Source organism: Prosthecodimorpha staleyi (assembly GCF_018729455.1).
Lineage (GTDB): Bacteria > Pseudomonadota > Alphaproteobacteria > Rhizobiales > Ancalomicrobiaceae > Prosthecodimorpha > Prosthecodimorpha staleyi.
In genome coordinates, this window is record NZ_JAHHZF010000008.1 from 1 (window position 1) to 55,947 (window position 55,947).

Consider the following 55,947-nt stretch of genomic DNA (forward strand, 5'->3'; position numbering starts at 1 on the left):
AACCGATTCAAGCTCTTGCGGCAAGTTGACGGCAGAGTGGGTCCCGGCTCTCCGCTTCGCTGCGGCCGGGAATGCGCCGGGAGATCGGCAACCGCTCGCGGCTTCGGGTATTCCTCCGACACCGCCTACCCACCGTGCCGGTCAAACGCGAAGCCTAGCCGACCCGGGTCGGATTGCGGGCTATAGTGTCGGGGCGGGCGGAGGCCCGTTGCGTCGCCGGTGGCGACGTCATCGCTGTTCAGACGGGAGCCGACGCCGCCGATGATCCGGATTTCGACCGCCATTCTGGCCCGAGTCCTGCGGCACGATCCGGCCTACGGCCTGTCGACGCTGCATTTCGCCGACGGGGAACTGCGCGTGCCGCAGGTCGCGCTCGACCCCGGGGCCGGCGTGCGGATCGCCATCGATGCGCGCGATGTGGCGCTGGCGCTGACGCGGCCGATGGATGTCTCGATCACCAACCGGCTACCGGGAACCATCGCGGCGGTCGAGCCCCTGGCGCTGCCCTATGTGCGGGTCGCGCTCGATCTGGGCGCCACCCGGCTCGACGCGCTGGTGACGGCCGAATCGGTCGAGCGGCTGGCGCTGGAGCCGGGCTTGCACGCCTGGGCGATGATCAAGACCGTGGCGATCGAGCCGGCCATGATCAGTCCGGCCGATCTGCCGCCGCCGCGTCCCTGGCCGTCTCCGTGATGGCGGCCGTGGGGGGAACGGCCGCCTCGAAGCGCCAGTCCAGGCTGGCGACGATCTCGTCCAGCGCCCGGGCGGTGGTGGCGTTGGCCCGGCGCTCGGCCGAGCGGTAGAGGGCGACGAGGCGGCGGCCGAAATCGGTCACCTCGGCGCCGGCCTGGCGCCGGCCCGGGAAGGTGTCGACCACCCGGCTCTCGAACATGCGGTTGAGCGCGTCGACCATCAGCCAGGTCTTGCGGTAGGACTGCCCGAGCGCGCGACCGGCCCCGACGATCGAGCGTTCGCGGGCGATCATCTCGATCAGGGCGATGTCCTCCGGGCCGATCCGGCCGCCATGCGGCAGGTCGACGGTCAGCGACACCCGCGCGGCGGCGGGTCCGGTCTCCGGCGTGGCATAGACGTCTCCCATGGCGCCGACTATGCCGCGCCGGCCGGCGCCAGGGAAGCCGGCATTCAATAGAGGACCGTGAAGCCCTGCTTCTCGTAGGCCTTGCGCGCGGCGGCCGAACGCATGAAGGCCAGGAAGGCGGTACCGTCCGCTCCCGCGTCCTTGACCAGGGTGGCCGGGTAGAGGATCGGCGTGTGCGATTCGGGCGGGAAGGTGCCGACCACGGCGACATTCGGGTCGGCGGCTGCATCGGTCTGATAGACGATGCCGTAGGGGGTCTCGCCGCGCGAGACCAGCAGGAGCGCAGCGCGCACCGATTCGGCCTCCGCCAGCTTGCCCTTGACGCCGTCCCAGGCGCCGAGCTTTTCGAGCGATTCCTTCGCGTAGGTACCGGCCGGCACCGACGCCACCGCACCGATGGCAAGACGGCCGTTGCCGAGGAATTTGCCGAGGTCGAAGCCGGCCTTGATCTCGATCGGCTTGGCGACGTCCTTCGGGGCGACCAGAACGATGCGGTTGCCCAGGATATCGGACCGGGACGCCGGTTCGATCAGCCCCTTGGCGGCGGCATAGTCCATCCATTTCTGATCGGCGGAGACGAACACCTGGGCCGGTGCGCCCTGCTCGATCTGGCGCGCGAGCGCCGAACTGGCCGCGTAGGAGATCGCGACCTTCTTGCCGGTCTTTTTGGTGTAGTCCGCCGCGATCTCGTCGAGGGCGTTCTTCAGGCTGGCGGCGGCGAAGACGACCACGTCGCCGGATTGGGCGACGACCGGGCGGGACGGGATGGCGACGGCGACCGCCAGGGCGGCGAGACCGGCGATCAGGGAGCGGCGCAGAATCGACATCGGGGATAGTCCTCCGGCAAAATCATCCGCGGCGGGCTGGATTCCGCCGGTCAGCTCTATACGATCGTGCACGGCTTGAGCCGGAATGCAATATCGTTTGCGATATAGGACGACCCGCCAGCATGATCGAATTCAGTGCAGAGGAATGGACCGCGATCCTGCTCAGCCTGCGGGTGGCCGGGGTTGCGACACTGGCGAGCCTGCCGGTGGCGATCCTCGTCGCGGTCGTGCTGGCGCGCGGCCGCTTTCCCGGCCGGGCGCTGGTCGACGGCCTCATTCATCTGCCGCTGGTGCTGCCGCCGGTCGTGACCGGCTATCTGCTGCTCATACTGTTCGGGCGGCGCGGCCTGTTCGGGGCCTTCCTGGCCGAGCATCTCGGCATCGTACTCTCCTTCCGTTGGACCGGCGCGGCATTGGCCGCCGCCGTGATGGGCTTCCCGCTGATGGTGCGCGCCATCCGGCTGTCGCTCGAAGGCATCGACCCGCGGCTCGAGCAGGCCGCCGGCACGCTCGGGGCGGGCCGGATCGCCACCTTCTTTCTGGTCACGCTGCCGCTGGCGCTGCCCGGCATCGTGGTCGGCGCCATCCTGGCCTTCGCCAAGGCGCTCGGCGAATTCGGCGCCACCATCACCTTCGTCTCCTCGATTCCGGGCGAGACGCGCACGCTCGCCGCGGCCATCTATGCCGCCACCCAGGTGCCCGGCGGCGACGCCCAGGCGTTCCGGCTGACGCTGGTCTCGGTGGTGATCGCGCTGATCGCCCTGGTCGTCTCCGAGGCGCTGCAGGCGCGGGCGCGCCGCCAGACGGGTTTGATCGCATGATCCGCTTCGAGGCCGACCATCGGCTGGCCACCGGTGAGGCGGGGTTCCGGCTCGAGGCCCGCTTCGAGAGCGCGGCGGCGGTGACGGCACTGTTCGGCGCCTCGGGGGCCGGCAAGACCACCGCCATGCGCATGATCGCCGGCCTGATCCGCCCGGATCGCGGCCGCATCGAGGTCGACGGCCAGGTGCTGGTCGATACCGAGCGGGGCGTCTTCCTGCCGCCGCGGCGACGGCGGATCGGGCTCGTGTTCCAGGACGCGCTGCTGTTTCCGCATATGAGCGTGCGGGCCAACCTGATGTTCGGCCGCTGGTTCGCCCCGCGCGGCAGCCGGGCCGTCCCCTTCGAGCCGGTTGTCGCGACGCTCGGCATCGGCTCTCTGCTCGGCCGCCGGCCGGCCAGCCTGTCGGGCGGCGAGCGCCAGCGGGTCGCGATCGGCCGCGCGCTGCTGTCGAGCCCGCGGCTTCTCCTGATGGACGAACCGCTGGCCGCGCTCGACCGGCCGCGCAAGCTCGAAATCCTGCCGCTGATCGAGCGCCTGCGCGACGAATTCGCGATTCCCATCGTCTATGTCAGCCATGCGGTCGAGGAGGTGGCGCGGCTGGCCGGCCATGTCGTCGTGCTCGATCGCGGCCGGATCGCCGGCGAGGGGGCGCCGGATCGCGTCTTCGGGCTCGCCGCCACGGCCGGGGTCGACCGGTTCGATCTGGTCTCGGTGCTGACCGGTCGCGTCGATGCCTACGAGCCCGCCTATGGGCTGACGCGCATCGTCCATCCGGCCGGCACGCTGTGGCTGCCCGGACCCGCCGGCGAGCCGGGGCGCGAGCTGGCCATCGTGGTCCGGGCGACCGACGTGACGCTCGCCGCCGAACCGCCGCCGGCGCGGATGAGCGTGCGTTCGGTCCTTTCCGGCACGATCGCGGCGCTGCACCCGACCGATCAGGCGCTGGCCCGGGTCGAGATCGCATTGCCGGGCGGCGGCACGCTGGTCGCCTCGGTCACCCGCATGGGCCTCGCCGCGCTCGGCCTCGGCCCCGGCGACACGGTCCATGCCCTGGTCAAGACCGTCTCGCTCGACGAGCGGCCGGTCTTGGGCGCGGACGGGCCGTCGGCGGGCTGAAACGGAGCGCCGAGAAGGTGCCGTTCAGGGCCGCCAGGCGTCCTCCTTGGCGGCCGGAACCTCGCTGGCTTCGGCGGCGGTGTCCGAATCGATCGCGCGGAGTAGGGCGCGCAGCGTCTTCTCGACGTTCTCGCCGCTCGCCGAGGACAGCTGGATCGGCACGCGCCGGGCCGCCTTCTTGAGCGCGGCGACCTTCTCGGCGCGCTCCTCCTCGGTCAGTGCGTCGCATTTGGACAGGGCGACGATCTCCGGCTTCTGCGCCAGACCTTCGCCATAGAGCTTCAGCTCGCGCCGGACGATCTTGTAGTCGCGCACCACGTCGTCCGAATTGGCATCGACGAGGTGCAGCAGCACGCGGCAGCGCTCGACATGGCCGAGGAAGCGGTCGCCGAGGCCCTGGCCCTCGTGGGCGCCCTCGATCAGGCCGGGAATGTCGGCGAGCACGAATTCGCGCGCATCGACCCGGACCACGCCGAGGCCGGGATGCAGCGTCGTGAAGGGATAGTCGGCGATCTTCGGCTTGGCGGCGGTGACGGTGGCCAGGAAGGTCGACTTGCCGGCATTGGGCAGGCCGACGAGGCCGGCCTCGGCGATCAGCTTCAGGCGCAGCCAGAGCGCCTTCTCCTCGCCGTCCTGGCCCGGATTGGCATGGCGCGGCGCCTGGTTGGTCGAGGACTTGAAATGGGCGTTGCCGAAGCCGCCATTGCCGCCGCGCGCGAGCAGCACGCGCTGGCCGACCTCGGTCAGGTCGGCGATCAGGGTCTCGCCGTCCTCCTCGAGCACTTCGGTGCCCTTCGGAACCTTCAGCGTGATAGACGGCGCATTGGCGCCGGCGCGGTTGCGGCCCATGCCGTGGCCGCCGGTGCGCGCCTTGAAATGCTGCTGGTAGCGGTAGTCGACCAGCGTATTGAGGCCTTCGACGCATTCGACCCAGACATCGCCGCCGCGCCCGCCGTCGCCGCCGTCCGGGCCGCCGAACTCGATGAACTTCTCGCGCCGGAACGAAACGCTGCCGCCTCCGCCGTCGCCGGAGCGGACATAGACCTTGGCGGTGTCGAGAAATTTCATCGTTTCGTCTCTTGCCAGCGCCTGCGGGTCAGGCGCGTGTCGATATGGGTCACGGTCGTGTTGCGGGCGAGCGAGAAGACCTCGCTCTGGCCGATCACCTCGAAGCCCGCCCGCCGCTGGATGGCGAGCGAGGCCTCGTTGCCGGCGAAGATGCCGGAGCCGACCCGCGTCAGACCCAGCGTCCCGAAGCCGTGGGCGAGAACGGCGGCGACCGCCTCCGTCATAAGCCCGCGCCCCCAATACGGCGGACCCAGCCAGTATCCGAGCATCGGCAGTGCCGACAAGCCGGCAAGCGAGATTCCGCCGGCCAGCGCACCGTCGACCTCGATGGCAAGACCGAGCTTGTCGGGGAAGCCGCCGCCGAGCGTCTTCTCCAGGAAGCTCCGAGCATGCTCGGGCCCGTAGGGATGCGGCACCAGCGCGAGCCAGCGCGCCACGTCGAAATCGGCCAGAAAGGCCGTCATCGCCGGCGCGTCGTCCCAATCGTAGGGCCTCAGCCGCAGCCGGGCGGTCTCCAGGACCGGTCCGGCGGCGCTGCCTCCGGACGCCGCCCCGCCGACGGCCCGGCCGGGGCCGTTCACGACAGCGCCCCGGCGAGGTGCGACGCCGTCGCCTCGCGGCGCGCCACCGAGGCATCGCGCCAAGCCCGCAACGACTTCCAGACCGGCCGCTCGATCCGGAACCGGTCGACCGGGACCATGCCGCGCAGGAACAGGGACGGACCCATGCCCTGGCCGGCATACTGGAAGCCGCTCTTCTCCAGAACCCGGCGCGAGGCGCCGTTGGTCACCCGGCAACTGGCCGAGACCGACGGTGCGTCGAGCCGGTCGAAGGCGAGATCGACCATCGCCTGGGTCGCTTCCGTGGCATAGCCGAGCCCCCAATGGGGCCGCCCGATCCAGTAGCCGACGACGAAGCGCTCGCCGTCGCGCGGCATCAGGCTGGCGGTGCCGATGAAGCGACCGGCGTCGTCCTTGGCATAGATGCCGAAATTGACCCGCAGCGGCGACACGTCGGTATTGTCGATGAAGGCGAGCGCGTCCGCGACCGAATAGGGGTGCGGCATGCTCGACAGGTTCTCGGCAATGGCGATGTCGTTGGCGAGTTCGGCCAGCCGCTCGGCGTCGTCCCGCGTCGGCTGGCGCAGCACCAGTCTCGCGGTTTCGACGATCAGGCTGGCCAAGTCCTCGACCGGACTTGTCGGATCGGTCCTGTCGCTCATTCCTGGATCCTCCGGACGGAGTGATGGGGGGCGAAAACGAGTTGGAGGGGGGATGGTGCCCCATCACCCCCTCCGTCGCCCCCATCCGGGGATTTCAGGAATTCAGCGGAGCTCTGATCCGCCGGGGTCTTGGGACACCGGCGGAAGAGAGGTCATCTCGCCGGGTTACTCCGCTGCTGCTGCCATATTCGGCGCAACGGATACGTAGGTTCGGCCGTTGGCTTTGGCTTGGAAGAGAACCTTGCCTTCGACGATGGCAAAAATCGTATGATCCTTGCCCATGTCGACGCCCTGGCCGGGATGCCACTTGGTGCCGCGCTGGCGCAGAATGATGTTGCCCGGAATGACGGCTTCGCCGCCGAACTTCTTGACGCCGAGGCGACGGCCGTCGGAGTCGCGGCCGTTGCGGGACGAACCGCCAGCCTTCTTATGAGCCATGATCGAGCTCCTTCACTTCGTCTGCGGGCGGTCCGGCCGGTCTCGGCGGTCACGCATCCGCGGGTGGATAACAGATCGGCGCCACACTAGCCCCGACATTCGGATTCGACAACCCGCGCAAGGCGCGGATCGGGTCTCCGTTCTGCGCGCGCCCTCCCGGGAGAGCCGCGCAGCCGGAAGGCGAGGCCGGTCGCCGGATCCCTGGCCATCGGGCCGGAACCCGTCCCGCCTCAGGCCGCGGCGATGCCGGTGATACGCACGACCGTCAGCTCCTGCCGATGTCCCTTCTTGCGCTTCCAGCTCTTGCGGCGGCGCTTGACGAAGGCGATCGTCTTGTCGCCGCGGGTCTGTTCGACCACGATGCCGGTGACGGACGCGCCCGCCACGAAGGGCGTACCGATTTCGGTGCCGACCATCAGCACTTCGCCGAAGGTGACGGTCTCGCCGGGAGCGGCTTCGAGCTTTTCGATGGTAACGACGTCTTCGGCGGCAACCCGATACTGCTTGCCGCCGGTCTTGATGACCGCGAACATTGTGTAGTCCCTGTCTGAACGGCTGCCCCGCAGGCTGCGAGGTTCCGTTTTGCTTCGCGCGTCCTTCGGCGCCGTCCCGGACCCTGGTGTTTCGCCCGCCCCCATGGGGCGATCGAAACGGGGTCGATCCGTCCGGTCGAGGCCGGCGGAGGAGAACGGACTTGACGGCCATGCCGGCGAACCGGCGGCCAAGCCTCGAACAGCGCAATGAGCCGGGCTTGCGGCCCGGCTCTCGCGAATGGGGGCGTTATATCGAGGGATCGGCCGAAGTCAAGGAATTCGGCCGGAATATCGACCGCGCTCGGCGTGATGCGGCCTGTGGCGAGGATGGAGACATTGCGGCGCCGGGACGGGTGTTGCCGCAGCGGGCCGGCGGGGGCCGGCGCCGCGCGACCGGCTTCAGCTCTTGCGCTCGGCGATGGCGTCGAGGCGGCGCTGCATGTCCTCCATCTGCTGCTTGAGGCGGTCGAGCTCGTTGGGCTCCGGCTTCTCTTCCGCGCGCGCCTTCGGAACCTCGGTGGCGGTGCCGGAAAAGGGCATGAACATGCGCATGGCGCGCTCGAACATCTCGGTATTGCGCCGGACCTGGTCCTGCATCGCCTCGAAGGCATTGTTGCCGAAGGCCTGGGTCATGTGATCGCGCAGCTTGCCCTGTTCGCGGGTCAGGCTGTCGATGGAGAATTCGAGGTAGCTCGGCACGAGGTTCTGCATGGAATCGCCGTAGAACCGGATCAGTTGCCGGAGGAAGGCGATCGGCAGCAGGTTGGTGCCCTTGTTCTCCTGCTCGAAGATGATCTGGGTCAGCACGGACCGGGTGATCTCGTCGCCCGACTTGGCGTCGAAAACCACGAAATCCTCTTCGCCCTTCACCATCTCGGCGAGATCCTCGAGCGTCACATAGGTCGAGGTGCCCGTATTGTAGAGCCGCCGGTTGGCGTATTTCTTGATTATGGTCGGTTCTTTGGTCTTGGTCATCGCGGTCAGTCCAGCCCCCCGGGTCTCGACGAATTCGGTCTCGACGGATTCCAGTGATCGGCGTTCCTCGCTGGCGACGGCCCGCCCGGGCCATGCGGGCGATGCGGCACCGGCCGGCCGTCCGCCTTTGTGGCGATCCGGCCTGCCGAACCCTCCTCCCGATCGCCTGGATCGGGATCCCTCGGAGGTCCGGATGTCTGACATTATGAAGTTTCTCTCGCAGGGGCCACAAATTTTCTCGCGCCTGCGAAACCGTGCCGCTGTAGTCGGCCGCCTCGGGAGAACTGCGCATCGGTCGCCGCCCCCCGACGGATTGCTGACCTCAAGTCGCGGGACCTCGGATTGACACCGGGATCGGCCATGTCTCTATTGCGCGGGACTGCCGGATCGCCCTCGGGGACCCCCTGCCGTCCGGCTTCTCGGATCAAGGACTTCAACCCATCTCGGAGGAACATGCGATGGCTAAAGACGTCGTCATCGTCGCTGCCGCCCGCACCGCAGTCGGCAGCTTCAACGGTTCGCTGGCCAGCCTGCCGGCCCATCAGCTCGGCGCCATTGCGATCAAGGCCGCGCTGGAGCGGGCCAAGGTGGAGGCCGCCGAGGTCAACGAAGTCATCCTCGGTCAGGTGCTCGCCGCCGGCCAGGGCCAGAACCCGGCCCGCCAGGCCGCCATCGCGGCCGGCATTCCGAAGGAGGCGACCGCCTGGGGCCTCAACCAGCTGTGCGGCTCGGGCCTGCGCACCGTCGCGATCGGCATGCAGCAAATCCTGACCGGGGATGCCGACATCATCGTCGCCGGCGGTCAGGAATCCATGTCGATGGCGCCGCATGTCGCGCATCTGCGCAACGGCACCAAGATGGGCTCGCTGGAGATGGCCGATTCCATGCTCCGCGACGGCCTGATGGACGCCTTCCACGGCTACCACATGGGCAACACCGCCGAGAACGTCGCCAAGCAGTGGCAGCTGACCCGCGCCGCGCAGGACGAGTTCGCGGTCGCCTCGCAGAACAAGGCCGAGGCCGCCCAGAAGGCCGGCCGCTTCAAGGACGAGATCGTCCCGGTCGTGATCAAGGACCGCAAGGGCGACAAGATCGTCGACCAGGATGAGTATATCCGCGCGGGTGCGACGCTCGACGCCCTCGGCAAGCTGCGCCCAGCCTTCGACAAGGAAGGCACCGTGACGGCCGGCAACGCCTCGGGCATCAATGACGGCGCCGCCGCGCTGGTGCTGATGTCGGCGGAGGAAGCCGCCCGGCGCGGCCTGACCCCGCTCGCCCGCATCGTCTCCTGGGCGACCGCCGGCGTCGATCCGGCGATCATGGGCACCGGCCCGATCCCGGCCTCGCGCAAGGCCCTGCAGAAGTCCGGCTGGACGGTCGACGACCTCGACCTGGTCGAGGCCAACGAGGCCTTCGCGGCGCAGGCCTGCGCGGTCAACAAGGACATGGGCTGGAACCCGGACATCGTGAACGTCAACGGCGGCGCGATCGCGATCGGCCATCCGATCGGCGCGTCCGGCGCCCGCGTCCTGGTCACGCTGCTGCACGAGATGCAGAAGCGCGATGCCAAGAAGGGCCTCGCCACGCTGTGCATCGGCGGCGGCATGGGCGTCGCCCTGACGGTCGAGCGCTGATCGGGCGGGTTCTCCCGCACCGGGCTTCGACGGGGGTGGCGCCATCGTGCCGCCCCGTTCCAATGTCCGGCAATCCGATCCGCGACTTTCGTCGGACGCCTTTTGTCCGACGCCGAATTGCCACCTCGACAGTCCAAAGAGTGACCGGCTATTGACCGGCTCCGATTTCTGAACGGGAGAAATGTCATGGGTAGGGTTGCACTGGTCACGGGCGGTTCGCGCGGCATCGGCGCTGCGATCTCCAAGGCCCTCAAGGCCGCCGGCTACAGCGTCGCGGCGAGCTATGCCGGCAACGACGAGGCGGCCGCCAAGTTCACGGCCGAGACCGGCATTCCGACCTACAAGTGGGACGTGGGCGATTTCGACGCCTGCACGGCCGGGATTGCCAAGGTCGAGGCCGAACTCGGCCCGGTCGACGTGCTGGTCAACAATGCCGGCATCACCAAGGACGGCTTCTTCCACAAGATGACCAAGGAGCAGTGGTCCGCGGTCATCCGCACCAATCTCGACGGCCTCTTCAACATGACCCGTCCGGTCATCGAAGGCATGCGGGCGCGCAATTTCGGCCGCATCATCGTGATCTCGTCGATCAACGGTCAGAAGGGCCAGGCCGGTCAGGCCAACTACTCGGCCGCCAAGGCCGGCGACATCGGCTTCATCAAGGCGATCGCCCAGGAGAACGCCTCCAAGGGCATCACCGCCAACGCCATCTGCCCCGGCTACATCGCCACCGAGATGGTCATGGCGGTGCCGGAAGAGGTCCTGAAGACCCGCATCCTGCCGCAGATCCCGGTCGGCCGCCTCGGTCAGCCCGAGGAGATCGCGCGCGCGGTCGTCTTCCTCGCTTCCGACGACGCCGGCTTCATCACCGGCTCGACCCTGTCGGCCAACGGCGGCCAGTATATGGCCTGACGGCGGCTGCGGGCCCGGTCCGCAACTGGGCTCCTGTCGCGGCAACCGCTCGCCCGGAAGGGCGGGTCGTTTCCGTGTCGGCCGGTTGGCCGGTACCATGCGATCGATCGGCCCGCTGCGGGGAGCCCCGCGGCGGGCCGACGCGTTTCGGCCGGCGAGCCGGCGCCGCCCGACGGCCGATCGTGACCGGGATCGGTCCCGTTCGGTAGCGGCATTGACCTCCCGTTGTGACTCCGTGATAATGCACCGCATCCTCATCTTCGGATCAGTGCGAGGGATACACATGAGAGTCGCGATCGGTCTCGCCACCGGACTCATGGTCCTCGGGATCGCCGGCGGAACCGCCGTGGCGGGCAACTCGACGATCAACTATGCCGACGGGACGAAGGCCCAGGTGATCACCAGCCCGACCGGAACGATCGTGCTGCAGTTCGACCGCAAGGGCGCGCGGGTCGGCAAGCAGACGCTGCCCGATGCCGGCGCCGCGGCGCATCTCGGCGTCGTCCAGCGTCTGAGCAAGCCGGGAAGCTCCGTCGTCCACAACCCCGAATAGGCGCGCGAGGCGAGGGGCGTATGCTCGCCCTTCTGACCTTCGGCGATGCCGGGGATTGCCGCCGCCTCGTGCTGCAGGCCGAGGGCGGCCGGTCCAGTGCGTGAGACCGGGCGATCCCGAGCTTTCGAGCCGGCCCGCTCCTGCGACCCGCAGGGCGGGCCGTTTCCCTTTCGCACCGCTGCGCCTATGCTGGAACCGGTTCGACGAGGGCAGTCATGGCGGAAGCTGTCGAGCAGGAGCGCCCGATCACGCTGGCGGAATTCGAGCGGCGGGCTGCCGACGCCGCCGACGGTCTTCGTCTCGAACTGGTCGACGGCCGGATCGTGATGATGTCCAATCCGACCGAGACCCACGAGCAGATCGTCTCGAATTTGGGCGCGCCGCTGAAGCTCGCCATGGATGACCGGAATTGCCGGACCTCTCTCGGCGGCATGCGGGTCCAGGCCAATGACGATCTCGGGCGCTTCGACGGATGCCGTCCGGATATCGTCGTCCGCTGCGGGCCTCGCGGCGACCGCACCTGGATCACCGATCCGGTCGTCGTGGTCGAGGTGCTGTCGCCGTCGACCATGGACGTCGACCGCGGTCGCAAGCTGTGGTTCTAAAAGTCGCTGGCCAGCGTCTCGCATATCCTTTTGATCTATACGGATCAGATGCGTGTCGAACACTACCGGCGCGCTGGCGGCGATTGGTCGATGGAGGTTCTGACCCGGCCCGGCGACGATCTCGTGCTCGATGCCGTCGCGTACCGGTTCGACCTCGGGCGCATCTATTTCGATCTTCCGATCGGTTGATCGCCCCCGCCGCCTGGGCGACGGGCGGACGACAGCCGGCCGGACATCGCAGAGGCGGACGTGCCGAAGGCGTTGCGGCGTCGGCCCGGCTGAGGGCGGCGCCGGTTCGGGCCGCCGGAGCGCTTTCCCGTCCATCGGACGATTTCCTCCGAACGCGAATTGCTCTAGAGCCTGTCCCGTCTGGATCGAAGCGATCCAGACGAAAAGGACTGGCTCAGGGTGTTGATGCTGGAGCATTTCCTGATGGATCGGATGATTCCATCCGATCCGGAAATGCTCTAGGGATCGGCCCAGTCCCGCCGGAGGCCGCCGTTTATGTCGTCGATCCTGCCCCATTCCGCCCGCGGTCCGGAAGGCCGGACGCCGATCGTGTTCCTGCACGGTTTCGCCGGTTCGCGCGAGACCTGGCTCGGCCAGCAGATCGCGCTGGAGACGCGCCGGCGTACCATCGCGTTCGATCTGCCCGGTCACGGCGCCGCGCTCGACTGGCCGGAGATCGGCCATGCCGGCATCTCGGCCAAGGCGGTGATCCAGTCCCTGTCGGCGATGGGCATCGAGCGCTTCCATCTCGCCGGTCATTCCATGGGCGGGGCGACGGCAGTGCTGGTCGCCATGAAGCTCGCCGAGGCGGAACGGGTCGCCAGCCTGACCCTGCTGGCGCCGGGCGGCTTCGGCGACGAAATCAACCAGCGCCTGCTGCGCCGCTTCGCGGTGGCAGTCGCCGAACACGAGATCCATGCGCTGCTGGAGCAGTTCTTCGGCTATGAGCGGCCGGTGCCGTTGGAGATCGCCCGCCACATGGCGGCCGAGCGGCGCGACCCGCGCGTGACGGCGGCGCTCGCCCGTATCGTCGAGGCGATCCTCGACGGCGAACGCCAGAAGAGCTTCGATCTGTCCCTTCTCGGCGGCCTGCCGCATCCGGTGCGGCTGATCTGGGGCAACCAGGATCGCGTGCTACCGACCCGGCAGTCGCGCCGCGCGCCCGGCACGGTCGGCGTCCATGTCTTCGCCGGCGTCGGGCACATGCCGCATCTGGAGGTGCCCCGGGAGGTGACGCGCATCCTGGTCGAGACCTGCGCCGCCGAATGAACCGGACCGGCATGGGCGACCCGGATCGGCGCTCCTGCCCCGTCGAAGCCGGGGGAGCGTACTGAAATTAAGGATTCCGACCGGTCGGATTCGTTTCAAGTTGAACTAAAAAGTCTCTTCAGACAGTGTCTGCCGCCGGGATCGACGTCGATGCCGGCGGCAAGGTCCCGATCCGCTCCCGATGCTTGAACGCAGCATGGCAGGCAACCGGCCTTTCGACGTGAGACGAACCACCGCTCTGGAAGGCCGCGCGACGTGATGGTCATCGCATGCATCGCCCTTGCCCTGGTCGGCATGGCGGCCGGACTTTACCTCAAGATCAGAGGTTTGGCGGCGTTGGCGCTGCTGGCGCTGATCGTCGCCCTGCCGGTCTCCGCCCTGCATGGCGAGACCCTCGGCGGCACCATCCTCAATCTGATCGCATTCCCGATCGCCGTTCAGGTCGGATATTTCGTCGCCCTGGTGATGCGCGCCCTGCGCGCCAGCCCGCAGGTCAGTCCGGACCGCACGCGGTCGCCGTCCGATCGCGTCGGCCTGCACATCAGGCCGTTCTGATCGTCCCGCAGCGCCGAACGCTGGGGAGCGCGGGCGCCCGCGTCCCCCAGCGTTCCGACGTCCGTCACGGGCAGGGATTGGTGTGGCGCAGGTGGATCGCGTCGATGGCGGCTTCCAGTTCGGGGCTGATCGTCACACCCGTGGCGCCCATGCAGGTGGTCAGCTGGGCCATCGTGGTGGCGCCGAGAATGACCGACGTCACGAACGGCCGGGAGACCGCGAAGGCCAGTGCCATCTGGGCAGGGTCGAGCCCGTGCTCGGCAGCCAGATCGCAGTAGGCGGCGACGGCGGCGTCGGCATGCGGGGTCTCGTAGCGCTGCAGCCGGTTGAACAGGGTCTTGCGCGCGCCGACCGGCAGGGCGCCGTTGCGGTACTTGCCGGTCAGGTAACCCTGCGCCAGCGCCGAATAGGCGAGCAGCCCGACCTTCTCGCGCAGCGCCACTTCGGCCAGATTGACTTCGAAGGTCCGATTGACCAGCGAATAGGCGTTCTGAATCGACTGCACGCGGGCCGCACCGCTTTGCGCGGCCGCACCGAGCCAGCGCATCGTGCCCCAGGCGGTCTCGTTGGACAGGCCGATATGGCGGATGCGGCCGGCCTTCACATGCGCGTCGAGCGCGTCGAGGCTCTCCTCGATGGCGGTCTCGTCGGCGGCCGGTTCCGGCGTGCGCCAGATCACCGGGTTGGAGCCGAACTGCGGCACCGGGCGCTCGGGATAGTGGACCTGATAGAGGTCGATATAGTCGGTCTGCAGCCGCTTCAGGCTCTTGTGCACGGCTTCGTCGATCTGCCGGCGGGTCAGCCGGGTCGGCGCACCGTCGTCGCGCAGCCAGCCGTTCGGGCTGCGGCCGCTGACCTTGGTGGCCAGGACGATCTTGTCGCGGTTGCCGCGCGCGGCCAGCCAGGTGCCGATGATCCGTTCCGTCGAGCCCTGCGTCTCGGGCTTCGGCGGGATGGCGTACATCTCCGCCGTATCGATGAAATTGATGCCGTGATCGAGCGCGAAGTCGAGCTGCGCGTGGCCCTCGGCCTCGGTGTTCTGCTCGCCGAACGTCATGGTGCCCAGACAGAAGGCGCTGACCATCAGCCCGGTCGTGCCGAGCGGGCGATACTCCATGGCGCCGGGCGCCAGCAGGCCGGTTTCAGTGCGGATATTCATGCGTCGACGACTCCGGGTGGTCGGTGGCGGACCGTCACGACCGTCGTGTCAGGGCACGGCCGATCAGGTCCTCCACCATGGGCAGGATGCGACCCACGATCAGATCCACGCCGGCGCGGTTCGGGTGGATTCCGTCGGGCTGGTTGAGGCGGGGATCGAGGACGACGCCCTCGAGAAAGAACGGATCGTATAGAGCGCCGTGCTTTTCCGCCACCTCCCGGAAGAGGGGGTCATATGCGTTCGCATAGGCTTCGCCCATGTTGCGCGGCGCGCGCATGCCGGTGACCAGGACCGGCATGCGGGCGGCGAGGCGGCCGACGATCTCGTCGAGCGCTGCGCGCGTGGTCGCCGGGGGCAGACCGCGCAACGCGTCGTTGGCGCCGAACTCGACGATCGCCGCATCCGCGTCCTCCGGTGTGGACCAGTCGAGCCGGGCGAGGCCCTGGTCGGAGGTGTCGCCGGAAACGCCGGCATTGATCACTTCGACGTGATAACCCTTCGCCTTGAGCGCCGCCTCCAGGCGGACCGGAAAGGCGTCGCCGGGCGGCAGGCCGTAGCCGGCGGTCAGGCTGTCGCCGAGTGCGACGATGCGGACCGTCCGGGCGGCGGGCGCGGCGGCCCATCCGGGGCCGGTGGCGGCTTGGCCGAGCGTCGCCAGGCTGGCCAGGGCGGCGAGAACGCTGCGGCGGGACGGGGTTGCGGTCATGGAAAAGACTCCGGCCTGTCATCTGGATCCCGGGCGGGCGCCTCCCATATGAGCCCGCTGAGGCCCCGCGACCAGGGGCGTCCCAACTGCGGAGCTTCGCTTTTGTCCGAACCCCTCGTCGACCTTGCGGATCTTCGCCTGACCCTCGGCAAGGGGGCCGTCGCCGTCGAGGTGCTGAAGGGGGCCACGCTCGCCGTCGAGGCGGGCGAATCGGTCGGCATCGTCGGGCCCTCGGGCTCGGGCAAGTCGACCCTGCTGATGGTCATGGCGGGTCTGGAGCGGGTCCAGTCCGGCCGGGTCCGCGTCGCGGGCGCCGACCTCTCGGCGATGGACGAGGACCAGCTGGCACTGTTCCGCGGCCGGCATGTCGGCATCGTGTTCCAGTCCTTCCATCTCGTGCCCAACATGACCGCGTTGGAGAATGTCGCCGTGCCGCTCGAACTGGCCGGCATCCCGCAGGCCTTCGAGCGGGCGCGCACCGAGCTGGCCGCGGTCGGTCTGGCGCAGCGGACCGGGCACTATCCGGCCGAGATGTCGGGTGGCGAGCAGCAGCGGGTCGCGATCGCGCGCGCCCTGGTCGGCCGGCCCGCCATCGTCATCGCCGACGAGCCGACCGGCAATCTCGATGCCGCGACCGGCCGGCAGGTTGCCGACCTCCTTTTCGCCAAGCAGGCCGAGCGCGGGGCGACGCTGGTGCTGGTCACCCACGACGCCGCGCTCGCCCGCCGCTGCGCGCGCATGGTCCATGTCTCGGGCGGCCGGATCGTGGCCGGACCCGACGCGACGACCGAAGCCGGGGCGGCGGCGTCGGGAGCGGCCGCGGCCCTGTCGGCGACCGGGGCGTGATGCGGCGATGACGGCTCTGCTTGAGAGGCTCCGGATGTTGATGTCGCCGTCCGCCGACCGGCATCCGCGTGCGGCTGGCGCGCCGGGCGGCGATCGGGGCGTCGCGGCCGCCCAATCCTTCGCGGCGGCCCAATCCCTGGCGACCGCGCTGCGCTTCGCCCTGCGCGAACTGCGCGGCGGGCTCGGCGGGTTCCGCATCTTCATTCTGTGCATCGCACTCGGCGTGGCGGCGATCGCCGGCGTCAACTCGGTGCGCCGCGCGATGACCGAGACCATCGCCGAGGAGGGGCAGAGCATCCTCGGCGGCGACCTCGCCTTCGCGCTGGTCAACCGCGAGGCGAGCCCGGCGGAGGCGGCCAGCATCGGCCGGCTCGGCACGGTCTCGGTCGCCGCGACGCTGCGCGCCATGGCACGCAAGGGCGACGGCGTCGACCAGACGCTGGTCGAGATCAAGGCGGTCGATGCCGCCTATCCGCTCTACGGCCGGCTGGAGGCCGAGACGGCCGGCGGCGTGATCGCGGACGACGCGCGCGGGTTGCTCGCCCGCGACGGGCGCGGCCGCTACGGCGCGCTGGTCGAGGTGCCGCTGATGGTCCGGCTCGGCCTGGCGATCGGCGACGAGATTTCGGTCGGAACCGCGCAATTCACCGTGGCCGGGGTGGTCCGGTCCGAGCCCGACAAGGTCGCCGGCGGCGTCGGCTTCGGGCCGCGGCTGCTGATCGGGGAGGCCGCATTGCGCGAGACCGGGCTTCTGCAGCCCGGCAGTCTGGTGCGCTGGCACTACCGGGTGAAGCTCGCATCCCAGGTCGCCGACGAGGCCGGGTTGCGGGCGCTGGCGAACGGAATCGAGACGGCCCATCCGGATGCCGCCTTCGAAACGCGCAGCCGCGCCAATGCGGCACCGAGCCTGAAGCGCAACATCGATCGCTTCGCACAGTTCCTGACCCTGGTCGGGCTGACCGCGCTGATCGTCGGCGGCGTCGGTGTCGCCAATGCGGTCAGGGCCTATCTGGACGGCAAGCGCGACGTGATCGCGACGCTGAAATGCCTCGGCGCGTCCGGCAGCTTCGTCTTCCGGGTCTATTTCCTGCAGATCCTGGCGATCGCCGGCCTCGGCATTGTTGCAGGCCTGGTTCTCGGGTCGATCGCACCGCCGATCGCCGGCTATTTCCTGTCCGGCGTGCTGCCGATCGGCGCGCGCGCCGTGCTCTATCCGGCCGAACTCGGCCTTGCCGTCGCCTATGGGTTCCTGGTCGCGGTCGCCTTCGCCAGCATACCGCTCGGCCGAGCCCACGACGTTCCGCCGACGGCGCTGTTCCGCGACGCCGTCGAGCCGGACCGGCGCCTGCCGCGGCCGCGCTATCTTGTGCTGGTCGGCGCGGCGCTCGCCGGCCTCGCCGCCCTGGCACTGGGGCTCGCCGAGGACCGCGTCGCGGCGCTTCTCTATCTCGCCGCGCTCGGCGCCGCCTTCGGGCTCCTGCGCCTCGTCGCCATCGGCGTGATTGCGCTCGCCGCCCGGATGCCGTCGCCGCCTTCGGCCGAACTGCGTCTGGCTTTGCGCAACATCCACCGGCCCGGCGCGCCGACTGGGTCGGTCGTGTTGTCGCTCGGCCTCGGCATGACGCTGCTCGTCACCCTGGCGCTCGTCGACGCCAATCTGCGCGACCAGATCCGCCAGCAATTGCCGAAGCATGCGCCGAGCTTCTTCTTCATGGACGTGCCCAACCGCCAGGTGCCTGAGTTCAATGCCCTGGTGCGGCGCGAGGCCCCCGATGCCCAACTGGTCGACGTGCCCATGCTGCGCGGCCGGATCGTCGCGCTGAAAGGCGTGCCGGCGGCCAGCGTGACCCCGGCGCGCGAGGCGGCCTGGGTTCTGACCGGCGACCGCGGCATCACCTATTCGGACAGCCTGCCGGAAAACTCCCGGATGGTCTCGGGCTCCTGGTGGGCCAAGGACTATGCCGGCCCGCCGCTGGTCTCCTTCGAGGAGGATATCGCCCGCGGGCTCGGGCTTGCCATCGGCGACAGCGTGCGGGTCAACGTGCTCGGCCGGGAGTTCGAAGCGAAGATCGCCAATTTCCGCCGTCTGCAATGGGAGACGCTCGGCATCAACTTCGTGATGGTGTTCTCGCCCAACACCTTCCGCGGGGCGCCGCATTCCTTCCTGGCCACGGTCACCTGGGCGGATGGCGGCACGGCCGACAAGGAGGTCGACCTCCTGCGCAAGGTCACCGCGGCCTTCCCCGTCGTCACTACGATCCGCGTCAAGGACGCCCTGCAGGCGGTCGACGATCTGGTCGGCAAGCTCGCCGACGGGGTCGGGGCGGCGGCCGGCGTGACGCTGGCGACGGCGGTGCTGGTGCTTGCCGGCGCACTCGCGGCGGGCCAGCGCCGGCGTATCTACGACGCCGTGGTCTTGAAGACGCTCGGGGCGACGCGTCGGCGCATCCTGACCGCCTTCGCCTTCGAATATGGCCTCGTCGGCCTCGCTGCGGCGCTGTTCGGCCTTGTCGCCGGCAGCGCGGCGGCCTGGATGGTCCTGTCCAGGATCATGGGCCTGACCTTTGCGCTGGATGCCGCCGTGGCGATCGGTTCGGTCGCCCTGGCGCTGGCGGCCACGCTCGGATTCGGCCTCTACGACACCTGGCGGGCCCTCGGCGCCAAGGCGGCCCCGGTGCTGCGCCATTTGTGACGAAGTCGGTGACGGCTGTCATCCGATCAGGCCCGGGTGGGCGCGAATTCCCATTTCCGCCGAGACTGTTGACCTTGCGCGAGGAATGGGCCCCAAGATGATATTTTCCTGACCGATGCCGCTTGCGGAGGAACGCAACCCCTCCCATATTGTCGATGACCGCCGCCTCCTGATGCGGTGGACCGTATCGATTTCGAAAGGATTTCACCGATGTCGAACTTCGGGAACCAATACGCGCGGTTCGGCTCGACCGTGGCGCGCCCGGATGCCCAGGCCATCGATCAGGGCCTGCGCTCCTACATGCTCTCGATCTACAACTATATGACGATCGGCGTGGCCGTGACCGGCCTTGCGGCGTTCTTCATCTACACCCTGTCGATCACCACGCCGGGCGCGGCCGATGCCGTGCAGACCCTGCGCGGCGGTGTGGCGCTGACCCAGTTCGGCTACACGCTGTTCGTCAGCCCGCTGAAGTGGGTGATCATGTTCGCGCCGCTCGGCCTCGTGCTCCTGCTGGGCTTCCGCGTCCAGTCTATGAGCGTGGCGGCAGCGCAGGGCGTGTTCTGGCTCTACGCGGCCCTGGTCGGCGTCTCGCTGGCGACCATCTTCATGATCTACACGCACGCTTCCATCACGCGCGTGTTCTTCATCACTGCCGCCACCTTCGGCGCGCTGTCGCTCTACGGCTACACGACTTCTAAGTCGCTGTCGGCCTGGGGGTCGTTCCTGTTCATGGGTCTGGTCGGCATCCTGATCGCCAGCATCGTGAACATCTTCCTGGCCTCGTCGGCGCTGCAGTTCGCCATCTCGGTGATCGGCGTGCTGGTCTTTGCCGGCCTGACCGCCTACGACACGCAGAAGCTCAAGGAAGAGTATATCTACGCTCTCGACGGCGCCGATCAGGCCACCATCGGCCGCTCGGCCATCATGGGCGCTCTGACCCTCTACCTCGACTTCATCAACCTCTTCACCATGCTGCTGCAGCTGTTCGGTCAGAAGAACGACTGATCCGGGACGCCGCAGTCGGAAGGCATCCGATGACGGGGCGCGGTCCGCAAGGGCCGCGCCCCTCGCATTTCGGGGGGCCGCGTTCCGCATCGCGCCGGGGCGGTGCAAGGCTGCCGCGCCCGGTGCGACCGTTGCATGCGTGTCGTTGGCCCGCTAGGCCTGCGGGATGAACGCACGCAGCCTCGGTCTTGGCCTGATCCCGGCCCTCTTCGTCTTCCTGTGGTCGACCGGATGGGTCGCTGCGCGCTATGTGACGCCCTATGCCGATCCGCTGACCTTCCTGGCGGTGCGCTTCGGCCTCGCCGCCGTGCTGATCGGCACCTACGCGCTGACCTTCGGCGCCGGCCTGCCGCGCAATCCGCGCTTTATCCTGCATGCGCTGATCACCGGCGCGCTGCTGCACGGCCTCTATCTCGGCGGCGTCTGGTGGGCGATCGCCCATGGCATCCCGGCGGGCCTCTCCGCCCTGATCGCATCGGTCCAACCGCTTCTGACCGCCCTGCTGGCACCGCGCCTGCTCGGCGAGATGCTGACCACCCGCCGCAAGCTCGGCGTTGCGCTCGGCTTCATCGGTCTGGTGGTCGCGCTGTCGCCGAAGCTCGCCGGTCTCGGCTCGGACCACGTCGCCGGCGTCCTCGGTCCGCTCGCCGTCAATCTGGTCGGCATGGTGGCGGTGACGGCCGGCACCTTCTGGCAGAAGCGATTCCTGCAGGGCGGCGACCTGCGCACCATCGCGGCGCTGCAATATTGCGCCGCCTTCGCGACCGTGGCGCCCTTGGCGCTGGCCACGGAATCCTTGCGTTTCGAGCCGACCCCGGAGCTGTTCTTCGCGCTGGCCTGGTCGGTGCTGGTGCTCTCGATCCTGACCATCGCGCTTTATCTATTCCTGATCCGGCGCGGCGAGGTCTCGCGCGCGGCCGTTCTCATCTACCTGGTGCCGCCGGTTTCCGCGCTCCAGGCCTGGGCTTTGATCGGCGAGGTCCTCAGTCCGATCCAGTTCGCCGGAATGGCGGTCACGGTCGCCGGGGTGGCGCTGGCCTCCGGCCGCGGCTGATCGGCACGCCTCCCCCAGAATTGGCCGCGCGGGGCCCCTTGCGGCGAAAGGCCCACGAAGGTCGCGCTTGCGGTCCTGTGCGGCATCCATATTTTCCCGCACCGCAACACATGCGACAGTAGCGCGGAAGCCGCCGCGTTCCGGGAGGTCCTGATGACACTTGCAGCCGTCTCGCTCGATCCTGTGCCCGCCCTGATCCCGGCTGCCCGCGCCGCCGTCGGCGCGCTCGACCGGTTCCTCGACCGCGCCCGCGACCGGGTCCGCGCCCGGGTCGAGAAGGACGGCCGCATCTCGGCCGACTTGGTCGATCGCGAGCAGCGCGCCGCCCATGGCCTCGCCTGGCTGGCAACTTACGTGGAATCGCTGCGCGAGATGGCCGGCTATGCCGAGCGGCTGACCGATCTCGGCCGCTTCGGCCCGGTCGAGGCGGCGATCGTGCACGTCGCCTTCGGCGAGTATCTGGCCCAGATCCCGGGCGGCATCCCGATGAACCAGGGCGAGTTCGTCCGTCCGGCCGATCTCGGCCTCGGCGAGGCCGACCTTGCGCTCTTGCGCACGCCGGAAATCCTGCACCTGATCGAGACCGGCAACACGGTCGCCAACCGCGCCGTGCTGGTCGAGGCGATGACCCGGTCGGAAGGCGCGCTGACGGTCGGCGATACCGGCCTCGACGACACGCTCGACCAGTTCCGGGCCGAGATGTTCAGGTTCGCCGCCGACGCGGTCGTGCCGCATGCCCACGAATGGCATCTGAAGAACGAATACATTCCGATGGAAGTGGTCGGCCAATTGGCCGAACTCGGCGTGTTCGGCCTGACCATTCCGGAGGAGTTCGGCGGCCTGGGTCTCGGCAAGGAATCCATGTGCGTCGTCTCCGAGGAGCTGTCGCGCGCCTATATCGGCGTCGGCTCGCTCGGCACCCGCTCCGAGATCGCCGCCGAACTGATCCTTGGCGGCGGCACGCCCGAACAAAAGGCCGAATGGCTGCCGCTGATCGCCTCCGGTGCGGTTCTGCCGACGGCGGTGTTCACCGAGCCCAATACCGGGTCGGACCTCGGCTCGCTGCGCACCCGCGCGGTGAAGGACGGCGATGTCTGGAAGGTCTCGGGCAACAAGACCTGGATCACCCACCCGGTCCGCGCCGACCTGATGACGCTCCTGGTGCGCACCGATCCGAACCAGCCCGGCTATCGCGGTCTCTCCATGCTGCTGGCGCCGAAGCCGCGCGGCACCGATGCCGAGCCTTTCCCGGCGGAGGGCATGTCGGGCGGCGAGATCGAGGTGCTCGGCTATCGCGGCATGAAGGAATACGAGATCGCTTTCGACGGCTTCGCGGTGCCGGCCGCCAATCTGCTCGGCGGCGTCGAGGGGCAGGGCTTCAAGCAATTGATGCAGACCTTCGAATCCGCCCGCATCCAGACGGCGGCCCGCGCCATCGGCGTCGCCCAGTGCGCGCTCGATCTCGGCCTGCGCTATGCCCAGGAGCGCATCCAGTTCGGCAAGCCGCTGATCGCCTTCCCGCGCGTCTCCGACAAGCTGGCCATGATGGCGGTCGAGGTGATGATCGCCCGCCAGCTGACCTATTTCGCCGCGCGCCAGAAGGATCACGACAAGCGCTGCGACCTGGAGGCCGGCATGGCCAAGCTGCTCGGCGCCCGCGTCGCCTGGGCGGCGGCCGACAACGCGCTGCAGATCCACGGCGGCAACGGCTTCGCACTCGAATATCCGGTCTCGCGGGTCTTGTGCGACGCCCGGATCCTGAACATCTTCGAAGGGGCAGCCGAGATCCAGGCGCAGGTGATCGCCCGCCGCATCCTCGATGGCGGCAACGGCTGAGGTCCGCCGGACGCACCCGCAGAATTGGGGGGTTGGCAGACAGCCTCCCGTCATGGAGTTATCCTAACGGCAGGTTTTCAGGGGATTCTTGCCAAAAACTTGTAAAACCGGTCGGTGTCCCCGACCGGTTTTTTTTATGGTTTGGCGGGTCCGTGGGGCGGCGCCGGGCGCCTCGACCGGGGGGCGCCGACGGCGCCGATCGCCGCCGAGGCACGGTTAACCGGAAGCCCCGCATCGCGGGCGGTCGCGTTAACCCTCCGGTAGGAATGGTGTTGCCGATTGTAATCGTCCATGCGATGAACTGCATACACGGTGATTGCATGCTCTGGGCGAAGCCGGTCGGGACCTCCCGACCGGCTTTCGTCTTTTTGCGGTTCGGCGGCGGCGCGAGATCCGGGGCGCGCGGGCGTGCAACACGACGCGGGCGTGCGTCGGCACCGGGACGTGCTATGGGAGGGCCGAGACCCTTGCCGGGCCAGATCGGCCTTCGCCTTCCCGCAGGCGACGGATCGCGCCGTCCCCACCCCGATCGCGGTGCCCCTGCGGAAGCATCGGGAGACCGCTCAAAGGAGATCTGCATGCTGCCGCGAACCATCCTGGTGACGGGCGCGTCGACCGGCATCGGCCGGGCGGCCGCCGTCATGCTGAAGGCGCGCGGCTGGCGGGTCTTCGCGACCGCGCGGGCCGAGGCCGACCTGGACGCGCTGGCGGCCCTCGACCTGGAGCCCCTGCGGCTCGACTATCGCGAGGCCGGCAGCATCGCAGCTTGCGCCGAGGCCGTGCTGGAGCGCACCGGCGGCCGGATCGGCGCCCTGTTCAACAACGGCGCCTATGGTCAGCCGGGCGCGGTCGAGGATTTGCGGACCGACATTCTGCGCGCGCAGTTCGAGGCCAACCTGTTCGGCTGGCACGATCTGACCTGCCGGCTGATTCCCGCCATGCGGGCCAACGGCGCCGGCCGGATCGTGCAGTGCTCCTCCGTGCTCGGGATCGTCGCGATGAAATATCGCGGCGCCTATATCGCCTCGAAATTCGCGCTCGAAGGCCTGACCGACACGCTGCGCCAGGAATTGCACGGCACCGGCATCGCGGTCTCGACCATCCGTCCCGGCCCGATCGCGACCCGCTTCGTGCCCAATGCGATGGCGGCGTTCCAGGCGAATATCGACATCGACGGTTCGGCCCATCGCGACATCTACCGGCGCCGGCTCGGGCGGATGGAGCGTGGCGGGGCAGGGCGCTTCAAATTGCCGCCCGAGGCGGTGGTCGACAGGCTGATCCACGCCCTCGAAAGCGACCGGCCGAAGCCCTACTATTCGGTCACCGTGCCGACCTATGTGATGGACGTGGTCCGGCGCATCTTGCCGGGCCGCGCGCTGGTCGGCTTCCTGCGCCGGGTCTCCGATCGGGAAGACCGCTAGGACGGACTCCGATCCGATGCGCCCGCTCTCAGGGGGCGCCGCGCCTACGGTCGGCCGATCGCCGGGGTGTTGGTGGGGCCGGCCCGCCATCCGACCGCCCGCTTCCGGCGTATGACGGGTCGGCGGCGTCGGGGGTTGCGGGCCTGCCGGCAAGCCGGCAAGGTCGCGCGCCCGGAGCCGGCCTGCGATCGAAGGGAGCGGCCCGCTCGTCCCGTGTATCGCCTGCGCCGCCAAGGCCGAAGGACCCGCCATGGAAAGTATCGTCAACATGCTCGTGCCTTTCGCCATCCTCGCGGTCGGCGTCGTCCTGCTGCTCGGCCTGATCAACATGGCGCGCGGCGGCAGCCCGAACACCTCGCAGAAGCTGATGCGCTGGCGCGTCGGCCTGCAATTCGTCGCCATCGTGGTGATCATGACCGCGATCTGGCTGATGGGCCGCTGAGGCACGGGATCGGCCGGAGCGCGGCCGCACCAGAAACAGACGGCGCCGCCCGGATCTTCCGGACGGCGGCCCGCCAAGGGGAGACACGGACGTGGTCGTCCTGAACCGCATCTATACCCGCACCGGAGACGACGGCTCCACGGCGCTGTCGACCGGCGAGCGCCGGCCGAAATTCGACCTCCGGATCGAAGCCTACGGCACGGTCGACGAGACCAACGCCACGGTCGGTCTGGCGCGTCTGCACACCGGTGCGGCGGCACCGGTCGTCGATGCCATGCTGGCGCGCATCCAGAACGACCTGTTCGATCTCGGCGCCGACCTGGCGACGCCGGAGGGCAAGCCGGTCGCGTGGGAACCGCTGAGGATCACGCCGGCGCAGGTGGAGCGGATCGAGCGCGAGATCGACGAACTCAACGCCGACCTGAAGCCGCTGCGCTCCTTCGTGCTGCCCGGCGGGTCGCCCGCCGCCGCCCATCTGCACCTCGCGCGCACGGTCTCGCGGCGCGCGGAGCGGCTGATGGTCGAACTGGCCGGACAGCCGGACGAGATCGTCGGTACCGCGGCGCTGCACTACGTCAACCGGCTGTCCGACTTCTTCTTCGTGGCCGCCCGCTGGGTCAACGATCGCGGCGCCGCCGACGTGCTCTGGGTGCCGGGCCAGAACCGGTGATCCGGCCAGGCCGGGGAAAGGCGGCCGCCGCCAGGCGCTTGCCGCCCCTGTCCGCGTGGAAGCTGGACCGGGGCCTATCCGGGGCGCGGCTTTCGCGCCTATGATGGGCCATCGCCCGCCGGAGCCGGCCGCCTGTGTTCATTCCCCTGCATGACGCCAATCCGCTGCGCCACGTCGCCTTTCCGTATGTCACCTGGGCGCTGATCGGCGTCACGGTCGCGGTTCATGCCGCGATCTGGCTGGCGGCCCAATCCACGCTCATTCCCAATGCCGAGACCGGCGCCACGGTCGCCTTCGGGGTGATTCCGAGCGTGGTCGAGGGCATCCGGCGCATGCCGGCCATCTACGACCTCGTCCCGCCGCCGGTGACGCTGGTCTCCTATGCCTTCCTGCACGCCGACATGTGGCATCTGGCCGGCAACATGGTCTTCCTCTGGGTATTCGGTGACAATGTCGAGGATGCCTTCGGGCATTTGAAGTTCCTCGCCTTCTATCTGGTTAGCGCGGCGGTCGCGGGCGGGGCCCATGTTCTCCTCAATCCGACCTCGGACCTGCCCCTGATCGGCGCTTCCGGGGCGATCGCCGCCATCGTCGCCGCCTATCTGATCCTGCACCCGCGGGTCAGGCTGTGGATCCTGGCGCTCGGACGGATTCCGCTGCCGATCCCGGCTTGGCTGGCGCTCGGCGCCTGGATCCTGTTCCAGTTCTACAATGTTGCGGTGCACCAAGGCGACAACGTCGCCTGGTGGGCCCATATCGGCGGGCTGGCGGCCGGCGCCGCGCTGGTGCTCGTGCTGCGCCGGCCCGGCGTCCGGCTGTTCGACAGCGGAACCGATCTCGGCGCCACCGCGTGACCGGTTTCGATCCCTTTGGTCACGTTGACTTGGCCGCACTGCATCATTAGCGTCCCAGCGCACTTTCGTGTCGCTCTCGACAAAGACGATCCGCTTCCGTCAGGCCAGGACGTCATCGCACCGCGCTGAGGGTTCGGCGGATCGCCGGAGCATCCCGAAGCCGGATGGATTGATCCGTGTGGCTCGGGATCCGGAACGGCGGAGCGCCGGTCTGCCTCCCGTCGGGGGCAGGGCGCTCGAAGTCGGGTCCGCAGTCGTCCGGCGCCACGGCGTCGCGTCGTCTTCGGAGGCGGCGGGGAATTCTGAAGGGCGCCGCCGGGCCCGGCCGGGTTCGCGGGCGCCGTGAGACAGGGCTGTCGATCATGAAGATACTCGTGCCCGTCAAGCGGGTGGTGGACTACAACGTCAAGATCCGCGTCAAGCCGGACGGCTCGGGGGTCGACCTCGCCAACGTCAAGATGTCGATGAATCCGTTCGACGAGATCGGCGTCGAGGAGGCCCTGCGCCTGAGGGAAGCCGGCAAGGCGACCGAGGTGGTGGTGGTCTCGATCGGGCCGGCCCAGGCGGCCGAGACGCTGCGCACCGGCCTCGCCATGGGGGCCGACCGCGGCATCCTGGTGAAGACCGACGCCGCGCTGGAGCCGTTGGCGGTAGCCAAGATCCTGAAGGGCGTCGTCGAGGCGGAGGCCCCGGGCCTCGTCATCCTCGGCAAGCAGGCGATCGACGACGACTGCGCCCAGACCGGCCAGATGCTGTCCGCCCTGCTCGGCTGGTCGCAGGGCACCTTCGCCTCCAAGCTGACCGTCGACGGCGACATGCTGTCGGTCATCCGCGAGGTCGACGGCGGCCTGCAGACCGTCAAGCTGAAGATGCCGGCCATCGTGACCACCGACCTGCGCCTCAACGAGCCGCGCTACGCATCGCTGCCGAACATCATGAAGGCGAAGAAGAAGCCGATCGACGAGAAGACCCCGGCCGATTTCGGTGTCGACACGACGCCGCGGCTGAAGGTGCTGACGACCGTCGAGCCGGGCGCCCGCAAGGCCGGCGTGAAGGTCGGTTCGGTCGCCGAACTGGTCCAGAAGCTGAAGTCCGAAGCCGGCGTGATCTGAGCGCGAGGAGACCGGAACCATGACCATTCTTCTCGTCGCCGAACACGACAATGCGTCCCTGAAGGACGCCACCCACAAGGCGCTCTCGGCCGCCCAGGCCATGGGCGGCGACATCCATGTGCTGGTCGCGGGCGAGAATGCCGCCGCGGCCGCCCAGGAGGCCGCCGGCCTGGCCGGGGTCGCCAAGGTGCTGCATGCCGAAGGCGCCGGGCTCGCCCATGCGCTGGCCGAGCCGCTGTCGGCCTTGATCGTCTCGCTGGCCGGCCCCTACGACGCGATCGTCGCGCCGGCCACCACGACCGGCAAGAACGTCATGCCGCGCGTCGCCGCGCTGCTCGACGTGATGCAGATCTCCGACGTGACCAAGGTCGTCTCCGCCGACACCTTCGAGCGGCCGATCTATGCCGGCAACGCCACTCAGACCGTGCAGTCTACCGACGCCAAGAAGGTCGTCACCGTGCGCATCGCCGCCTTCCCGGCGGCCGGCACGGGCGGCTCGGCCCCGGTCGAGACAGTCGGCGGCGCGGCCGATCCGGGTCTCTCCACGTTTGTCGGCGAGGAGCTGTCGAAGTCGGACCGTCCGGAACTGACCTCGGCGCGGATCATCGTCTCCGGCGGCCGCGCGATGCAGAGCCGCGAGAACTTCACGACCTATATCGAGCCGGTCGCCGACAAGCTCGGCGCCGCCATCGGCGCCAGCCGCGCGGCGGTCGATGCCGGCTATGCCCCGAACGACTGGCAGGTCGGCCAGACCGGCAAGGTCGTGGCGCCCGAGCTCTATGTGGCGGTCGGCATTTCCGGCGCGATCCAGCATCTCGCCGGCATGAAGGACTCCAAGGTCATCGTCGCGATCAACAAGGACGAGGAGGCGCCGATCTTCCAGGTCGCCGACTACGGCCTGGTTGCCGACCTCTATCAGGCGCTGCCGGAACTGGCCGCCGAACTCGGCAAGCTCGGCCGCTGAACGGGGGCCGGGTCATGGCCGCGGGGCCGTGAGGCGGACTGTCGCAGGTCGGAAGCGGGCGGGAGCCGGAGGTTCCCGCCCGTTTGCATGGCCGGCACGGCGATCTTGGCGAACGCGATCAAGCCTTTCGGCCGCACGGACTGGGACGGCCCTCTCGAAGCCCGCAGCGCAGCATTTCGACCATCCGATGGCTTGTACGCCAGACGGACCGCGTTAGGATGGCGGCCCGCTCGACGTCGCCCGCCGCGGCATTCGGAGACCCGGTTTCCGGGGCGGTGCCGCAACGGATTGCGGCGATGGATCCGGCATGGATCGCATTCCATGCCTCCGGCCGGCGGTCCGGGGGCATGGCACGCGATCGGAGAGCGAGACGGACGATGGGAATAGAGATCAAGAAGGTCGGCGTGATCGGGTCCGGCCAGATGGGCAACGGCATCGCCCATGTCTGCGCGCTCGCTGGATATGACGTCGCGCTGAACGACATCTCGCTCGACCGCATCCAGTCGGGGCTGGCCACCATCAACGGCAATCTGACCCGCCAGGTGAACAAGAACCAGATCAGCGAGGCCGAGCGCGTCACGACGCTCGCCCGCATTTCCGCCGCCGAGAACCTGGACGCGCTGGCCGATTGCGACCTGGTCATCGAGGCGGCGACCGAGAACGAGCAGATCAAGCGCAAGATCTTCGCCCAGATCTGCCCGCTCCTGAAGTCCTCCGCGCTCCTGGCGACCAACACCTCGTCGATCTCGATCACGCGGCTCGCCGCCTCGACCGACCGGCCTGAGAAGTTCGTCGGCGTGCACTTCATGAACCCGGTGCCGCTGATGCAGCTCGTCGAGCTGGTGCGCGGCATCGCGACCGACGACCCGACCTTCGACGCCTGCAAGACCTTCGTGCTGCGGCTCGGCAAGGTCTCGACGGTGGCCGAGGATTTCCCGGCCTTCATCGTCAACCGCATCCTGCTGCCGATGATCAACGAGGCGATCTACACGCTCTACGAGGGTGTCGGTTCGGTCGATGCGATCGATACCGCCATGCGGCTCGGCGCCAACCATCCGATGGGCCCGCTGCAACTGGCCGATTTCATCGGCCTGGATACCTGCCTGTCGATCATGCAGGTGCTCTACGAGGGGCTGGCCGATTCGAAGTATCGTCCGTGCCCGCTGCTGGTGAAATATGTCGAGGCCGGCTGGCTCGGCCGGAAGACCCAGCGCGGCTTCTACGACTATCGCGGCGAGAAGCCGATCCCGACCCGCTGAGCTGGGGCGGAAAGGGTCCGGTCATGGTCGTTTACGAATCGTGAAGGTGTGGCGTGCCATCCTCGTCGCCTGAACGATCTGGAAGCGGCCATCATGGCGATCTCTGGCATCTCCAAATATCGGCCGCAGCTCTATACGCCGCGCAACCTGTCGGTCATGAACAAGCAGGCGGCCGACAGCGCGCGCGACTCGATCGCGTCGGCGGCCGACACCTTCGCCTCGCAGATGACGGATTTCGGCTCGAGCCAGGTGACGCTGATCATCCAGCAGACCGCCGAGCGGATCCAGGCGCAGGCCCGCGCCAAGCTCGCCGCCAGCACCAGTTCCCTGAACCTGCTCGCCTGATCGCACGCCCGGACGTCCGGCGCGCGCGTCCGCGTGCCCGGAGCGCGGCATGAGCGCGACGCCGCCCGTCCGCTTCAATCTCGCCGCCCATTGCCTGGCCGCTGCCGACCGCCAGCCCGACAAGGCCGCGCTGATGGTCGCCGAAGGCCCGCGCGGCCGGATCGCCGAGACCTGGACCTATGCGGCCTTCCGCGACGCCGCGCTGGCCGCCGCCGGCGGTTTCGCCGAGGCGGGGCTGAACCGGGGCGACCGCATTCTGCTGCGGGTCGGCAACACCTCGCTGTTCCCGGTCCTGTTCCTCGGCGCCATCGCGGGCGGCTTCGTGCCGATCCCGACCTCAACCCAACTAACCGGACCCGAGGCCGACCTGATCCTCGGCGATTCGGGCGCCCGCCTGGTGGTCGGCGACGGCTCCGGCGCCATGCCGGCGGCGCGCGACGGCGTCGCGACGATCGACGATCCGTCGCGGCTGACCGCCGCCCGGCCCGCTGGCTTCGCCGACACGCTGGCCGACGATCCGGCCTTCCTGGTCTATACGTCCGGCACCAGCGGCCGTCCGAAGGGTGTGCTGCATGCCCAGCGCGTGCTGCTCGGCCGGCGGCCGATGTATCGCGGCTGGTATGGGATCGGGCCGGACGACCGCCTGTTCCATGCCGGCGCCTTCAACTGGACCTACACGCTCGGTGCCGGACTGATGGACCCCTGGGTCAACGGCGCGACCAGCATCGTCCATCTCGGCGACCGGCCACCGGAGATCTGGCCCGACCTCCTGGAGGCGACCGGCGCGACGCTCTTCGCCGCGGTGCCCGGCCTCTACCGGCGCATCCTGAAATATGCCGATATCCAGCCGGAGCGGATGCCGGCGCTGCGCCACGGCCTTTCGGCCGGCGAGGCGCTGAAAGCGGCGCTGCACGACGAATGGGTCGCCCGCACCGGCCGCCCGCTCTATGAGGCGCTCGGCATGAGCGAGATCTCGACCTATCTGTCCTCCGGACCGGACGTGCCGACCCGGCCGGGCAGCCCCGGCAAGCCGCAGGCCGGGCGGCGGCTCGCGGTTCTGCCCGTGGCCAGTGGCGAGACCCCGCTCATGCACGGCGAGACCGGCATCCTGGCGATCGACCGCACCGATCCGGGCCTGATGCTCGGCTACTGGAACCTGCCGGCCGAGACGGCGGCGCAGATGCGCGGCGAATGGTTCCTGACCGGCGACCTCGCGCGCTTCGATGCCGACGGCTATGTCTGGTATGAGGGCCGCGCCGACGACCAGATGAATGCGCAGGGCTACCGGGTCGCGCCGGAAGAGGTCGAGCGGGCGATCGCGGATCATCCGGACGTGGCCGAGGTGGCGGTTGCGGAGGTCGCCGGGGCGGCGATTTCGGTGGTCACCGCCTTCGTGGTGCTGCGCGAGGGAGCGGTCGCCGATGCGGCGGCGCTCGCCGCCCATGCGGCGCTGCGGCTCGCCGACTACAAGCGCCCACGCGCCTGGGTCTTTCTCGAGGAATTGCCGCGCACGGCCTCCGGCAAGGTCCTGAGGCGGGCTTTGCGCGGCTCGGAATCTTAAGTGTGAGGTGCTCGTTCGAGCAACCGGACAGGGGTTCGCCATGCCGATCGTCAATTCCCTGAACGCGGCCGCCGAGGAGGTCGCCGGCTGGCGGCGGCACCTGCACCGCCACCCGGAACTCGGCTATGCGGTCGAGGGCACGGCGGCCTATGTGGCCGACAAGCTCACCGCCTTCGGGGTCGATGCGGTGGCGACCGGGATCGGCCGCACCGGCGTCGTCGGCGTCATTCATGGCCGCGCGCCCGGGCGCACCATCGCGCTCCGGGCCGACATGGACGCGCTGCCGATCCTGGAGACCTCCGGCAAGGACTGGGCCTCCGAGGTGCCGGGCCGGATGCATGCCTGCGGGCATGACGGCCATACCGCCATGCTGCTCGCCGCCGCGCGCCACCTCGCCGAGACGCGCAATTTCGCCGGCACCGCGGTGCTGGTCTTCCAGCCGGCCGAGGAGGCCGGCGGCGGCGCCAAGGCGATGATCGACGACGGGCTGATGACCCGCTTCGGCGTCGACGCGGTCTACGGCATGCACAATGCGCCGGGCATCCCGGTCGGCCGTTTCGCGCTGCGCAGCGGGGCCTTCCTGGCCTCCTGCGACACGATCACGATCGATCTCGAAGGTGTCGGCGGCCATGCCGCGACCCCGCATCTGTGCTGCGACACGGTGCTGGCCGGTGCCGCGATCGTGCAGGCGGTGCAGCACATCGTCTCGCGCACCATCGACCCGATTGCCTCGGCGGTGATCTCGATCACCTGCTTCAATGCCGGCTTCACCGACAATGTCATCCCGCAGACCGGCCGGCTTGTCGGCACGGTCCGCACCTTGTCGCCCGCCGTGCGCGACCATGTCGAGGCGCGGCTGCGGCAGGTGATCGAGACGACGGCGGCGGCCTACGGGGTCAAGGCGGTGCTCGACTACAATCGCGAATATCCGGTGCTGGTGAACCACGAGCGCGAGGCGGGCTTCGCCGCCGAGGTCGCGCGCGACGTTGCCGGCGCGGACGCGGTCAACACGGCCATGCCGCCGGAACTCGGCTCCGAGGACTTCGCCTTCATGCTGGAGGAACGGCCGGGCGCCTTCATCTTCGTCGGCAACGGCAATACGGCCGGCCTGCACCACCCGGCCTATGATTTCGACGACGCCGCGATCCCCTACGGCGCCTCCTACTGGGTTCGGCTGGTCGAGCGCGCCCTGCCGGCCTGAGAAGGCCGATCGCGCGCGCCGGGGATTGCCCTCAGGCCGGTGATGCCGACAGCCGGGGGCGTCGCGCCCTACGATCCGCGCGGCGTCCGCATGCGGGCGAGCAGATCCTCGATCGAGACCTTGCGGACCGGGGCGGGGGCGGGCGCCTCACGCTCCAGGCCGGCAGCTGCGGAGGACGATGGGGCGGACTCGCCGGGGCCTGACGCATCCTCGTCACCCCCATCGTCATCGTCCGTTTCGTCGTCCCGGTCCGACCCGTCGTCGTCGGCCTCTTCGCCGTCCTCCGGATCGTCCTCATCCGGATCGCTGTCGTCTTCGGGCTCGTCCGCCTCATCCGGCTCGTAGTCCGGCGCTCCGTCCGGATCGACCTCTCGCTCGGCTTCGGACCTTTCGGCACGAGCATGCCGCGGGAGCGGATGCAGGGTCTCCTCGATGGTGATGCCGGCCGCCTCGGCGGCACGCTCCTGGTCGCCCGGCAGTGGTTCGGGTTCGACCGCCTCGCCCGGCGGGCCAGCGCGCAAGGCACCGACGATCCAGGCGCCGACCATGGCGCGCTCGGCATCGGCCAGCACCAAGTCGGCATTGGCGGCGAGATAGAGCACCTGCCGGCGGAAGGCCTTGGCGAGCGACCCGGGCTTGTCGCCGGCGGCGAATTCATGGCCGCTGAGCATCAGCCCCTTGACGACGAAGGCGACCGATTGCGGACGCAGCTTCAGTCCGTGTTCGCTCAGCCGCCGCATCACGCCGTTGACGGTGCGGTTGAGACTGAAGCCGCGCTCGGCCACCTCGGCGGCCAGCGCCCGGAACAGCTGCGCATAGACCTCGGGGGCGAAGGCCGGCACGCTGGTCGCCGCCGAGACCCGGCGCGCGACACCCTCGATGTCATCCATCCGCCGCGCCGCCTCCGAACCGCTCTCCCGGCCCGCGCCGGCTTCGGCGGCACCGGATTCGGCGGCACCGGTCTGGGGGATACCGTCCTGAGAGACGCCTCCGGCGAGGCTTCCCTCCGGGAGGCTTCCCCTCGGGATGCCGCCGCCGTGGATTTCGCCGGCGGTGCCCCGTTCGGTCTCGGATCCGTCGTCCGGTGCCGCCTCATAGACTCCGGGCCGGGGGCGGAGCGGATCCTGTCGGCGCGCCGGCGGCAGCAATGGGTCGCGCGGGGCGGTGAGGTCGCGCGCCGCTTCGCGCCGATCGGAGCGCGTCGGCCCGTTGCGAACGGGTTCGGCACGGGCCGCTTCGGCCCGCATGGGTTCGGACCGGATCCGCTCGGGCCGGGCGGGAGCGGCGTCGGCACGCAGGGGCTCGGCCCTTGCGGGTTCGGGTTTCGCGGGCTCGGCCCTTGCGGGTTCGGGCGGGCGTTCGTAATCGTCGTCGCCGAAGCCGGTCAGGTCGATCAGCCGCTCCTCGGTGATCATGCCGTCGCAGAGCGCCTTGTAGGCGGCGGCGGTGACGGCATTGGAGTAGATCACGCTGCGCCGGTCATAGGCGCGCAGACGCGTCAGCACCGGTGTGAAATCGGCGTCGCCGGACAGGATGATGAATTCGTCGAAGCGGGTCTCGTGGCGCATCGCGTCGAGCATGTCGACGACCATGTAGATGTCGGCCGAATTCTTGCCCTTGCCGGTCAGGGGCGGGCAGTCGACGATCTGGAAGCCGGAGCGGGTGAAGGACGGGCGGAAATAGCGCATCACCGCCGGATTGGCGTAGCAGCGCCGCATCAGGATGCGTCGGCGGATCCGCTCGCTGCCGTCCGCCTCCTCGATCAGGACGCCGCTTTCGATCGCATCGAGCCAGCTTTGCGGATCGTTGGCGAAGGCGCGGGCGGCATCCTTGTCGGCGCTTTGCAGCGCAAAGAACACGTTGTCGAAGTCGACGAACAGAACGGATCGCAATGTCTCGGCCATCGGTTTCGGCCAGTCCTTTGAAATGGCGCCCGCGTCCGGTCTCGCCGGAAATGCGGGGGCTTGGGAAAGTGCGGTACGGTCGGCTGCCTGTCCGGGCGGCATCGGGTCGGCTGCAGGCTACCGCATGTGCCGGTCCGACGGAAATGTCGGACGCCCTTTAATCGTGCGGCGATGCCATCTTTCGTCATTCCAACGGCCGGCCGTGCAGCGACCGTCCGATTGATGCGCCGGTGCACGTCATGGGGGTGGACCCGCACCGGCCCGCAGGCTACAGGACGCGAGGTCTGCAGGCCGCCGGACGGCGGGCCGGCCGACACGCCGAGGCGCCGATTCGCCGCGCCCGACGCCTGTAACCCGCCTGATCCGGACCCCGCCCATGACCAGCCGAAACGTCGCCACCCTGGTCGGCCTCAGCGCCGTCGCCATGTGGGCGACGCTCGGCGTGCTCGCCGCGGCGGCTGGCCCGGTGCCGCCCTTCCTGACCACCGCCCTGACCTTCGGCCTGTCCGGCACGCTGGCGACGCTCTGGCTCGCCGCGACCGGGCGCCTTGGCCTGCTGGTGCAGCCGGCCAAGGTCTGGCTGATCGGGACCGGCGGCCTGTTCGGGTTCCATTTCTTCTATTTCACGTCGCTGCAGCTGGCGCCGAAGGTCGAGGCCAATCTCGTCAACTATTGCTGGCCGCTGCTGATCGTCCTCTTCTCCGGCCTGCTGCCCGGCGAGCGGCTGAGGGCCCATCACGTCATCGGCGCCGCGATCGGCCTGTGCGGCGCGGCGGCGATCGTCACCGGCGGGCGGGGGCTGGTCATCGAGGCCGCCCATATCCCCGGCTATGCCGCCGCGGTGGTCTCCGCGTTGACCTGGTCGAGCTATTCGGTCGTCTCGCGCCGGCTCGGCGCGGTGCCGACCGAGGCCGTCGCGGGCTTCTGCCTGGCGACGGCGGTGCTCTCCGGGCTGTGCCATGTCGCGCTGGAACAGACGGTCTGGCCGGCGGGTCCCGGTGCCTGGGCGGCGCTGGTCGGACTGGGCCTGTTCCCGGTCGGCCTCGCCTTCTTCGTCTGGGACTACGGTGTCAAGCGCGGCGACATCCAGGTGCTCGGTGCGGTCGCCTACCTGTCGCCGCTGACCTCGACGCTGCTGCTCGTCGCCGCCGGCTTCGGCAGCTTCACGCCGGCGATCGCGGTCGGCGCCGTGGCGATCACGGCGGGCGCGCTGATCGCCTCGAAGGACATGTTGTTCGGCCGGAGCGCGGAGACCGGCGGCGGGCGCGGAGCCGCCGCCACCGACGCCTGAGGGGCGTCGGACCGCCTAACCCTCAGCCGGATGCCAACCCGCCGGGGCCATCTCGAAGCCGGCGAATTCGAATCCCGGCGCGACCGTACAGCCGACCAGGGTCCAGGCACCGAGGCTCCAGGCGCTCTGCCAGGCGCCGGGCGGCACGATGCCCTGCGGCACCTGACCGGCCAGCACGTCGCCGCCCAGAAGGGTCCGTTCGACATGGCGACCGGCCGGCGAGACCGCCAGTTCGAGCGGCGCGCCGGCATGCCAGTGCCAGATCTCGACCGCGTCGACCCGGTGCCAGGCCGAGCGCTCGCCTTCCGCCAGCAGGAAATAGATCGCCGTCGAGCGGGCGCGGCCGCCGGCCGGATCGGCATCCCGGAAGGTCTCGCGATAGTGTCCGCCCTCCGGATGGGGCACGAGCCCGAGGCGGCGGATGATCTCTTCGGCCTGTCGGTCCATGGCGTCAGCCCCGGAACTGGTTCTTGCCCTCGCGCAGGCGCGTGAACACCGCCACCGGGTCGGCGCCGGCCATGCCGAGGGCCGCGGCGAGATCCGGATCGTCGGCGCGCAGGAACGGATTGGTCTCGATCTCGCGCGCGATCGAGGTCGGCAGGGTCGGCAGCCCCTCCGCGCGCAGCTTCTCGATCTCGGCCAGCCGCGTGCGCAGCGCCGCGTTGTCCGGGTCGACCGACACGGCAAAGCGCGCGTTGGACAGGGTATATTCGTGCCCGCAATAGATCTCGGTCGAGACCGGGAGCGCGCGCAGCTTCTGCAGCGAGGCCCACATGTCGGCCATGGTGCCTTCGAACACCCGCCCGCAGCCGAGCGCGAACAGGGTGTCGCCGACAAAGGCCGCATTGGCGTCCGGCAGCACATAGGCGATATGGCCCGCGGTGTGGCCCGGCGTGTCGAGCACCAGCACCTCATGGCCCGCGAAGGCGAGCCGGTCGCCCTCCTGGACCGGCACGTCCAGGCCCGGAATCTGGTCGGCCTCGGAACGCGGACCGATCACGCGCAGTCCGTAGCGGGCCTTCAGACCCGCCACGCCGCCGATATGGTCGTGGTGCTTGTGGGTGACCCAGATATCGGTCAGCCGCCAGCCGGTCTCCTCGAGCACGCGCAGGATCGGGCCTTCGTCCGGCGCGTCGATCGACGCGGTCGCACCCGACGCCGGGTCGTGGACCAGAACGCCGTAATTGTCGGAGAGGCAGGCGAACTGGTAGATCTGCAGTCGGGCCAAGCGGTCACTCCTTCTTCGTCACCCTGCCTCGCGGTCCATTCGATCCGACCTTTGCGTCCCGTGCATGTCAGATTGAATCGACCACGAAATCATAGCGTTAGTGGTTCGGATCGACGAGGCGGACGGGAACCGTCCGCCCGGCTCGAACCCCTAGCATTCCGCCGATCCCGCGGCCAGAGTATCGTCAGGTCTCTGTCCGGGGCCGCAGCGGGATCGGCAGGACAACGCCGATCGCGAGCCATGGGTTCAGAATGTATCTCGACATCGTCGATCTGAGGAATTTTTACGGCGAGCCGCTCGGTCGCGTGACGCGCTCGATCCTCGGCCAGCGCCTGCGCGCCATGTGGCCGAAGGTGGCCGGCGACCGCCTGCTCGGGATCGGCCATGCCACGCCCTATCTGCGCCCGTTCAAGGACGAGGCGGAGCGCGTGATCGGCTTCATGCCGGCCCAGATGGGCGTGGTCAACTGGCCGAGCGAGGGGCCTTCGGCGACCGCGCTGGTGCACGAGAACGACCTGCCGCTGCCGGACAGCTCGATGGATCGTGTTCTCCTGGTGCATTGCCTGGAAATGGCGGAAAAGCCGGCGGAGGTGTTGCGCGAAGTCTGGCGCGTGCTGGCACCGGGCGGGCGCCTGATCGCGGCGGTGCCGTCGCGGACCGGCATCTGGGCGCGGATGGAAACGACCCCTTTCGGCTATGGTCGCCCCTTCTCGCGGGGACAGATGGACAAGCTGTTGAAGGATACTCTGTTTTCTCCGATCGACTGGCAGGGCGTCCTGTTCACGCCGCCATTCCAGCGCCGCTTCTTGGTGCGCTCCGCCCCGGCGATCGAGCGAATCGGGCAGAAATTCTGGCCCGCGCTGGCCGGCGTGATTCTGGTCGAAGCGACGAAGCAAATGTATCAGGGGTTGCCGGCACGTGTACGCGTCCGGGAGCGCCGGTCTGTGTTTCAACCGGTTCTGGTTCCGCAGAGTTAGTATCCGTAACCATACCTAGGGAGTAGTTCAAAGCGATTTGAATGAAAGTTCCTGGAAAATATCCGGGGTGATTAGTTCTGATTTTAACATTTGGAAACAGCGCAATTCTAATTTTTAACCATTTGGTAATAAATAGATATCCAATATCTCATATATAAAATGCGGTACCTCAGGACCGGTGAGGGGAGAAAATCCATGCTCTTTGGAAGTTCGGAACTGCGCGACAAGTTTCGCGCCATCGACAGATCGCAGGCGGTCATCGAGTTCGATCCGACGGGGCGCATTCTCGACGCCAATGCGAATTTTCTGGCGGCACTCGGCTATACGCTCGATGAGGTCAAGGGCCGGCATCATTCGATGTTTGTCGATGCCGCGGAACGTGAATCGTCGGCCTATCAACAGTTCTGGGACCGGCTGCGCCGCGGCGAGTTTCAGGCCGCCGAATATCGCCGCATCGGCAAGGGGGGGCGCGAGGTCTGGATCCAGGCCTCCTACAATCCCGTGCTGAATGGCGCCGGCAAGGTCTATCGGGTGATCAAGTTCGCGACCGACATCACGGCGACAAAACTGCGCAATGCCGAATATGAAGGCCAGATCGCCGCGATCGGCAAGTCGCAGGCCGTGATCCACTTCACGCTGGACGGCAACATCATCGAAGCGAACCAGAATTTCCTGAGCGCGGTCGGCTATACGCTGGACGAGATCAAGGGCAAGCACCATTCGATGTTCGTCGAGACCGGTGCGCGCAATTCGACGGAGTATCAGCGCTTCTGGGAGGGTCTGCGGCGCGGCGAGTTCCAGGCCGGTGAGTTCAAGCGCATCGGCCGGGGCGGCAAGGAGGTCTGGCTCCAGGCGACCTACAATCCGATCGCCGACGCCATGGGGCGCTACTTCAAGGTCGTAAAGTTCTGCACCGACATCACCGTCATGGTGCGCGAACGCCAGCGGCGCGAGGAGGCCCAGAAGGCGATCGCGACCGACCTCGACAAGGTCACGGAGGCCGTCTCGGAGGCCAACCGGCAGGCGTCGAGCGCCGCCAGCGCCTCGACGCAGACCTCCGCCAACGTCCAGGCGGTCGCCTCCGGCGCGGAGGAGCTTGCCGCCTCGGTGGAAGAGATCAGCCGGCAGGTTTCGGTGGCACGGTCGATCTCCTCGACGGCCGTTCAGCAGGCCGAACGCACCAACGAGATCGTGCAGGGACTGACCAGCGCCGCCCAGCGGATCGGCGCCGTGGTCGAACTGATCAACAATATCGCCGGCCAGACCAATCTGCTCGCCCTCAACGCGACCATCGAGGCGGCCAGGGCCGGCGATGCCGGCCGCGGCTTCGCCGTCGTCGCGTCCGAGGTCAAGAACCTCGCCGGACAGACCTCGAAGGCGACCGACGAAATCGGCCAGCAGATCGATGCCGTCCAGGTCTCGACCAGTCAGGCGGTCAATGCGATCGCCGGCATCGCCGATGTGATCGGCAAGATCAGCGAAATCTCGTCCGGCATCGCGGCCGCCGTCGAGGAGCAGACGGCCGTCACCCGCGACATGTCCGAGAACATGCAGACCGCGTCGAAGGGCGTCGAGGTGATCAGCCGGAACATGAACCAGATCGCGGAGCAGACGAGGTTCGTCGATCAGGCGACCCGGACCGTGCGCGAGGCCAGCCGCGCCATCGCCTGATCGCCATCGCCTGATCGCCGCGGGCCATGCGTCGCCGGCTGAGGGGCCCGGCGAGCTTCGTCCGCGATCCGGTGAAGGCTGCCGGATCACCTCCGGCACGGGACGTGGGTCACGCCGGCACCGTCAAGACGGATCCGTCAGCGCCGCTTGAGCACGAAGACGCCCTGTTCGCCGAACAGGTTCCAGAACCACCACGGCGCGTTGAGGCTCATCGCCTGACCGCCGGCATTGAGCGCCACGGCCTTTTCCATCTCGGCGCCGACATCGGGCTCCTTGGTCAGTTCGACGAAATCCCGGATCGTGCAGAAATGGATGTTGGGGGTGTCGTACCAGCTGTACGGCAGATCCTCGGTGATCGGCATGCGGCCGCGCAGCAGGAACTGCAGGCGGATGCGCCAGTAGCCGAAATTCGGCACCGAGACGATCGCCCGCCGGCCGATGCGCAGCAGGTGCTTCAGCACTTCCTTCGGCTGCCCGGTCGCCTGCAGGGTCTGCGACAGGATGACCACATCGAAAGCATCGTCCGGATAGTAGACGAGGTCGGTGTCGGCATCGCCTTGGATCACCGACAGGCCGCGCGCGACGCATTCGTTGACGCCCTTCTGACTGAGCTCGATGCCGCGGCCGTCGACCGCCCGGCTGCGGGCCAGCCATTGCAGCAAGGCGCCGTCGCCGCAGCCGACATCGAGCACGCGCGCGCCGCGCGGGACCAGATCGGCGATCACGCGCAGATCGACGCGCGGCTCCCCGCCGGCCTGGAAGAGGGTGCCCTGGCCTGCGGCCGTGGTCGTCGGCCGTTCGGTCATGCCAGCCCCCGGGCGCGGGCGGCGCTGTCGATGAAGCCGCGCAGGATGCCGAACAGTTCCGGCTCGTCGAGCAGGAAGGCATCGTGGCCGCGGTCGGTGACGATCTCGGCGAAGGACACGCTGGCGCCGGCCGCGTTGAGCGCATGCACCACGGCACGGCTCTCGGCGGTCGGGAACAGCCAGTCGGAGGTGAAGGACACGATGCAGAAGCGCGTCCTGGTGCCGCGGAAGGCCTCCGCCAGCTTGCCGCCATGCTCGGCCGCGATGTCGAAATAGTCCATCGCGCGCGTCACGTAGAGATAGGAATTGGCGTCGAAGCGGTCGACGAAGGACAGGCCCTGGTGCCTCAGATAGCTCTCGATCTGGAAATCGGCGTCGAAGCCGAAGGTCAACCGGTCGCGCCCCTGCAGGCGGCGGCCGAACTTCGAATGCAGCGAGGCTTCCGACATGTAGGTGATGTGCGCGGCCATGCGGGCGACGGCCAGACCCTTGCGCGGGCTGGTGCCGGCATCGAGATAGCGGCCGCCGTGCCAGTCCGGATCGGCCATGATGGCCTGCCGGCCGACCTCGTGGAAGGCGATGTTCTGCGAGGAATGGCGCGCGCCGGCCGCGATCGGCGCGGCGGCGAAGACGCGCTCCGGATAGGCCGCGGCCCATTGCAGCACCTGCATGCCGCCCATCGAGCCGCCCATCACCAGGAACAGCGTGTCGATGCCCAGATGGTCGATCAGCGCGGCCTGCGAGCGGACCATGTCGCCGATGGTCACGACCGGCAGGTCGAGACCGTAGGGCTTGCCGGTCGCCGGATTGACCGATGCCGGGCCGGTGGTGCCCATGCAGCCGCCGAGCACGTTGGCGCAGATGACGAAATAGCGGTCGGTGTCGATCGGCAGGCCGGGCCCGATGACCAGATCCCACCAGCCCGACTTGCCGGTGACCGGGTGGATGTTGTGGACATGCTGGTCGCCGGTCAGCGCATGGCAGACCAGGATGGCGTTCGACTTGTCCGCATTGAGCCGGCCATAGGTCTGGTAGGCGATCTGCCAGGGACCGAGGCTGTGGCCGGAATCGAGCGGAAGCGGCTGGTCGGCGCCGAACCGCACGACCATGCTGTCCGGCGTCTCCGTCTGGCGCAGGCGGGCCAGTTCGACCGCATCGTCCACGGCGTGAATTCCACCGTTACCCATCTGACCCTTCCGGGAGTTCCAGCCTGTCGCAGGCGGCGGGGCGCTCAGCTATTCGCCGCCGGCCGCCTCTGTCAATGGCATCGGCGACCGACCGGGTCACCGCACTGCCGTGGGATCGGCGGCCGAACACTTGAGCCAATCGCTGCCGTTTGATTTCGCGCGGGCTGTTCCCTATGAAGAAGCCCCGCTCCCGTTGCCGGTTCCGTCATGTCCGATACGCCTCCGCCTGCAGATCTCGCCGTCCGGCTCGGGCAGTTGCGCACGGAGATCGACGCGATCGACGAGGAGGTGCACCGGCTCCTGGTGGCGCGGTCGGCGATCATCGACGAACTGATCAAGGTGAAGCGCACCGACGTGACCGGCGCCGCCTTCCGGCCGGCGCGCGAGGCCGACATGATGCGGCGCCTCGTGGCGCGCCATCGCGGCATCCTGCCGATCATCGCGCTCGAGCATATGTGGCGCGAGATCGTCTCGACCTTCACCTTCCTGCAGGCCCACTACGAGGTCCATCTCGACGGCGGTCGCGATCCCGTCGCCATGCGCGATCTGGCCCGCTTCTACTGCGGCTTCACGGTGCCGGCCCACATGCTGCCCGGGCCCGACGAGGTGATCGAGGCGGTCGCGGCATCGGTCTCCGATCTCGGCATCATCCGCCTGTCGCAGCCGAGCTGGGTCGGCGCCTGGTGGAACCGGCTCGGCGGCGAGGGGCCGCGCGTGATCACGCGCCTGCCCTATATCGACATGCCCGGGCGCGTCGCCGACCTGCCGGCGCTGGTTGTCTCCAATCCGATCAGCGAGCCGATCGCACCGGAGGTGGACATCCTCGCCTGCTCGGGCGTCGGTGACCGCGATCCGGCGCGCGCGCTGGCCGATGCCGGCATCGAATTGCTGGCGCGTCACGACGAAGGCCCGCGCGCCGAATTCCTGATCGCCATACCGGCCGCGCAGGACCGCGCCACCGTTCCGGCCGCCTTCGCGGCGGCGGGTGTGGAGGTCAGGACCCCGCGCGTCGTCGGCGGCTATCCGGCGCCGATCCGCCTGCCGGCGGGCCCGCCCGCCCGCAGCGCGCCGGCCGACTGACCCGTATCGCTCCATACCGATCGCCTGCTCGTTCACTTTCCTGCCGACCACGAGGCCCGTCATGACCGCCGCCCCCCTCGACCGCCCGATCCCGCGCCCCGGCGTGCTCGACATCGCCCCCTATGTTCCGGGCAAGTCCAAGGCGACCGGCGGCGGCAAGCTCTACAAGCTGTCCTCGAACGAGACCCCGCTCGGGGCGAGCCCGAAGGCGATCGCGGCCTATCAGGCCCAGGCGGGCAGCCTGGAATTCTATCCGGACGGTTCGGCCACCGCGCTGCGCGACGCGATCGGCCGGCTCTACGGCCTCGCCCCGGAGCGGCTGATCTGTGGCGCGGGCTCGGACGAGATTCTGAACCTGATCGCCCATGCCTATATCGGCCCCGGCGACGAGGCGATTTATTCGGAGCATGGCTTCCTGGTCTATCCGATCGCGGTGACCGGGGCCGGCGGCACGCCGATCGCCGTCAAGGAGAAGAACCTGACTGCGGATGTCGACGCGCTGCTGGCCGCCGTCACCGAGCGCACGCGCGTCCTGTTCCTGGCCAATCCGAACAATCCGACCGGCACCTATCTGCCTTTCGACGAGGTCAAGCGGCTGCATGCCGGCCTGCCGAAGCGGGTCCTGCTGGTGCTCGACGCAGCCTATGCGGAATATGTCCGGCGCAACGACTACGAGAGCGGCATCGAACTGGTCTCGACCAGCGAGAACGTGATCATGGCGCGCACCTTCTCCAAGATCTACGGCCTCGCCGGCCTGCGCCTCGGCTGGGCCTACGGGCCGGCCGCCGTGATCGACGCCATGAATCGCATCCGCGGCCCGTTCAACCTCTCCGCCCCGGCGATCGCAGCCGGCGTGGCGGCGATCGAGGACCGCGACTTCACGGCGCGTGCCGCCGACCACAATGAGGAGTGGCTGCCGAAGGTGGTCGGCGCGCTCGAGGCGATCGGCCTGACGGTGACGCCTTCGGTCGGCAACTTCGTGCTGATCCATTTCCCGGACGCGGCCGGCAAGCGCGCGCCGGACGCCGATGCCTTCCTGCTCGACCGCGGCATCGTCGTGCGTCGGATGGATGCCTACGGACTGCCCAATGCCCTGCGCATGACGATCGGCTCGGCGGAAGCCAACGAGGCGGCGATCGCGGCGTTGACGGAGTTTCTCCGGTGAGCGCAGCGGAAAAGCCGATTTTCGGGCGCCTGACCCTGATCGGGATCGGCTTGATCGGCGGCTCGATCGCGCGCGTGGCGCGCCGCGACGGGCTCGCCGGCGAGATCGTCGTCTCGACCCGGCGCCAGGAGACGCTCGACCGGGCGGCCGAACTCGGCCTCGGCGACCGCTACACGACCGACATGGCCGCGGCGGTCGAAGGCGCGGACTGCGTGATCGTCTCCGTGCCGGTCGGCGCCTCGGAGGCCGTCGCGCAGGCGATCGGGCCGCATCTCAAGCCGGGCGCGATCGTCTCCGATGTCGGTTCGGTAAAGGCCGACGTGGTCCGCCAGATGGCACCGCACCTGCCGGCCCATGCTCATTTCGTGCCGGCCCATCCGGTCGCCGGTACGGAGCATTCCGGTCCGGATGCGGGCTTCGCGGAGCTGTTCCACAATCGCTGGTGCATCCTGACCCCGCCGCCCGGCACCGATCCGGCGGCTGTTGAGCACCTCGCCGCCTTCTGGCGCGCGACCGGCTCGAAGGTCGAGACCATGACACCCGAGCACCACGACATGGTGCTGGCTATCACCAGCCATATTCCGCATCTGATCGCCTACAACATCGTCGGAACGGCGGCGCATCTCGAACAGGTTACCGCCTCGGAGGTGATCAAGTTCTCGGCCGGCGGCTTCCGCGACTTCACCCGCATCGCCGCCTCCGACCCGACCATGTGGCGGGACGTGTTCCTGCACAACAAGGAGGCGGTGATCGAGATGCTCGGCCGCTTCATCGAGGATCTGTTCGCGCTGCAGCGGGCAGTGCGTTTCTCCGACGGCGATGCGCTGTTCGAGCTGTTCACCAAGACCCGTGCGATCCGGCGCGGCATCATCGATGTCGGCCAGGATACCGCGGCGCCGGACTTCGGACGCGCATCCGCTGGCGGACCGGCCGAGATCCTGGCGAAGGGCTGAGGCTGCCGGCGCGCGCCTCAGGCGCACCGGCGTCCGGTCACCGCCGGGCGGGTGTCCTGTCACCGCCGGGCGGTGGGGGGCGCCCGGCGGATCGCCTCGTAGGCGGCCCATTCGGCGCGCGCGACGCCATCGCGCGGCATCGCATGGGTGGCGCAGAACAGGAGGAAGCTCTGTTCGTCGAAGCGGATGCGCACCGTGCGTACGCCCTTGTCGGACATTTCCCGCTCGAAGGCCCAGCCTTCCTTGAGCCAGGTATCGTAGTCTTCGTAAAGCCGGTCGGCGTCCTCCATCAGCGCCTTGGCCTGCTCGTAGTCCTTGCGGCGGAACCAGCAGAGGGCCAACTGCCGGAAGCCGGAACTGGCCTGCGCGGCGGCGACGGGATCGGTCATGACGGAACTCCGGTTGGATGGTGCCGCAGCGCCGGCGGCGGCATCGCACGCGGCGACGACCGCTTCGGCGCGGCACCCAAGCGGCCACGCCTATAACACCGGGATCACGATGGCGGAAGGCGGGCTGACAGGGACAGGCGGGACCGAGGGATTGACGGACGTCCGGGTGGCTGCGCGCCGTCACGTCGAGCCGGACGGTGCCCCGGCGGCCTGGCGGGCGACCGGCTTCGCGCCGTCGATCACCTTCGATCTCACCGCCGAGGCCCGGCCCGGCTGGTACGCGCTCGAAATCGGGATCCAGGCCGGCCACGACCTGCAGGTCCGCGTGTTGCCCGGCTTCGGCGGCCGGTTCGAGCGGACACGCTCGACCGTCCTGAAGCGGGATGCGGGCGGCATCTTCGTCGGGACCTTCCGGGCGCCCGAACCGTTCCGGCAGATCGAAGTCGAGCCGGGGCGCCTGCCCGGGCCGTTCCGGCTCGAGCGGCTCGTGCTGCGGCGGATGGGCCCCTTCGCGGTCGCCAGCATGGCGCTGGCGGGTGCCGTCCGCGCCGCCCGCCGGGGCCCCGGTCCGCTCGCCGGCTACCTGAAGGCCGCGCTCGCCACGGTCCTGAACCCGCGCCGCTTCGAGACGGCCCAGCCGCCGGGCGGGGGCGGGGAGGGAAGTGACGATGCGCAACGGCGCTACGCGGCCTGGCTCGACGCCCGGACGGCGCCCGATCCCGCGGAGCAATCGCGTCCGCCAGCACCGATCGTCGTGATCGTCCCGATTCTTGATGCCGTCGCGGCCGATGCTGTGGCGGCGACGCTCGGGTCGCTCGCCGGGCAGGTCCGGCGCTTCGACGAACTGGTCCTGGCCGGCCCGGCCGATCGCCTCGCGGCGGCGGATGCGGCGCTGGCGACCGTTCGTGCGTCGGGATGTGCGGCGCGGATCGCGACCGTGCCGGTCGCCGGCGGGGCGACGGCGGCGGCGACCGTGACGGCCGGGGTCGAGGCCTCCGCGGCGGCGGCGATCACCGTGCTGCCGCCCGGCTGGATCGCCGATCCCGGTCTCGTCGGCGCCTTCGCGGCGGAGGCCGAGACGGCCGAGACGTTGGCGCTCGCCTATGCGGACGAGGACGAGACCGGGCCGGACGGGCATCGCCGGCATCCGCGGTTCAAGCCGTCCTGGTCGCCCGCGCTCCTGGAATCCCATGCCTATATGGGCGTGCCCCTGCTGATCGCCCGATCCTGCTGGCCGGCAGAGGCGGCCCGGCTCAGGTCCGGCGCCGAACCCTACGATCTCGCCTTCAGGGTGACCGAAGCCGCGCCGCCGGGCGCGATCCGGCGCGTCGCGCAGACGGTCGCCAGCCGGCGCGACGACGGCCCCGTTGACGGCTGGAGCCCGGCGACCGCGGCGGAGCGTGCGGCGGCGGCGGTCGCCTGCGTGGCGGATCATCTCGCCCGACGCGGCGAGGCCGGGCGCGTGGTTCCGGTTTCGGGGCATCCGGGCTTCGTCCGTGTACGCCGGGCGCTGCCGTCGGCGGCGCCCCTCGTCAGCGTCATCGTGCCGACGCGGGATCGGGCGGACCTGATCGGCGCCTGTCTGGCGGGCCTGGCCGAGCGGACCGACTACCCGGCGCTCGAGATCCTGGTCGTCGACAACGGCTCGGTCGATCCGGACGCCCTCGCGGTGCTGGAGGCCGCCGCGGGTCGTCCGGGCATCCGGCTCCTCCGCGCGCCCGGCCCGTTCGACTATGCCGGCCTCAACAACCGCGCCGCGGCCGCGGCGCGTGGCGAAATCCTCTGTCTTCTCAACGACGACGTGGTGCCGATCGGGCCGGACTGGCTCGCCGCGATGGTCGGCGAGGCGCTGCAGGCCGATGTCGGCCCGGTCGGCGCGACCCTGCTCTACCCGGACGGGACGGTGCAGCATGCCGGCATCCTGCTCGGCATGCACGGCACGGCCGGCCACATGGACCGGGGCCTGCCGGGCGACGCCGCCGGACCGGGCGGGCGGCTGCTGGCAAGGCGCGAGGTCGCCGCCGTCACCGGCGCCTGCCTGGTGGTGCGCAAGGCGGTCTGGGACCGGCTCGGCGGGTTCGACCCGGCTTTCGCAGTTGCCTTCAACGATGTCGATTTCTGCCTGCGCGCACGCGCGCTCGGCCTCAGGACGGTGATCACGCCTGACGCCCGGCTGACCCATTTCGAATCAGCCTCGCGCGGCGCCGACCGGGAGGGCGCGCGGCGCGCGCGGTTCGAGGCCGAAGCGGCGCGGTTTCGGGCACGCTGGGCGGCGTCGGTCCTCGACGATCCGATCGTCTCGCCGTCCTTCGACCGCGCCGAAGGCGCTTTCGCGGTGCGGGCCGCGGAAAATTAAGCTGTTGTTAGGATGCGGGTTTTTCTGTAACTGTCTGTGTCTCTGGGGACACGCGTTTCGGAATTGGGCACCATCGCCAAAGTACGGCTCTGGCTCGCTTTAGACCGGAATGGTATGGAGCCGTCATGGTGGCTCGTTTTTCTGGGCTTTGCGCCCTCACGGTTCGTGCACGCGCTCTGTTCGCGGCGGTCTGCATGCCATTGCTGGCGGCCGGCTGCTCCTCGCTGCCGTCGGACGGGCCGTCGGCGATGGCGATCACCAGCGAGCGCGTCGAGACATCCCTGCCGATCGACTCCTACGTCATCGTGCAGCTCGACGAACCGGTCGTACGGACCATAGGCCCCTGGCGGCCGCACACCTTCGCCGACCGCTTCGCCATCCGCTCCGGTCCGCGCGGCCAGCCGCTCGGCATCGGCGACGTGATCGACATCCGCGTGATGGAAGCGGGCGACAACGGCCTGTTTGCGAATTCCCAGACCCGCGGCGCGCAGTTCCAGGCGCAGATCGACGAGACCGGCAACATCTTCGTGCCTTATGTCGGCCGAATGCGGGCGGCCGGGCGCACCACCGAAGTGCTGCGCGAGGCGATCCAGACCGCACTGGCCGACAAGGCGATCCAGCCGCAGGTCCTGCTCGGCGTCGTCGGCAACCAGGCCAATGCGGCCGTGGTGGTCGGGGATGTGGCGAAGCCCGGCAAGTATCCGCTCAATGTCGGCGGCACCAAGCTGCTCGACATGGTCGCGCTGGCCGGCGGATCGCGCTTCACCACCTACGAGACGACGGTCACGCTGAAGCGCAAGACCGAAGCGGCCTCGATCCTGCTTGAAGATCTGGTTCTCGTTCCGTCCAACAACGTCTATCTGATGCCGGACGACGAGATTCTGCTGTCCTTCGCGCCGCAGACCTACACGCTGCTTGGCGCGGTCTACCGGCCGAGCGAGATCAAGTTCGAGACCAAGACCGTCACGCTGGCGGAGGCGGTCGCGCGCGGCGGCGGCCTCAATACGCTCGCGGCCGATGCCAGCGGCATCTTCGTGTTCCGCTTCGAGGAGCCGCATCTGGTCAAGGCGATCCGGCCGGACTGGCAGCCCAACAGCCCCGGCAAGGTGCCGGTCGTCTACCGCCTGAACCTGCTCGAGCCGAAGGGCCTGTTCCTGGCCCGGCAGATGTGGCTGCGCGACAAGGACATCGTCTACGTGGCGACCGCCCCGTCGGTGGAATTCGCCAAGTTCCTGGACATCGTCGGACGCACGGTCTCGACCGGCCGCGCCGGCATCGGCCTCGCCAACGACATCAAGGTCCTGAAGGCCAACTGACCTGCGGCGGCGTCGGCCGCCGCCATGGCCCCGCCCTGCCGCGCGCCTGCCGGCGCGCCCGCAAGGGCAGCGGCAGGCGGTCATCAACATCAACATCGACATCGACATCGAAAGCGGGACTTCGGTCGCGGTGAATTCGGTCGGGCGCGCACTGCATCTGTAGCGGGCGGCGCCGGTTCGGAACGGCGCGGCACGGGGCAGGGCGGGTGCCTGCGCGTCGTCCGGATGCGCGCGGGCATGGCTTCGGTGAAGCATGCCGCACGGCCGGCCGCTCCGGCCTCAGGTCGGGCGACGGGCTGCGAACTCTCCGGCGATCCGGACGACCGTCGGCCCGAGTGCCGGGACGCCGGGGCTCGCGTCACCGGCAAGCGTCGCCCCCGAGACCATGGCGGCGAGGCTGCCGAGCAGTCGCAGCGGCGCGGCCGGACCGGCCCGATCGGTCCCCGATCCGCCGGTCTCCCGTCCGCCGGCGTCCGACTGCCAAGCCGTCCCGGTCGCACTCGCCGTCAGGGCGGCGCCCTCGATCCCGGCCCGCAGGGCGCCATGGCTGAAGGTCGAGGCGGTCAGGATCGCGCCATCGGCGCCGGCCAGGACGATTGCCGGATCGTCGATCGAGAGCCGCGGCAGGTCGCGCGGGGTCAGCGGCCTGTCGGAGAGGGCTGCCAAGGCCTCGTCGAGGCTTGGATAGTTGCCGGGGTCGGGACCGAGCCGCCAGACCGGGCAGAAATGGGTCAGATCGGACACGGCCGCCTCGAAGCCTGCCGCTGCGTCGGCGCCGACCACCAGAAGCGCCGGCGCGGTCCGGTCGATCGCGGCGGCCAGTTCCGGCCCGGCGGCAGGGCTGTCGTAGAGCACCGGGACGATGCCCGCCCGCATCAGCCCAAGCGCCAGGATGGCGGTCGCAGCCGGGTCCGGGGTCATCAGCCCGACCCTGGCACCGCGCCCGAGACCCTGCTGGCCGGCCCAGCGCGTGACCCGCTGCGAGGCGGCGAACAGGGCGCCCCAGGCGATCCGTCCGGCATGGGGTCCGCCGGACGGGCTCGCAAAGGCGATCCGGTCGTGCCAGCGGTCGGCCCGGGCGGCGAGGCTGTCGACCAGGGTGTAGCCCGGATGGGCGGCGATGCGGCCGAACAGACGGCGGAGCCGCCAGCGGGCGAGGGCGGCGGCCACCCGCCGGCGGACGCCGGTCACGCTTCGGTCCCGGGCTTGGCAATCCCGGCCCGGCGATGGCAGGAAGGTGCCATGACCGACGAACGCCGCCTCGACTTGAAGGGTCTCAACTGCCCGCTCCCGGTGCTGAAGGCGCGCCGCGCGCTCGCCCGCCTGCCGGTCGGCACCCGGCTCGCCGTCGAGGCGACCGACCCGATGAGCGCCATCGACATCCCGCACATGTGTGCCGAGGACGGGCACACCCTGATCGAGACCCGTCGGGACGGCCGGCTGCTGGTCTTCGTCATCGTCGCCGGCCCTCAGCCGAAGCGGCCGGAGAATCCCGAGACATAGAGCGGATTGTCGGCGACAGCGGCCTGGTCCGGCGTGTCGGGGGCGACATGGCCGGCAAAGGCGTCGAACATGCGCCGCACGAAGCCCTCGTCGAGATCCTTGGTGATGAAGACCAGTCGGGTGCGCCGGTCGGCGTCCGGCCAGGCGGGAAGTTGCACCGGCGGATGCAGAACGTGCTGCACGGCATGCAGCACCAGCGGGTGCTCCGGATCCTCGGCCAGCTTGACCACGCCCTTCATGCGCAGGAGGCGCGGGCCGTGGGCCGAGCGCAGCAGGTCGAGAAACAGATCCAGCGAGCCGGCCGGGATCGCCGCATCGGTCGCCAGGCAGAAGGCCCGGATGCGGTCGTCGTGGCGGTTCGGATCATGATGGTGATCGTGGTCGCCGTGGGAATGGTCGTGCCCGTGCCCGTGCCCGTGATCATGGTCGTGCCCGTGATCATGGCCGTGATGATCGTGAGTCGGGCCGCCGCCGAGCCGCGTCTCCAGCCGGCGCCGCTCGGCCTCCCGGTCGCGGAAGGCCTCTTCCTGCAGCCAGCGGCGCACGTCGGCGGACTTGCGATCGGCGTTCCAGAGCCCGGTCTCGAGCAGGGCGGCCGGCGTCGCCTCGCCGCGCGCCGCGTCGAGGATCGCGGCGGCCGGATTGAGCACGCGCAGCCGGGTGGCGAGCATGACCAGCGCCGGGCGCCGTGCGGGTTCGACCAGATCGGTCTTGGTCAGCACGATCCGGTCGGCGACCGCGGCCTGCTTGACCGCCTCCTCCTGGGCGTCGAGCGTCGCCATGCCGTTGACCGCGTCGACGACCGTGACCACGCCGTCGAGCCGGTAGCGCCGCACCAGATAGGGATGACGCATGACGGTGTGCAGGATCGGCGCCGGGTCGGCGAGGCCGGTGGTCTCGATCACGACGCGCGAAAGCCGCCGGAGGCGGCCATTGTCGAGCCGCTTGAGCAGATCCTCCAGGGTCGCGACCAGATCGCCGCGGATGGTGCAGCAGAGGCAGCCGGAGGACAGTTCGACCACGCCGTCGTCGGCACGCTCGACCAGCACGTGGTCGATGCCGATCTCGCCGAACTCGTTGACGATCACCGCCGTGTCGGCCATCGCCGGATCGCCGAGCAGGCGGTTGAGCAGGGTCGTCTTGCCCGCGCCCAGGAAGCCTGTGATCACGGTGACGGGGATCGGCGCGCCCGGTTCGGGGCGCACGTCGCTGGGGTCGGCGGAGGCCATGGTCGGGTCCATCCTGGCGGGGGCGGTCGAGATGCGCCGGACCCTATTTCTTCTTGCGACGCGGGTCGACGGTTTTGGCTTCGGCGGCATGCGCCGTCTTGGCGGCCGGCTTCGCGGCGGCGAGCTTCGGCTTGCGTTCCGGCAACGGCAGGTCGACGGCCGCGATCGGTTCGGCGCCCCGCCGTGCCGCTCCGGGTGCCGTCGCGCCGCCCTGGCCGGCGATCACCATGGGGGTGCCGTTGGCGGGCGGCAGCACGGCATCGAGGCCGGCACCGGAGGCCGGTCCGGTCGCGGGCTTCGGAATGGCGCCCGGCGGGGTGTTGGAGAAGAGATTGAAGGCGCGCGCCGTGGTGCTCTGGCCCTCGGGCGGGGCCGCTTGGTCCTGGCCGGAGCCGCCGGGGAAGATCGCGCCCGGCGGCGGTTGACGGGCCGGCGCCACGAGCGCGGCGACGTTGGATCCGGCCGGCAGTTTGCCGCCGCCCGCCGCGATCGCCGTCGCGCCAGCGGGGGCGGAGGCATCGGCGCCGCCGGTCCAGACCTTCACCGGGGCGCCGATATCGAAGCGGGCGGTCAGCCAGGAACCGGCCTGCCCGCCCGCGCCACGCTTGGGGGTGCCCTGGCCGGCGATGATGATGCGGCCCTGGTCTTCCGGGGGCGGCGGCGGCGCGGCGGCGAGATCGTCGGCGTCCTCGCCGACCTGCCGGCGGTTCTTGCCGCAGACCTCCTCGCGGATGTCGAGCGGCGGCATCGCTGCCTCCGGACCGGCCGCCATGGAGTCGATCTGCTCGCGGCTGGAGAACATGGTCATCAGGCCGCCGGAGCCGTCGAAGGCCTTGGTGAACAGTTCCGCCGCCTTCTCGGCGCGCACGCGCGCATTCGGCGAGCCGAGCACGACCGCAACCAGCCGCTTGTCGCCGCGCGTCACCGTCGCCACGACGTTGAAGCCGCCCGAGCAGATGAAGCCGGTCTTCATCCCGTCGGTGCCGGGATAGCGGTCCATCAGGTGGTTGTGGTTGCGGATCACCCGCTTGCCGAACTGGATGCCGGGCAGGCTGAAATAGCCGGCATATTCGGGGAATTCGCGGATCAGCGCCCGGGCGAGCAGGCCGAGATCATGCGCGTTGGTATATTGCGCCGGGTCGGGCAGGCCGTTCGGATTGGCCCAGACGGTCCGGCTCATGCCGAGCCTGCGCGCCTGCGCGTTCATCTCCGCCACGAAGGCTTCCTTGGAGCCGCCGACCGCCTCGCCGAGCGCCCAGGCGACGTCGTTGGCCGATTTGACCATGACCATCTTGAGCGCGTTGTCGACCGTCAGCACGGTGCCGGTCGGGAAGCCCATCTTGCTCGGCGGCTGGGTATTGGCCTCCGGCGACATGACCACCGGCGAGGACAGCTTGAGGCGCCCGGCCTTGAGCGCCTGGAAGGTGACGTAGCCGGTCATCAGCTTGGTGACCGAGGCCGGATACCAGGCTTGGAAGGCATTGTGCCGGTCCAGCACCTCGCCGGTTCGGGCGTCGAAGACCAGATAGGCGTGGGCGGCATCCGAGCGGGCCGGCACCGCGAACAGTGCCACCAGCATTGAGGCAGTCCCGATGAGCCGGCCGGCCTTGGCCGCGAAGGACAGCGGGAGCCGGCGGCCATGCCGCAGTCTGGTCGGATCGATCGGCATCTTGGCTCCGGAATTCCGACGGGCCTGACCGCGCCGAAGCGGGGCGAAGTCGGACATTGAATAGTCGATTTGCGGCCCGACGGCAAAGCCTCGTCGCGGCTTCGGTCGGGCATGGCGGCTGCGCCACAAGGGGCGATGAAAGGCGCGGCATACTGCCCAACACATGAGCATCCATGCGTCTGGGCAACCGGCGACCTGTTGGGCAAGATGCCGAAAATTCCGACCACAATGCGGCATGCCCGCTGGCCCCGGTCTTGCTCCCGGGGCAGCCGGACTGCCGACCGGCCTTTCCGGGCCCGCCGACAGGCCTTTCCGGGACTGAGACGGCACGATCGGGGACAGACGGGGACGCATGCTGGCGACGGACGCGATCTTGGACAGGACGATGCCGGACCCGGCCGGGACGGCGTCGAGCCGCGCCGCAGCGTCCGATGCCGCCGCCGCCGCACGCGCTGACGCGGCCTGCGGCGCAAATGCCGCGGGTCCGGCCGTGCTGGAACGCGCGCGCGGCCGGGCCGAGATCGCCTTCAAGCTGTCGGCCGGCGCGACCCGGGTCGACCGCTTGTTCCAGGAGGGCCAGGCCAAGATCCGCCTGCCGCGCGGCGAACCGGGCGATCCGCCGACCGCGGTCGTCATCAACACCGCCGGCGGCGTCACCGGCGGCGACCGGCTCGACATCGCGGCCTCCTGGGGACCCGGCACCACCGCGGCCGTGACCGGACAGGCGGCGGAGCGCATCTACCGGTCCTCGGGCGGCGCGGGCACGATTCGCAACCGGCTGTCGGTCGGCGCCGGCGCCACGGCCGAATGGCTTCCGCAGGAAACCATCCTGTTCGACCGCAGCCGCCTGGCGCGCCGCCTGGAGGTCGATCTCGCCGCCGATGCGCGCTGCCTGATCGTCGAGAGCGTGTTCTTCGGGCGCGGCGCCATGGGCGAGCGGGTCACCGATGGCGCCATCACGGACCACTGGCGCGTCCGCCGCGACGGCCGGCTGGTTCTGGCGGAGAGCTTCCGGGCCGGTGGCGACACGACGGGACTGTTCGCCGGGCGCGCCACGGGTGCCGGCGCGATCGCCTTCGCCACACTGCTCTATGCCGCCCCGGATGCCGACCGGTATCTCGACAGGCTGCGCGGGCTCGTCGATGATGACGCTCGGGAACCAGCGGTGGAGGCCGGCACGAGCGCCTTCGACGGCTTCCTGGTGGCGCGTTTCCTGTCGCCCTCGCCGCAGGCGCTCCGGCGCGACCTCGTCCGCATCCTCGAAGCCTTCCGCGGCCGGCCGATGCCGCGGCCCTGGTCCTGCTGATCAACGCGAAGAGAGACCCCGCATGAACCTGACGCCCCGCGAAAAGGACAAGCTCTTCATCGCCATGGCGGCGATCGTCGCGCGCAAGCGGCTGGAGCGCGGCGTGAAGCTGAACCATCCCGAAGCGATCGCGCTGATCTCCGACTTCGTCATGGAGGGCGCCCGCGACGGCCGCACCGTCGCCGAGCTGATGGAGGCCGGCGCCCATGTCGTCACCCGCGACCAGGTCATGCCCGGCATCGCCGAGATGATCCACGACGTCCAGGTCGAGGCCACCTTCCCGGACGGCGTCAAGCTCGTCACCGTCCACGAACCGATCCGCTGAGGAGACCGGCATGATCCCCGGAGAAGTCATCCCCGCCGCCGGCGAGATCGAGCTCAATGCCGGCCTGCCGACCGTCACGCTCGAGGTCGCCAATACCGGCGACCGCCCGGTCCAGGTCGGCTCGCACTATCATTTCTTCGAGACCAACCCGGCGCTCGTCTTCGACCGCGACAAGGCCCGCGGCATGCGGCTCGATATCCCCGCCGGCACCGCCGTGCGCTTCGAGCCCGGCCAGACCCGCAGCGTCACGCTGGTCCCCTATGGCGGCAAGCGCGAGGTCTATGGATTCCGCCAGGCGGTGATGGGGACGTTGTGAACGGGTTCCGCACGGCGGTGACGGGCGCCCTGTAGGCGGCCAAGTGCCGTTCAGGCCTCCAGATCCGGCAGGGACAGGCCTTGGAGAGACCAGTGCATTCCGAACAGATCGCGCACGGCACTGACCCTCGGCTCGGACTGGCTCGCAGCGGCGAGCAGGTCCATGAGCAGGGCGCGGCTGTCCTTGCCGTCGAGCACCGAGAAGGCGAGGCCGCGCAGCCGCGGATCGAATGTCGCGATGGCCCGGGCGGCGAAATCCTTGCGCGGCAGGTCCCGATGCTCCGCGACGAAGCGGTCGATTGCGGCCGCAAGGTTGGCCATGCCGCGGCCGACCTGGTCGCGATAGTCGAGAACGCGGTCGGCCACGTCCTCCGGCAGCAGGGGCACGATGTCGTCGACGCTTCCGGCGCAGACCCAGCCCAGCACATTCTTCTCGAACTCAACGAGGCTGAGCGCCTTGTGGCGGAGCACATAGGCCTCGGTCTTCAGTTTCAGCCGATGGCCGTCGT

Annotated in this window: 57 protein-coding genes (1 of these 57 only partly in view); 37 read left to right on the forward strand and 20 right to left on the reverse strand. The window is 69.4% G+C overall.

From position 1 onward, the window contains the following. Positions 1-261 precede the first annotated feature (261 nt). A complete protein-coding gene (locus KL771_RS16345) occupies positions 262-693 on the forward strand; it encodes a TOBE domain-containing protein (protein WP_261969614.1) in 432 nt (143 codons plus the stop codon). On the opposite strand, the gene KL771_RS16350 is transcribed toward KL771_RS16345, so the two are convergent. Beyond that, the gene (locus tag KL771_RS16350) at positions 647-1,099 is read right to left on the reverse strand and encodes a winged helix-turn-helix domain-containing protein (RefSeq protein ID WP_261969615.1); all 453 of its coding nucleotides are present in this window, start codon (positions 1,097-1,099) and stop codon (positions 647-649) included. The genes KL771_RS16345 and KL771_RS16350 overlap by 47 nt on opposite strands. Before the next feature lie 44 nt (positions 1,100-1,143). Further along, positions 1,144-1,926, reverse strand: coding sequence for a molybdate ABC transporter substrate-binding protein (modA, locus tag KL771_RS16355; RefSeq protein ID WP_261969616.1), 783 nt, complete (start codon positions 1,924-1,926; stop codon positions 1,144-1,146). A gap of 122 nt (positions 1,927-2,048) precedes the next feature. Here modA and modB point away from each other — a divergent pair, with 122 nt between their 5' ends. Next, positions 2,049-2,747 (forward strand): molybdate ABC transporter permease subunit, encoded by a 699-nt coding sequence (gene modB, locus KL771_RS16360; RefSeq protein ID WP_261969617.1) that lies wholly within the window; start codon positions 2,049-2,051, stop codon positions 2,745-2,747. Continuing rightward, complete coding sequence (gene modC / locus KL771_RS16365) at positions 2,744-3,865, forward strand: molybdenum ABC transporter ATP-binding protein (RefSeq protein WP_261969618.1); 1,122 nt, start codon at positions 2,744-2,746, stop codon at positions 3,863-3,865. Before modB ends, modC begins: the two co-directional genes overlap by 4 nt. Positions 3,866-3,889: 24 nt before the next feature. Here modC and obgE read toward each other — a convergent pair whose 3' ends face one another. The 6 genes from obgE to phaR form a co-directional block, all read right to left on the reverse strand. Continuing rightward, the gene (gene obgE / locus KL771_RS16370) at positions 3,890-4,933 is read right to left on the reverse strand and encodes a GTPase ObgE (protein ID WP_261969619.1); all 1,044 of its coding nucleotides are present in this window, start codon (positions 4,931-4,933) and stop codon (positions 3,890-3,892) included. Continuing rightward, positions 4,930-5,514, reverse strand: a complete 585-nt coding sequence (locus tag KL771_RS16375; protein ID WP_261969620.1) for a GNAT family N-acetyltransferase — start codon at positions 5,512-5,514, stop codon at positions 4,930-4,932. The genes obgE and KL771_RS16375 overlap by 4 nt, the downstream gene beginning before the upstream one ends. Beyond that, entirely contained in the window at positions 5,511-6,155 is a 645-nt protein-coding gene (locus tag KL771_RS16380; protein WP_261969621.1) for a GNAT family N-acetyltransferase, read from the reverse strand. The genes KL771_RS16375 and KL771_RS16380 overlap by 4 nt, the downstream gene beginning before the upstream one ends. Before the next feature lie 165 nt (positions 6,156-6,320). Continuing rightward, complete coding sequence (rpmA, locus tag KL771_RS16385) at positions 6,321-6,593, reverse strand: 50S ribosomal protein L27 (protein ID WP_054360030.1); 273 nt, start codon at positions 6,591-6,593, stop codon at positions 6,321-6,323. 230 nt (positions 6,594-6,823) lie between these two features. After that, positions 6,824-7,126: a 50S ribosomal protein L21 gene (gene rplU, locus KL771_RS16390; RefSeq protein WP_261969622.1), complete on the reverse strand. Its 303-nt coding sequence runs from the start codon at positions 7,124-7,126 to the stop codon at positions 6,824-6,826. Positions 7,127-7,525: 399 nt separating this feature from the next. After that, positions 7,526-8,101: a polyhydroxyalkanoate synthesis repressor PhaR gene (gene phaR, locus KL771_RS16395; protein ID WP_054360032.1), complete on the reverse strand. Its 576-nt coding sequence runs from the start codon at positions 8,099-8,101 to the stop codon at positions 7,526-7,528. Between the two features lie 458 nt (positions 8,102-8,559). Between phaR and KL771_RS16400 the strand changes: the two genes are divergently transcribed. The 7 genes from KL771_RS16400 to KL771_RS16430 all read left to right on the forward strand — a co-directional run bounded on the left by KL771_RS16400 (position 8,560) and on the right by KL771_RS16430 (position 13,638). Continuing rightward, complete coding sequence (locus tag KL771_RS16400; protein WP_261969623.1) at positions 8,560-9,735, forward strand: acetyl-CoA C-acetyltransferase; 1,176 nt, start codon at positions 8,560-8,562, stop codon at positions 9,733-9,735. 186 nt (positions 9,736-9,921) lie between these two features. Then, positions 9,922-10,647: an acetoacetyl-CoA reductase gene (phbB, locus tag KL771_RS16405; protein WP_261969624.1), complete on the forward strand. Its 726-nt coding sequence runs from the start codon at positions 9,922-9,924 to the stop codon at positions 10,645-10,647. A 283-nt stretch (positions 10,648-10,930) separates the two neighbouring features. Next, complete coding sequence (locus KL771_RS16410) at positions 10,931-11,200, forward strand: hypothetical protein (protein WP_261969625.1); 270 nt, start codon at positions 10,931-10,933, stop codon at positions 11,198-11,200. A gap of 215 nt (positions 11,201-11,415) precedes the next feature. Beyond that, positions 11,416-11,805 carry a Uma2 family endonuclease gene (locus tag KL771_RS16415; protein ID WP_261969626.1) on the forward strand — a complete coding sequence of 130 codons (390 nt, stop codon included), beginning with the start codon at positions 11,416-11,418 and terminating at the stop codon, positions 11,803-11,805. Between the two features lie 48 nt (positions 11,806-11,853). Next, positions 11,854-11,994, forward strand: coding sequence for a hypothetical protein (locus KL771_RS16420; RefSeq protein WP_261969627.1), 141 nt, complete (start codon positions 11,854-11,856; stop codon positions 11,992-11,994). A gap of 315 nt (positions 11,995-12,309) precedes the next feature. After that, positions 12,310-13,083: an alpha/beta fold hydrolase gene (locus tag KL771_RS16425; protein WP_261969628.1), complete on the forward strand. Its 774-nt coding sequence runs from the start codon at positions 12,310-12,312 to the stop codon at positions 13,081-13,083. 255 nt (positions 13,084-13,338) lie between these two features. Continuing rightward, entirely contained in the window at positions 13,339-13,638 is a 300-nt protein-coding gene (locus tag KL771_RS16430; RefSeq protein ID WP_261969629.1) for a hypothetical protein, read from the forward strand. 64 nt (positions 13,639-13,702) lie between these two features. On the opposite strand, the gene KL771_RS16435 is transcribed toward KL771_RS16430, so the two are convergent. Further along, positions 13,703-14,755 carry an NADP(H)-dependent aldo-keto reductase gene (locus tag KL771_RS16435; RefSeq protein ID WP_261969892.1) on the reverse strand — a complete coding sequence of 351 codons (1,053 nt, stop codon included), beginning with the start codon at positions 14,753-14,755 and terminating at the stop codon, positions 13,703-13,705. 76 nt (positions 14,756-14,831) lie between these two features. Next, positions 14,832-15,503, reverse strand: a complete 672-nt coding sequence (locus KL771_RS16440; RefSeq protein ID WP_261969630.1) for an arylesterase — start codon at positions 15,501-15,503, stop codon at positions 14,832-14,834. Between the two features lie 102 nt (positions 15,504-15,605). On the opposite strand from KL771_RS16440, the gene KL771_RS16445 reads away from it, so the two are divergent. The 15 genes from KL771_RS16445 to KL771_RS16515 all read left to right on the forward strand — a co-directional run bounded on the left by KL771_RS16445 (position 15,606) and on the right by KL771_RS16515 (position 32,768). Next, on the forward strand, positions 15,606-16,349 hold the full coding sequence (locus tag KL771_RS16445) for an ABC transporter ATP-binding protein (protein WP_261969631.1): 744 nt from the start codon (positions 15,606-15,608) through the stop codon (positions 16,347-16,349). 40 nt (positions 16,350-16,389) lie between these two features. Then, positions 16,390-19,041, forward strand: a complete 2,652-nt coding sequence (locus KL771_RS16450) for an ABC transporter permease (protein ID WP_261969632.1) — start codon at positions 16,390-16,392, stop codon at positions 19,039-19,041. Positions 19,042-19,251: 210 nt separating this feature from the next. Further along, positions 19,252-20,049 (forward strand): Bax inhibitor-1/YccA family protein, encoded by a 798-nt coding sequence (locus KL771_RS16455; RefSeq protein ID WP_261969633.1) that lies wholly within the window; start codon positions 19,252-19,254, stop codon positions 20,047-20,049. Between the two features lie 166 nt (positions 20,050-20,215). Beyond that, the gene (locus tag KL771_RS16460; protein ID WP_261969634.1) at positions 20,216-21,103 is read left to right on the forward strand and encodes a DMT family transporter; all 888 of its coding nucleotides are present in this window, start codon (positions 20,216-20,218) and stop codon (positions 21,101-21,103) included. Between the two features lie 153 nt (positions 21,104-21,256). Next, on the forward strand, positions 21,257-22,939 hold the full coding sequence (locus KL771_RS16465; protein WP_261969635.1) for an acyl-CoA dehydrogenase family protein: 1,683 nt from the start codon (positions 21,257-21,259) through the stop codon (positions 22,937-22,939). Between the two features lie 578 nt (positions 22,940-23,517). Continuing rightward, positions 23,518-24,360: an SDR family oxidoreductase gene (locus KL771_RS16470; protein WP_261969636.1), complete on the forward strand. Its 843-nt coding sequence runs from the start codon at positions 23,518-23,520 to the stop codon at positions 24,358-24,360. A 250-nt stretch (positions 24,361-24,610) separates the two neighbouring features. Continuing rightward, positions 24,611-24,802 carry a twin transmembrane helix small protein gene (locus KL771_RS16475; RefSeq protein ID WP_054360045.1) on the forward strand — a complete coding sequence of 64 codons (192 nt, stop codon included), beginning with the start codon at positions 24,611-24,613 and terminating at the stop codon, positions 24,800-24,802. A gap of 91 nt (positions 24,803-24,893) precedes the next feature. Then, the gene (locus KL771_RS16480) at positions 24,894-25,472 is read left to right on the forward strand and encodes a cob(I)yrinic acid a,c-diamide adenosyltransferase (protein ID WP_261969637.1); all 579 of its coding nucleotides are present in this window, start codon (positions 24,894-24,896) and stop codon (positions 25,470-25,472) included. 134 nt (positions 25,473-25,606) lie between these two features. Further along, complete coding sequence (locus KL771_RS16485; protein ID WP_261969638.1) at positions 25,607-26,326, forward strand: rhomboid family intramembrane serine protease; 720 nt, start codon at positions 25,607-25,609, stop codon at positions 26,324-26,326. 362 nt (positions 26,327-26,688) lie between these two features. Continuing rightward, entirely contained in the window at positions 26,689-27,438 is a 750-nt protein-coding gene (locus tag KL771_RS16490) for an electron transfer flavoprotein subunit beta/FixA family protein (protein ID WP_261969639.1), read from the forward strand. Positions 27,439-27,457: 19 nt separating this feature from the next. Further along, positions 27,458-28,402 carry an electron transfer flavoprotein subunit alpha/FixB family protein gene (locus KL771_RS16495; protein WP_261969640.1) on the forward strand — a complete coding sequence of 315 codons (945 nt, stop codon included), beginning with the start codon at positions 27,458-27,460 and terminating at the stop codon, positions 28,400-28,402. Between the two features lie 377 nt (positions 28,403-28,779). Next, positions 28,780-29,661, forward strand: coding sequence for a 3-hydroxybutyryl-CoA dehydrogenase (locus tag KL771_RS16500; RefSeq protein WP_261969641.1), 882 nt, complete (start codon positions 28,780-28,782; stop codon positions 29,659-29,661). A gap of 93 nt (positions 29,662-29,754) precedes the next feature. After that, the gene (locus tag KL771_RS16505) at positions 29,755-30,006 is read left to right on the forward strand and encodes a hypothetical protein (RefSeq protein WP_261969642.1); all 252 of its coding nucleotides are present in this window, start codon (positions 29,755-29,757) and stop codon (positions 30,004-30,006) included. A gap of 49 nt (positions 30,007-30,055) precedes the next feature. Next, positions 30,056-31,567: a class I adenylate-forming enzyme family protein gene (locus KL771_RS16510; protein ID WP_261969643.1), complete on the forward strand. Its 1,512-nt coding sequence runs from the start codon at positions 30,056-30,058 to the stop codon at positions 31,565-31,567. Positions 31,568-31,607: 40 nt separating this feature from the next. Beyond that, positions 31,608-32,768: a M20 aminoacylase family protein gene (locus KL771_RS16515; protein WP_261969644.1), complete on the forward strand. Its 1,161-nt coding sequence runs from the start codon at positions 31,608-31,610 to the stop codon at positions 32,766-32,768. A 68-nt stretch (positions 32,769-32,836) separates the two neighbouring features. Here the strand turns inward: KL771_RS16515 and KL771_RS16520 are convergent, their stop codons facing one another. Continuing rightward, a complete protein-coding gene (locus KL771_RS16520) occupies positions 32,837-34,672 on the reverse strand; it encodes an NYN domain-containing protein (protein WP_261969645.1) in 1,836 nt (611 codons plus the stop codon). Positions 34,673-35,048: 376 nt separating this feature from the next. On the opposite strand from KL771_RS16520, the gene yddG reads away from it, so the two are divergent. After that, positions 35,049-35,963 carry an aromatic amino acid exporter YddG gene (yddG, locus tag KL771_RS16525; protein WP_261969646.1) on the forward strand — a complete coding sequence of 305 codons (915 nt, stop codon included), beginning with the start codon at positions 35,049-35,051 and terminating at the stop codon, positions 35,961-35,963. Positions 35,964-35,978: 15 nt separating this feature from the next. Here the strand turns inward: yddG and KL771_RS16530 are convergent, their stop codons facing one another. Continuing rightward, a complete protein-coding gene (locus KL771_RS16530; protein ID WP_261969647.1) occupies positions 35,979-36,410 on the reverse strand; it encodes a cupin domain-containing protein in 432 nt (143 codons plus the stop codon). 4 nt (positions 36,411-36,414) lie between these two features. Continuing rightward, a complete protein-coding gene (gene gloB, locus KL771_RS16535; RefSeq protein WP_261969648.1) occupies positions 36,415-37,191 on the reverse strand; it encodes a hydroxyacylglutathione hydrolase in 777 nt (258 codons plus the stop codon). Between the two features lie 251 nt (positions 37,192-37,442). On the opposite strand from gloB, the gene KL771_RS16540 reads away from it, so the two are divergent. Next, positions 37,443-38,168 carry a class I SAM-dependent methyltransferase gene (locus KL771_RS16540; RefSeq protein ID WP_261969649.1) on the forward strand — a complete coding sequence of 242 codons (726 nt, stop codon included), beginning with the start codon at positions 37,443-37,445 and terminating at the stop codon, positions 38,166-38,168. Positions 38,169-38,363: 195 nt separating this feature from the next. Next, positions 38,364-39,839, forward strand: coding sequence for a methyl-accepting chemotaxis protein (locus tag KL771_RS16545; RefSeq protein WP_261969650.1), 1,476 nt, complete (start codon positions 38,364-38,366; stop codon positions 39,837-39,839). Positions 39,840-39,976: 137 nt separating this feature from the next. Here the strand turns inward: KL771_RS16545 and metW are convergent, their stop codons facing one another. Both metW and metX read right to left on the reverse strand, forming a co-directional pair. Beyond that, positions 39,977-40,645, reverse strand: coding sequence for a methionine biosynthesis protein MetW (metW, locus tag KL771_RS16550; RefSeq protein WP_261969651.1), 669 nt, complete (start codon positions 40,643-40,645; stop codon positions 39,977-39,979). Continuing rightward, entirely contained in the window at positions 40,642-41,754 is a 1,113-nt protein-coding gene (gene metX / locus KL771_RS16555; RefSeq protein WP_261969893.1) for a homoserine O-acetyltransferase MetX, read from the reverse strand. The genes metW and metX overlap by 4 nt, the downstream gene beginning before the upstream one ends. 285 nt (positions 41,755-42,039) lie before the next feature. Here metX and KL771_RS16560 point away from each other — a divergent pair, with 285 nt between their 5' ends. The 3 genes from KL771_RS16560 to KL771_RS16570 all read left to right on the forward strand — a co-directional run bounded on the left by KL771_RS16560 (position 42,040) and on the right by KL771_RS16570 (position 45,030). Then, positions 42,040-42,912, forward strand: a complete 873-nt coding sequence (locus KL771_RS16560; RefSeq protein WP_261969652.1) for a chorismate mutase — start codon at positions 42,040-42,042, stop codon at positions 42,910-42,912. A gap of 61 nt (positions 42,913-42,973) precedes the next feature. Beyond that, a complete protein-coding gene (gene hisC / locus KL771_RS16565) occupies positions 42,974-44,077 on the forward strand; it encodes a histidinol-phosphate transaminase (RefSeq protein ID WP_261969653.1) in 1,104 nt (367 codons plus the stop codon). After that, a complete protein-coding gene (locus tag KL771_RS16570) occupies positions 44,074-45,030 on the forward strand; it encodes a prephenate/arogenate dehydrogenase family protein (protein WP_261969654.1) in 957 nt (318 codons plus the stop codon). The genes hisC and KL771_RS16570 overlap by 4 nt, the downstream gene beginning before the upstream one ends. Before the next feature lie 59 nt (positions 45,031-45,089). Here the strand turns inward: KL771_RS16570 and KL771_RS16575 are convergent, their stop codons facing one another. After that, complete coding sequence (locus KL771_RS16575) at positions 45,090-45,419, reverse strand: hypothetical protein (RefSeq protein ID WP_261969655.1); 330 nt, start codon at positions 45,417-45,419, stop codon at positions 45,090-45,092. A gap of 166 nt (positions 45,420-45,585) precedes the next feature. Between KL771_RS16575 and KL771_RS16580 the strand changes: the two genes are divergently transcribed. Further along, on the forward strand, positions 45,586-47,775 hold the full coding sequence (locus tag KL771_RS16580) for a glycosyltransferase family 2 protein (RefSeq protein WP_261969656.1): 2,190 nt from the start codon (positions 45,586-45,588) through the stop codon (positions 47,773-47,775). Positions 47,776-47,969: 194 nt separating this feature from the next. Continuing rightward, positions 47,970-49,091 (forward strand): polysaccharide biosynthesis/export family protein, encoded by a 1,122-nt coding sequence (locus KL771_RS16585; protein ID WP_261969657.1) that lies wholly within the window; start codon positions 47,970-47,972, stop codon positions 49,089-49,091. 279 nt (positions 49,092-49,370) lie between these two features. Here the strand turns inward: KL771_RS16585 and KL771_RS16590 are convergent, their stop codons facing one another. Further along, positions 49,371-50,282 (reverse strand): AMP-binding protein, encoded by a 912-nt coding sequence (locus tag KL771_RS16590; protein WP_261969658.1) that lies wholly within the window; start codon positions 50,280-50,282, stop codon positions 49,371-49,373. Between the two features lie 51 nt (positions 50,283-50,333). Between KL771_RS16590 and KL771_RS16595 the strand changes: the two genes are divergently transcribed. Then, on the forward strand, positions 50,334-50,594 hold the full coding sequence (locus tag KL771_RS16595) for a sulfurtransferase TusA family protein (protein ID WP_261969659.1): 261 nt from the start codon (positions 50,334-50,336) through the stop codon (positions 50,592-50,594). Here KL771_RS16595 and KL771_RS16600 read toward each other — a convergent pair. Next, positions 50,561-51,823: a CobW family GTP-binding protein gene (locus tag KL771_RS16600; protein WP_261969660.1), complete on the reverse strand. Its 1,263-nt coding sequence runs from the start codon at positions 51,821-51,823 to the stop codon at positions 50,561-50,563. The genes KL771_RS16595 and KL771_RS16600 overlap by 34 nt on opposite strands. Before the next feature lie 43 nt (positions 51,824-51,866). Continuing rightward, positions 51,867-53,492 carry a D-alanyl-D-alanine carboxypeptidase family protein gene (locus KL771_RS16605; RefSeq protein WP_261969661.1) on the reverse strand — a complete coding sequence of 542 codons (1,626 nt, stop codon included), beginning with the start codon at positions 53,490-53,492 and terminating at the stop codon, positions 51,867-51,869. Between the two features lie 373 nt (positions 53,493-53,865). On the opposite strand from KL771_RS16605, the gene KL771_RS16610 reads away from it, so the two are divergent. From KL771_RS16610 to KL771_RS16620, 3 genes are read left to right on the forward strand one after another with little or no spacing between them, the layout of a single operon-like run. Continuing rightward, positions 53,866-54,798: an urease accessory protein UreD gene (locus KL771_RS16610; RefSeq protein ID WP_261969662.1), complete on the forward strand. Its 933-nt coding sequence runs from the start codon at positions 53,866-53,868 to the stop codon at positions 54,796-54,798. 22 nt (positions 54,799-54,820) lie between these two features. Next, on the forward strand, positions 54,821-55,123 hold the full coding sequence (locus KL771_RS16615) for an urease subunit gamma (protein ID WP_054360070.1): 303 nt from the start codon (positions 54,821-54,823) through the stop codon (positions 55,121-55,123). 10 nt (positions 55,124-55,133) lie between these two features. After that, a complete protein-coding gene (locus tag KL771_RS16620; RefSeq protein ID WP_261969663.1) occupies positions 55,134-55,439 on the forward strand; it encodes an urease subunit beta in 306 nt (101 codons plus the stop codon). Positions 55,440-55,489: 50 nt separating this feature from the next. Here KL771_RS16620 and KL771_RS16625 read toward each other — a convergent pair whose 3' ends face one another. Beyond that, on the reverse strand, positions 55,490-55,947 hold the 3' portion of the coding sequence (locus KL771_RS16625; protein ID WP_261969664.1) for an RNA ligase. The gene runs 676 nt beyond the window's last position; 458 of the gene's 1,134 nt are visible here — the last part of the coding sequence; its start codon lies beyond the right edge, outside the window; the stop codon is at positions 55,490-55,492.

Coding starts and splice junctions, on each gene's coding strand:
- KL771_RS16455 (WP_261969633.1), top strand. CDS start 19,252: ATGTCGAACTTCGGGAACCAATACGCGCGGTTCGGCTCGACCGTGGCG.
- phaR (WP_054360032.1), bottom strand. CDS start 8,101: ATGACCAAGACCAAAGAACCGACCATAATCAAGAAATACGCCAACCGG.
- KL771_RS16415 (WP_261969626.1), top strand. CDS start 11,416: ATGGCGGAAGCTGTCGAGCAGGAGCGCCCGATCACGCTGGCGGAATTC.
- KL771_RS16540 (WP_261969649.1), top strand. CDS start 37,443: ATGTATCTCGACATCGTCGATCTGAGGAATTTTTACGGCGAGCCGCTC.
- KL771_RS16545 (WP_261969650.1), top strand. CDS start 38,364: ATGCTCTTTGGAAGTTCGGAACTGCGCGACAAGTTTCGCGCCATCGAC.
- KL771_RS16435 (WP_261969892.1), bottom strand. CDS start 14,755: ATGGAGTATCGCCCGCTCGGCACGACCGGGCTGATGGTCAGCGCCTTC.
- KL771_RS16620 (WP_261969663.1), top strand. CDS start 55,134: ATGATCCCCGGAGAAGTCATCCCCGCCGCCGGCGAGATCGAGCTCAAT.
- rplU (WP_261969622.1), bottom strand. CDS start 7,126: ATGTTCGCGGTCATCAAGACCGGCGGCAAGCAGTATCGGGTTGCCGCC.
- KL771_RS16495 (WP_261969640.1), top strand. CDS start 27,458: ATGACCATTCTTCTCGTCGCCGAACACGACAATGCGTCCCTGAAGGAC.
- KL771_RS16520 (WP_261969645.1), bottom strand. CDS start 34,672: ATGGCCGAGACATTGCGATCCGTTCTGTTCGTCGACTTCGACAACGTG.
- KL771_RS16515 (WP_261969644.1), top strand. CDS start 31,608: ATGCCGATCGTCAATTCCCTGAACGCGGCCGCCGAGGAGGTCGCCGGC.
- KL771_RS16410 (WP_261969625.1), top strand. CDS start 10,931: ATGAGAGTCGCGATCGGTCTCGCCACCGGACTCATGGTCCTCGGGATC.
- KL771_RS16470 (WP_261969636.1), top strand. CDS start 23,518: ATGCTGCCGCGAACCATCCTGGTGACGGGCGCGTCGACCGGCATCGGC.
- modA (WP_261969616.1), bottom strand. CDS start 1,926: ATGTCGATTCTGCGCCGCTCCCTGATCGCCGGTCTCGCCGCCCTGGCG.
- KL771_RS16615 (WP_054360070.1), top strand. CDS start 54,821: ATGAACCTGACGCCCCGCGAAAAGGACAAGCTCTTCATCGCCATGGCG.
- KL771_RS16595 (WP_261969659.1), top strand. CDS start 50,334: ATGACCGACGAACGCCGCCTCGACTTGAAGGGTCTCAACTGCCCGCTC.
- KL771_RS16425 (WP_261969628.1), top strand. CDS start 12,310: ATGTCGTCGATCCTGCCCCATTCCGCCCGCGGTCCGGAAGGCCGGACG.
- modC (WP_261969618.1), top strand. CDS start 2,744: ATGATCCGCTTCGAGGCCGACCATCGGCTGGCCACCGGTGAGGCGGGG.
- KL771_RS16465 (WP_261969635.1), top strand. CDS start 21,257: ATGACACTTGCAGCCGTCTCGCTCGATCCTGTGCCCGCCCTGATCCCG.
- metW (WP_261969651.1), bottom strand. CDS start 40,645: ATGACCGAACGGCCGACGACCACGGCCGCAGGCCAGGGCACCCTCTTC.
- KL771_RS16530 (WP_261969647.1), bottom strand. CDS start 36,410: ATGGACCGACAGGCCGAAGAGATCATCCGCCGCCTCGGGCTCGTGCCC.
- KL771_RS16450 (WP_261969632.1), top strand. CDS start 16,390: ATGTCGCCGTCCGCCGACCGGCATCCGCGTGCGGCTGGCGCGCCGGGC.
- KL771_RS16350 (WP_261969615.1), bottom strand. CDS start 1,099: ATGGGAGACGTCTATGCCACGCCGGAGACCGGACCCGCCGCCGCGCGG.
- KL771_RS16560 (WP_261969652.1), top strand. CDS start 42,040: ATGTCCGATACGCCTCCGCCTGCAGATCTCGCCGTCCGGCTCGGGCAG.
- metX (WP_261969893.1), bottom strand. CDS start 41,754: ATGGTCGTGCGGTTCGGCGCCGACCAGCCGCTTCCGCTCGATTCCGGC.
- KL771_RS16460 (WP_261969634.1), top strand. CDS start 20,216: ATGAACGCACGCAGCCTCGGTCTTGGCCTGATCCCGGCCCTCTTCGTC.
- KL771_RS16490 (WP_261969639.1), top strand. CDS start 26,689: ATGAAGATACTCGTGCCCGTCAAGCGGGTGGTGGACTACAACGTCAAG.
- KL771_RS16510 (WP_261969643.1), top strand. CDS start 30,056: ATGAGCGCGACGCCGCCCGTCCGCTTCAATCTCGCCGCCCATTGCCTG.
- modB (WP_261969617.1), top strand. CDS start 2,049: ATGATCGAATTCAGTGCAGAGGAATGGACCGCGATCCTGCTCAGCCTG.
- KL771_RS16475 (WP_054360045.1), top strand. CDS start 24,611: ATGGAAAGTATCGTCAACATGCTCGTGCCTTTCGCCATCCTCGCGGTC.
- rpmA (WP_054360030.1), bottom strand. CDS start 6,593: ATGGCTCATAAGAAGGCTGGCGGTTCGTCCCGCAACGGCCGCGACTCC.
- KL771_RS16505 (WP_261969642.1), top strand. CDS start 29,755: ATGGCGATCTCTGGCATCTCCAAATATCGGCCGCAGCTCTATACGCCG.
- KL771_RS16420 (WP_261969627.1), top strand. CDS start 11,854: ATGCGTGTCGAACACTACCGGCGCGCTGGCGGCGATTGGTCGATGGAG.
- KL771_RS16380 (WP_261969621.1), bottom strand. CDS start 6,155: ATGAGCGACAGGACCGATCCGACAAGTCCGGTCGAGGACTTGGCCAGC.
- KL771_RS16585 (WP_261969657.1), top strand. CDS start 47,970: ATGCCATTGCTGGCGGCCGGCTGCTCCTCGCTGCCGTCGGACGGGCCG.
- KL771_RS16500 (WP_261969641.1), top strand. CDS start 28,780: ATGGGAATAGAGATCAAGAAGGTCGGCGTGATCGGGTCCGGCCAGATG.
- KL771_RS16440 (WP_261969630.1), bottom strand. CDS start 15,503: ATGACCGCAACCCCGTCCCGCCGCAGCGTTCTCGCCGCCCTGGCCAGC.
- yddG (WP_261969646.1), top strand. CDS start 35,049: ATGACCAGCCGAAACGTCGCCACCCTGGTCGGCCTCAGCGCCGTCGCC.
- KL771_RS16600 (WP_261969660.1), bottom strand. CDS start 51,823: ATGGCCTCCGCCGACCCCAGCGACGTGCGCCCCGAACCGGGCGCGCCG.
- obgE (WP_261969619.1), bottom strand. CDS start 4,933: ATGAAATTTCTCGACACCGCCAAGGTCTATGTCCGCTCCGGCGACGGC.
- KL771_RS16575 (WP_261969655.1), bottom strand. CDS start 45,419: ATGACCGATCCCGTCGCCGCCGCGCAGGCCAGTTCCGGCTTCCGGCAG.
- hisC (WP_261969653.1), top strand. CDS start 42,974: ATGACCGCCGCCCCCCTCGACCGCCCGATCCCGCGCCCCGGCGTGCTC.
- KL771_RS16605 (WP_261969661.1), bottom strand. CDS start 53,492: ATGCCGATCGATCCGACCAGACTGCGGCATGGCCGCCGGCTCCCGCTG.
- phbB (WP_261969624.1), top strand. CDS start 9,922: ATGGGTAGGGTTGCACTGGTCACGGGCGGTTCGCGCGGCATCGGCGCT.
- KL771_RS16400 (WP_261969623.1), top strand. CDS start 8,560: ATGGCTAAAGACGTCGTCATCGTCGCTGCCGCCCGCACCGCAGTCGGC.
- KL771_RS16345 (WP_261969614.1), top strand. CDS start 262: ATGATCCGGATTTCGACCGCCATTCTGGCCCGAGTCCTGCGGCACGAT.